At 73.4% G+C, this 51412-nt stretch carries 46 protein-coding genes and 1 riboswitch; of the genes, 31 read left to right on the forward strand and 15 right to left on the reverse strand.

The window, feature by feature from the left end; genetic code table 11:
• Positions 1–383: 383 nt before the first annotated feature.
• Positions 384–1130 (forward strand): endonuclease/exonuclease/phosphatase family protein, encoded by a 747-nt coding sequence (locus ACWCYO_RS19115; protein WP_449784847.1) that lies wholly within the window; start codon positions 384–386, stop codon positions 1128–1130.
• On the opposite strand, the gene ACWCYO_RS19120 is transcribed toward ACWCYO_RS19115, so the two are convergent.
• Both ACWCYO_RS19120 and ACWCYO_RS19125 read right to left on the reverse strand, forming a co-directional pair.
• On the reverse strand, positions 1131–1940 hold the full coding sequence (locus tag ACWCYO_RS19120) for a hypothetical protein (RefSeq protein WP_270147461.1): 810 nt from the start codon (positions 1938–1940) through the stop codon (positions 1131–1133).
• A 10-nt stretch (positions 1941–1950) separates the two neighbouring features.
• Complete coding sequence (locus tag ACWCYO_RS19125) at positions 1951–2745, reverse strand: alpha/beta hydrolase (RefSeq protein WP_270147462.1); 795 nt, start codon at positions 2743–2745, stop codon at positions 1951–1953.
• 191 nt (positions 2746–2936) lie between these two features.
• Here ACWCYO_RS19125 and ACWCYO_RS19130 point away from each other — a divergent pair, with 191 nt between their 5' ends.
• Genes ACWCYO_RS19130 through ACWCYO_RS19140 form a run of 3 tightly spaced genes read left to right on the forward strand, consistent with a single transcriptional unit; the run spans position 2937 to position 5747 of the window.
• Positions 2937–3773 carry a lysophospholipid acyltransferase family protein gene (locus tag ACWCYO_RS19130; protein WP_270151294.1) on the forward strand — a complete coding sequence of 279 codons (837 nt, stop codon included), beginning with the start codon at positions 2937–2939 and terminating at the stop codon, positions 3771–3773.
• A 34-nt stretch (positions 3774–3807) separates the two neighbouring features.
• Positions 3808–5040 (forward strand): MacS family sensor histidine kinase, encoded by a 1233-nt coding sequence (gene macS / locus ACWCYO_RS19135; RefSeq protein ID WP_449784848.1) that lies wholly within the window; start codon positions 3808–3810, stop codon positions 5038–5040.
• On the forward strand, positions 5037–5747 hold the full coding sequence (locus tag ACWCYO_RS19140; RefSeq protein WP_405000717.1) for a response regulator: 711 nt from the start codon (positions 5037–5039) through the stop codon (positions 5745–5747). Before macS ends, ACWCYO_RS19140 begins: the two co-directional genes overlap by 4 nt.
• Before the next feature lie 39 nt (positions 5748–5786).
• Here the strand turns inward: ACWCYO_RS19140 and ACWCYO_RS19145 are convergent, their stop codons facing one another.
• On the reverse strand, positions 5787–7721 hold the full coding sequence (locus ACWCYO_RS19145) for an anthranilate synthase family protein (RefSeq protein ID WP_270147467.1): 1935 nt from the start codon (positions 7719–7721) through the stop codon (positions 5787–5789).
• A gap of 302 nt (positions 7722–8023) precedes the next feature.
• Between ACWCYO_RS19145 and ACWCYO_RS19150 the strand changes: the two genes are divergently transcribed.
• Both ACWCYO_RS19150 and ACWCYO_RS19155 read left to right on the forward strand, forming a co-directional pair.
• A complete protein-coding gene (locus ACWCYO_RS19150; RefSeq protein WP_270147468.1) occupies positions 8024–9358 on the forward strand; it encodes a class II 3-deoxy-7-phosphoheptulonate synthase in 1335 nt (444 codons plus the stop codon).
• Positions 9359–9533: 175 nt separating this feature from the next.
• Complete coding sequence (locus ACWCYO_RS19155; protein WP_405000718.1) at positions 9534–9869, forward strand: (2Fe-2S)-binding protein; 336 nt, start codon at positions 9534–9536, stop codon at positions 9867–9869.
• A gap of 33 nt (positions 9870–9902) precedes the next feature.
• Here the strand turns inward: ACWCYO_RS19155 and bfr are convergent, their stop codons facing one another.
• Positions 9903–10382 carry a bacterioferritin gene (gene bfr / locus ACWCYO_RS19160; RefSeq protein ID WP_270147470.1) on the reverse strand — a complete coding sequence of 160 codons (480 nt, stop codon included), beginning with the start codon at positions 10380–10382 and terminating at the stop codon, positions 9903–9905.
• Between the two features lie 231 nt (positions 10383–10613).
• On the opposite strand from bfr, the gene ACWCYO_RS19165 reads away from it, so the two are divergent.
• Complete coding sequence (locus tag ACWCYO_RS19165) at positions 10614–11243, forward strand: molybdopterin-dependent oxidoreductase (RefSeq protein ID WP_270147471.1); 630 nt, start codon at positions 10614–10616, stop codon at positions 11241–11243.
• 13 nt (positions 11244–11256) lie between these two features.
• On the opposite strand, the gene pknB is transcribed toward ACWCYO_RS19165, so the two are convergent.
• From pknB to thiO, 4 genes are all read right to left on the reverse strand, one after another.
• Positions 11257–13032, reverse strand: coding sequence for a Stk1 family PASTA domain-containing Ser/Thr kinase (gene pknB, locus ACWCYO_RS19170; RefSeq protein ID WP_270147473.1), 1776 nt, complete (start codon positions 13030–13032; stop codon positions 11257–11259).
• Between the two features lie 73 nt (positions 13033–13105).
• Positions 13106–13912, reverse strand: coding sequence for a thiazole synthase (locus tag ACWCYO_RS19175; RefSeq protein WP_449784849.1), 807 nt, complete (start codon positions 13910–13912; stop codon positions 13106–13108).
• Positions 13913–13915: 3 nt separating this feature from the next.
• A complete protein-coding gene (gene thiS, locus ACWCYO_RS19180) occupies positions 13916–14155 on the reverse strand; it encodes a sulfur carrier protein ThiS (RefSeq protein WP_449784850.1) in 240 nt (79 codons plus the stop codon).
• Complete coding sequence (gene thiO / locus ACWCYO_RS19185) at positions 14152–15336, reverse strand: glycine oxidase ThiO (protein ID WP_449784851.1); 1185 nt, start codon at positions 15334–15336, stop codon at positions 14152–14154. Before thiO ends, thiS begins: the two co-directional genes overlap by 4 nt.
• A riboswitch (TPP riboswitch) is annotated at positions 15331–15443 on the reverse strand. It overlaps the preceding gene by 6 nt.
• 83 nt (positions 15444–15526) lie before the next feature.
• On the opposite strand from thiO, the gene ACWCYO_RS19190 reads away from it, so the two are divergent.
• From ACWCYO_RS19190 to thiE, 3 genes are read left to right on the forward strand one after another with little or no spacing between them, the layout of a single operon-like run.
• Positions 15527–16729 (forward strand): NAD(P)/FAD-dependent oxidoreductase, encoded by a 1203-nt coding sequence (locus ACWCYO_RS19190; RefSeq protein ID WP_449784852.1) that lies wholly within the window; start codon positions 15527–15529, stop codon positions 16727–16729.
• Positions 16730–16762: 33 nt separating this feature from the next.
• Positions 16763–17128, forward strand: a complete 366-nt coding sequence (locus tag ACWCYO_RS19195; RefSeq protein ID WP_270147482.1) for an Rv2175c family DNA-binding protein — start codon at positions 16763–16765, stop codon at positions 17126–17128.
• A complete protein-coding gene (thiE, locus tag ACWCYO_RS19200) occupies positions 17128–17772 on the forward strand; it encodes a thiamine phosphate synthase (RefSeq protein WP_270147483.1) in 645 nt (214 codons plus the stop codon). The genes ACWCYO_RS19195 and thiE overlap by 1 nt, the downstream gene beginning before the upstream one ends.
• 32 nt (positions 17773–17804) lie before the next feature.
• Here the strand turns inward: thiE and ACWCYO_RS19205 are convergent, their stop codons facing one another.
• The gene (locus tag ACWCYO_RS19205) at positions 17805–18911 is read right to left on the reverse strand and encodes a polyprenyl synthetase family protein (protein ID WP_270147484.1); all 1107 of its coding nucleotides are present in this window, start codon (positions 18909–18911) and stop codon (positions 17805–17807) included.
• Between the two features lie 174 nt (positions 18912–19085).
• Between ACWCYO_RS19205 and metF the strand changes: the two genes are divergently transcribed.
• Positions 19086–20003: a methylenetetrahydrofolate reductase [NAD(P)H] gene (metF, locus tag ACWCYO_RS19210; protein ID WP_449784853.1), complete on the forward strand. Its 918-nt coding sequence runs from the start codon at positions 19086–19088 to the stop codon at positions 20001–20003.
• A gap of 163 nt (positions 20004–20166) precedes the next feature.
• Positions 20167–21024 (forward strand): hypothetical protein, encoded by an 858-nt coding sequence (locus tag ACWCYO_RS19215; RefSeq protein WP_449784854.1) that lies wholly within the window; start codon positions 20167–20169, stop codon positions 21022–21024.
• Positions 21025–21043: 19 nt separating this feature from the next.
• Here the strand turns inward: ACWCYO_RS19215 and ACWCYO_RS19220 are convergent, their stop codons facing one another.
• Together ACWCYO_RS19220 and ACWCYO_RS19225 are read right to left on the reverse strand one after the other, a co-directional pair.
• Positions 21044–22537, reverse strand: coding sequence for a phytoene desaturase family protein (locus tag ACWCYO_RS19220; protein ID WP_449784855.1), 1494 nt, complete (start codon positions 22535–22537; stop codon positions 21044–21046).
• A gap of 66 nt (positions 22538–22603) precedes the next feature.
• Positions 22604–23224, reverse strand: a complete 621-nt coding sequence (locus ACWCYO_RS19225) for a DUF4126 domain-containing protein (protein ID WP_449784856.1) — start codon at positions 23222–23224, stop codon at positions 22604–22606.
• A 587-nt stretch (positions 23225–23811) separates the two neighbouring features.
• Between ACWCYO_RS19225 and ACWCYO_RS19230 the strand changes: the two genes are divergently transcribed.
• From ACWCYO_RS19230 to ACWCYO_RS19240, 3 genes are all read left to right on the forward strand, one after another.
• A complete protein-coding gene (locus ACWCYO_RS19230) occupies positions 23812–24366 on the forward strand; it encodes an SAV_6107 family HEPN domain-containing protein (protein WP_270147504.1) in 555 nt (184 codons plus the stop codon).
• 71 nt (positions 24367–24437) lie between these two features.
• The gene (locus ACWCYO_RS19235) at positions 24438–25190 is read left to right on the forward strand and encodes a methyltransferase domain-containing protein (RefSeq protein WP_270147505.1); all 753 of its coding nucleotides are present in this window, start codon (positions 24438–24440) and stop codon (positions 25188–25190) included.
• A 442-nt stretch (positions 25191–25632) separates the two neighbouring features.
• Positions 25633–26022 (forward strand): DUF3040 domain-containing protein, encoded by a 390-nt coding sequence (locus tag ACWCYO_RS19240; RefSeq protein ID WP_270147506.1) that lies wholly within the window; start codon positions 25633–25635, stop codon positions 26020–26022.
• 79 nt (positions 26023–26101) lie between these two features.
• Here the strand turns inward: ACWCYO_RS19240 and ACWCYO_RS19245 are convergent, their stop codons facing one another.
• The 4 genes from ACWCYO_RS19245 to ACWCYO_RS19260 form a co-directional block, all read right to left on the reverse strand.
• Positions 26102–28549, reverse strand: a complete 2448-nt coding sequence (locus ACWCYO_RS19245) for a transglutaminase TgpA family protein (RefSeq protein WP_449784857.1) — start codon at positions 28547–28549, stop codon at positions 26102–26104.
• On the reverse strand, positions 28546–29871 hold the full coding sequence (locus ACWCYO_RS19250) for a DUF58 domain-containing protein (RefSeq protein ID WP_270147508.1): 1326 nt from the start codon (positions 29869–29871) through the stop codon (positions 28546–28548). The genes ACWCYO_RS19245 and ACWCYO_RS19250 overlap by 4 nt, the downstream gene beginning before the upstream one ends.
• A gap of 1 nt (position 29872) precedes the next feature.
• Entirely contained in the window at positions 29873–30919 is a 1047-nt protein-coding gene (locus ACWCYO_RS19255; RefSeq protein ID WP_405000720.1) for an AAA family ATPase, read from the reverse strand.
• A gap of 411 nt (positions 30920–31330) precedes the next feature.
• On the reverse strand, positions 31331–31873 hold the full coding sequence (locus tag ACWCYO_RS19260; RefSeq protein WP_270147509.1) for a beta-class carbonic anhydrase: 543 nt from the start codon (positions 31871–31873) through the stop codon (positions 31331–31333).
• A 536-nt stretch (positions 31874–32409) separates the two neighbouring features.
• Between ACWCYO_RS19260 and rsmH the strand changes: the two genes are divergently transcribed.
• From rsmH to ACWCYO_RS19340, 16 genes are all read left to right on the forward strand, one after another.
• Positions 32410–33384 (forward strand): 16S rRNA (cytosine(1402)-N(4))-methyltransferase RsmH, encoded by a 975-nt coding sequence (gene rsmH, locus ACWCYO_RS19265; RefSeq protein ID WP_270147510.1) that lies wholly within the window; start codon positions 32410–32412, stop codon positions 33382–33384.
• Between the two features lie 132 nt (positions 33385–33516).
• The gene (locus tag ACWCYO_RS19270) at positions 33517–34068 is read left to right on the forward strand and encodes a cell division protein FtsL (RefSeq protein WP_449784858.1); all 552 of its coding nucleotides are present in this window, start codon (positions 33517–33519) and stop codon (positions 34066–34068) included.
• 73 nt (positions 34069–34141) lie between these two features.
• Positions 34142–36373 carry a peptidoglycan D,D-transpeptidase FtsI family protein gene (locus ACWCYO_RS19275; RefSeq protein WP_449784859.1) on the forward strand — a complete coding sequence of 744 codons (2232 nt, stop codon included), beginning with the start codon at positions 34142–34144 and terminating at the stop codon, positions 36371–36373.
• A gap of 6 nt (positions 36374–36379) precedes the next feature.
• Positions 36380–38032, forward strand: coding sequence for a UDP-N-acetylmuramoyl-L-alanyl-D-glutamate--2,6-diaminopimelate ligase (locus ACWCYO_RS19280; protein WP_449784860.1), 1653 nt, complete (start codon positions 36380–36382; stop codon positions 38030–38032).
• Positions 38029–39432, forward strand: coding sequence for a UDP-N-acetylmuramoyl-tripeptide--D-alanyl-D-alanine ligase (locus ACWCYO_RS19285; RefSeq protein WP_270147514.1), 1404 nt, complete (start codon positions 38029–38031; stop codon positions 39430–39432). The genes ACWCYO_RS19280 and ACWCYO_RS19285 overlap by 4 nt, the downstream gene beginning before the upstream one ends.
• Positions 39432–40493, forward strand: coding sequence for a phospho-N-acetylmuramoyl-pentapeptide-transferase (mraY, locus tag ACWCYO_RS19290; RefSeq protein ID WP_270151300.1), 1062 nt, complete (start codon positions 39432–39434; stop codon positions 40491–40493). Before ACWCYO_RS19285 ends, mraY begins: the two co-directional genes overlap by 1 nt.
• A complete protein-coding gene (gene murD / locus ACWCYO_RS19295) occupies positions 40490–41929 on the forward strand; it encodes a UDP-N-acetylmuramoyl-L-alanine--D-glutamate ligase (RefSeq protein WP_449784861.1) in 1440 nt (479 codons plus the stop codon). Before mraY ends, murD begins: the two co-directional genes overlap by 4 nt.
• A gap of 148 nt (positions 41930–42077) precedes the next feature.
• Entirely contained in the window at positions 42078–43418 is a 1341-nt protein-coding gene (gene ftsW / locus ACWCYO_RS19300) for a putative lipid II flippase FtsW (RefSeq protein ID WP_391489566.1), read from the forward strand.
• Positions 43419–43424: 6 nt separating this feature from the next.
• Positions 43425–44531 carry an undecaprenyldiphospho-muramoylpentapeptide beta-N-acetylglucosaminyltransferase gene (gene murG, locus ACWCYO_RS19305; protein ID WP_270147518.1) on the forward strand — a complete coding sequence of 369 codons (1107 nt, stop codon included), beginning with the start codon at positions 43425–43427 and terminating at the stop codon, positions 44529–44531.
• Complete coding sequence (locus ACWCYO_RS19310) at positions 44512–45330, forward strand: cell division protein FtsQ/DivIB (RefSeq protein WP_449784862.1); 819 nt, start codon at positions 44512–44514, stop codon at positions 45328–45330. The genes murG and ACWCYO_RS19310 overlap by 20 nt, the downstream gene beginning before the upstream one ends.
• A gap of 362 nt (positions 45331–45692) precedes the next feature.
• On the forward strand, positions 45693–46925 hold the full coding sequence (gene ftsZ / locus ACWCYO_RS19315; RefSeq protein ID WP_270147521.1) for a cell division protein FtsZ: 1233 nt from the start codon (positions 45693–45695) through the stop codon (positions 46923–46925).
• Positions 46922–47653 carry a peptidoglycan editing factor PgeF gene (gene pgeF / locus ACWCYO_RS19320; RefSeq protein ID WP_270147522.1) on the forward strand — a complete coding sequence of 244 codons (732 nt, stop codon included), beginning with the start codon at positions 46922–46924 and terminating at the stop codon, positions 47651–47653. Before ftsZ ends, pgeF begins: the two co-directional genes overlap by 4 nt.
• Positions 47653–48441 (forward strand): YggS family pyridoxal phosphate-dependent enzyme, encoded by a 789-nt coding sequence (locus ACWCYO_RS19325; protein WP_270147524.1) that lies wholly within the window; start codon positions 47653–47655, stop codon positions 48439–48441. The genes pgeF and ACWCYO_RS19325 overlap by 1 nt, the downstream gene beginning before the upstream one ends.
• A gap of 232 nt (positions 48442–48673) precedes the next feature.
• Positions 48674–49282 carry a cell division protein SepF gene (locus ACWCYO_RS19330; protein WP_270147526.1) on the forward strand — a complete coding sequence of 203 codons (609 nt, stop codon included), beginning with the start codon at positions 48674–48676 and terminating at the stop codon, positions 49280–49282.
• 98 nt (positions 49283–49380) lie between these two features.
• Entirely contained in the window at positions 49381–49662 is a 282-nt protein-coding gene (locus ACWCYO_RS19335) for a YggT family protein (protein ID WP_030282903.1), read from the forward strand.
• Between the two features lie 59 nt (positions 49663–49721).
• On the forward strand, positions 49722–51053 hold the full coding sequence (locus ACWCYO_RS19340; protein WP_449784863.1) for a DivIVA domain-containing protein: 1332 nt from the start codon (positions 49722–49724) through the stop codon (positions 51051–51053).
• The last annotated feature ends 359 nt before the right edge of the window (positions 51054–51412 follow it).

A 51412-nucleotide genomic window follows, 5' to 3' on the forward strand; every position in this document is an offset into this window, starting at 1 on the left:
CGGCCACTGCACTCCCTCCTTCGTCGGGAGCTTGGCCCTCCTTCCTTTCGGCACCGGCGCGCCCCTTTGGCTCAGGGGGGAGCCCCCTTCGCCGCCGGGGCGTTCGTGCCCGGTGCCGACGGTCGTCGGCCACTGCACTCCCTCCTTCGTCGGGAGCTTGGCCCTCCTTCCTTTCGGCACCGGCGCGCCCCTTTGGCTCAGGGGGGAGCCCCCTTCGCCGCTGAGATGCGGCTCAGGGGGGGACCCCTTCGCCGCCGAGATGCGGCTCAGGGGGAGCAGAGCCCGCCGGCGGCGGTGCGACCGGGCCCCGACCAATCCCGGACGCGCCGCCGCCGTCGCACTACCGTCCTCCCCAGGGACACCGCACAGGGGAGGACCGCCACTTGACCACCGCGCCCATCGCTCCGCCGCCGGGCGGCCCGCGCAGGTTGCGCCTGCTCAGCTACAACATCCGCTCGCTGCGCGACGACCGGCGGGCGCTGGTGCGGGTGATCCGGGCCTGCGCGCCCGACCTGGTGTGCGTCCAGGAGTCGCCGCGCTACTGGCGCCCCGAGGGGCAGGCCGCCTGGCTGGCCCGGAGCACCGGGACGGTCGTGCTGGCCGGGGGCGGTCGGACCGCCGCGGGGCCGCTGCTGCTCGGCCGGCCCGGCGCGGTGGAGGTGTTGGGCGTGTACGACCGGCTACTGCCCAAGACCCGCGGTCTGCACGCGCGCGGCTTCGCCACCGCGCTGCTGCGGGTGCCGGGCGCCGCGCCGTTCACCGTCACCAGCTGCCACCTCAGCCTGGACGCCGAGGAGCGGTACGGGCAGTTCGAGCTGTTGCTCGAGCAGCTCGCGATCGCCGAACAGGGCATCGTGGCAGGGGACTTCAACGAGCACCCGGACGGGCCGGGGTGGCAGCTGCTGGCCTCGCGGATGTGGGACGGCTACCCGACCGCGCCCTGGGGCGGCGAGTTCACGTCCGTACCCGAGAACCCCTATCAGCGGATCGACGCCGTCTTCGCCACGCCCGGGATCACCGTCATCGGCTGCGGGGTGCCGCACGGGCTGCCCGGTGTCACCGAGGCCGACCTGCGGGCCGCGGCCGACCACCTGCCGGTGCTCGCGGTGGTGGAGTTCCCGGCAGGCTAGCTAGACCACCGCGCCGTGGTCCGGGTCCTCCGGCTCGTCCTCGTCGCGGTCCTTCATCCGGGCGACCAGGGTGACGAAGCCGCCGAGGAAGGCGGTGACCCCCACCCAGGCGGGCCAGCCGGAGATCTCCCGCCACACCACCGCGTCGATCAGCAGCAGGGCCGGGCCGCCGAGCACCGCCAGCCAGGCGAACTTGGCGGTCACGTCGGCGGGCGGCAGCGGCGGGGGCTCCGGCGGGACGTAGTGGCCCTCGTCGGTCTCCTCGGCCAGCTCGAAGTCGCGCGGGCCGGAGCCGGCGGCCGGGAGCACGGGGCGGCCGGAGCGGGAGCGGGGCTGCGGGGCGAGGTCGGAGAGGTCGTCCGGATCACCCTGGCCGGCCGTGGGGCCGACGCCGTCCTTGAAGCCGCCCTTGAGCTCGTTCTGCGCCCGGAGGTTCTCGATCTCCGGCCAGTTGGGGTTGGTGAGGTCGACCGGGTCGTCGAACTGGGCGACCAGGGCGGCGAAGATCGCGTCCTGCTCGGCCTGGGTGCGCTCGGGGGCGCTGCGGCGCGGGCGGGAATCCACCGGCGCGGGGGCGTCCGCCTCGGGGGCGTCCCCGGTGGGTGCGGCGCCGTCGGCTCCCGGGCCGCTGGCCGCCGCACCGCCCTGGACGGTGCCGTCCCCGTGGACGGTGGCGTTCCCCGGAACGGTCGGGTTCCCCTCGACGGCGGCGTCCCCCTGGGCGGTGGCGTCCGTCGGCGCTCCGTCCGTCCGCGCGCCGTCCTCGCGGGGCTTCTCGTCCCCGCTGCCCGCCGTGCTGCTCTCGTGCACTTCCGGCCCTTCAGCCATGGTGATCGTCGGATTCGGCCCTGTCGGCACCCGCCGCGTGCGCGGGAGCCAGCCGTCGGATGAAGTCCTGGCTCGCCGCGAATATTTCCGCCGCGTCGTGGTCCAGCGTCGCGACGTGGAAGCTGCGCTGGCACAGCCGCTCCGTCACGTCGGTCGAGGATATCCGGGCCAGCACCAGTTCCGAGTTGGCCGACGAGACGACGTGGTCCTGCGGACTCCGGAACAGCAGCACGGGCTGGGTGACCTCGGGCAGTCGCCGCTGGACCTCCTGCCACAGCCGGCTCAGCGACCAGGCGGCGTGCAGCGGCGTCCGGTCGTAGCCGAGTTCCCGGGCGCCCGGCTTGTGGATGTCGTTCACGATCCCCGGAATGCTCGGGACGAGGTGCCGGAGCACCGGGAGCAGCACGCCCGCGGGGTTGTCCGAGCGCACCGACGGGTTGACCAGCACCAGCCCGGACACCTTCGGGCCGTGCAGTGCGGCCAGCCGCAGCGCCAGCGCGCCGCCCATCGACAGCGCGCAGACGAAGACCTGCTCGCACTCCTCGGCGAGCGTCAGCAGTTCGCGCTCGACCTCCGCGTACCAGTCCTCCCACCGGGTGACCTGCATGTCCTGCCAACGGGTGCCGTGCCCCGGCAGCAACGGCAGCGAGACGGTGAATCCGGCCGCCGCCAGCTCCTCGGCCCACGGCCGCAGCGACTGCGGTGACCCGGTGAAGCCGTGGCAGAGCAGGACCCCGACCGGTCCGCCGCGGTGGCGGTACGGTTCGGCACCGGGCAGCAGCGGCATGGCGGACTCCTTCGCGGGCGGGTGGCGCTGGGGGAGGGAACGCTGGGAGGGGAGCTGCGGGAATCCGCATCGTCCCACGCCCCGAGCGGGGACGTACACCCCCTACGGCGGGCCCGGGCACAGCGGACGTCCGCGGGGCATTAGGATCGACCGGTCCGCATAACAGGAGGCCCGGGTTGTTCTACCGACTGATGAAGATGATCGTCGCGCCACTGCTTCGGATCTTCTTCCGGCCGTGGATCGAGGGTGAGGAGAACATCCCCACCGAGGGTGCGGCGATCATCGCGAGCAACCACCTGTCCTTCTCGGACTCGTTCTTCTTCCCCGCGCTGATCAAACGCCGGGTGACCTTCATCGCGAAGGCCGAGTACTTCAACACCCCCGGCCTCAAGGGCCGGCTGACGGCGGCCTTCTTCAAGGGCGTCGGCCAGCTGCCGGTGGACCGCTCGGGCGTGCGCGGCGCCGGCGAGGCCGCGATCCGCAGCGCCATCGCGGTGTTGGACCGCGGCGAGCTGTTCGGCGTCTACCCCGAGGGCACCCGCTCGCCCGACGGCAAGCTCTACCGCGGCAAGGTCGGCGGCCTGGCCCGCGTCGCGCTGGCCACCGGCGCGCCGGTCATCCCGGTCGCCATGATCGACACCGAGAAGGTGCAGCCGCCCGGCCAGGTGATCCCGAACTTCGGGATCCGCCCGGGCATCCGGATCGGCCGCCCGCTGGACTTCTCCCGCTACCACGGCATGGAGAACGACCGCTTCATCCTCCGTTCGGTGACGGACGAGGTGATGTACGAGATCATGCGGCTCTCCGGCCAGGAGTACGTGGACATCTACGCGACCGCCGCCAAGCGGCAGATCGCCGACGAGAAGAAGAAGGCCGACGCCGAGCGCCGGGCCGCCGCCAAGGCGGAGAAGGCGGAAGCCGCCGAGGCCGAGAAGGCCGCCGAGGCCGCCAAGGCGGAGAAGGCGGAGAAGGCGGGCGACGCCGAGCAGCAGGGCCAGCAGGAACAGAAGGGGACCGGGTCGGCCTGACCGACCCGGGTGGGTCCAGGGGAGGGGCCGGGGCATGGCGGAGGGCGCGAGAACGGGCGGTGCGGTCGGCGGAACGCTGGCAGCCGGCGGCATGTCCGTCGAGCTCCCGCTGTGGAAGGCCATCTCCTACTTCCGGGTGCTGGCCCTCGGCTACGCGCTGCTGCGCTACTTCAACTCCTACCTGCACTTCCTGCACCCGGTCGCCGGCTGGATCTACTTCGGCGCGCTGATCCTCTGGACGCTCGCCAGCACCCGGGCCTTCGCCAACCCGCAGCGCTGCACCTGGTACGTCCTCGGCTTCGACCTCACCCTGGCGGTCACCGGCATCGTGCTGAGCGGGATGACCGACGCCCCGGGCCGGATCAGCCACGGCGCGCCCACCCTGCCCACCATCTGGGCCGCCGGTACGGTGCTCGGCTTCGCCGCCAAGGGCGGCTGGCGCCCGGCGGCGGCGTCCGGCGCGGTGATCGGGGTGGCCAACATCCTCGGCCACGGCGGGCCCACCGGCGACAACATCCACAACATCGTGCTGCTGCTGGTGGCCGGCTGCGCGATCGGCTACGTGATCGAGCTGGCCCGCGCCAGTGAGGCCACGCTGACCCGGGCGCTGCAGGTCGAAGCGGCCACCCGGGAGCGCGAACGGCTCTCCCGGGACATCCACGACGGCGTGCTCCAGGTGCTGGCCCTGGTCCAGCGCCGGGGCGCGGAGCTGGGCGACGGCACCGGCAGCGGCGGCGGTGCGGACTTCGCCGAACTGGGCCGCCTCGCCGGTGAACAGGAACGCGCGCTGCGGGCCCTGATGACCGGCGGCCCGCTCCCGGCGCAGCGGCTGCCGGAGGCCGGGCCCGCCGAAGCGCCCGACCCCGCCGCGCCGCGCGACCTCACCGCGCTGCTGCGCCCGTACGCCGACGAGCGGATCACGCTCTCCGCCCCGGGCACCCCGGTGCTGCTGCCGGGCCCGGCGGCGGGCGAGCTGGCCGCGGCGGTCGGCGCGGCCGTCGACAACGTCCGCCGGCACGCCGGGGAGGGGGCCCGGGCCTGGATCCTGGTGGAGGACGAGCCGGAGGCCGTCACGGTCAGCATCCGCGACGACGGCCCGGGCTTCGCGCCGGGGCGGCTCGGCGAGGCGGAGCGGGCCGGACGGCTGGGCGTCTCCCAGTCCATCCGCGGACGGGTGCTGGACCTCGGCGGCACGGCCGAGCTGTACTCGGCGCCCGGGGAGGGCGTCGAGGTCGAACTGCGCGTCCCGAGGAAGGCCTCCCGATGACTGACCAGCGAATGACCGATCAGCCGGCGACCGATCAGCCGGCCACCGACCGGCCGGTGCGGGTGATGGTGGTGGACGACCACCCGATGTGGCGGGACGCGGTCTCGCGCGACCTCGCCGAGGCCGGTCTGGACGTGGTGGCCACCGCGGGCGACGGCGAGGAGGCGGTGCGCCGCGCCCGGGCCTGCTCGCCGCAGGTCGTCGTGCTGGACCTCAACCTGCCCGGGCTGCCCGGCGCCGAGGTGTGCCGCCAGGTGGTCGCGCACGACCCGGCGGTGCGGGTGCTGGTGCTGTCGGCCAGCGGCGAGCACCAGGACGTGCTGGAGGCGGTGAAGTCCGGCGCGACCGGGTACCTGGTGAAGTCGGCCGGGCGGGAGGAACTGCTGGACGCGGTGCGCCGTACGGCCGTCGGCGACGCGGTGTTCACCCCGGGCCTGGCCGGACTGGTGCTCGGCGAGTTCCGCCGACTGGCCGCGGAGCCGGCCCAGGCCTCGGCGCCGGCCGTCCCGCAGCTGACCGCCCGGGAGACCGAGGTGCTGCGGCTGGTGGCCAAGGGCCTGTCGTACCGGCAGATCGCCGACCGGCTGGTGCTGTCGCACCGGACGGTGCAGAACCACGTGCAGAACACGCTGGGCAAGCTGCAGTTGCACAACCGGGTGGAGCTGGTCCGGTACGCGATCGAGCAGGGGCTGGACGAGGAACTGTGAGCGGGGCCCGGGCGGTTGCCGCCCGGGCCCGTCAACTCTTCAGCCCCGTACCGCTGTTGCCTCTCGCAGCAGCGCGGCGACGATGTCCACGCCGTCCCGGGTGAGCACCGACTCGGGGTGGAACTGCAGGCCCGCGAAGCCGGGGCCGCGCAGGGCGTGGACGTCGCCGGTGGCGGTGTCCCGGGCGACCTCGACGCCCGCGGTGGCGAGCCGGGCCGCGTCGGCGTCCGAGCAGCGCGCGGTGAAGGTGTTGTAGAAGCCGACCGTCCGCTTGGTGCCGAAGAGGTCGATGCGCTCCTGCGCGCCCTGGTACGGGACGGCCTTGCGGCCCAGCGCGAGCCCGAGTTCGGCGGAGAGCAGCTGGTGGCTGAGGCAGACCGCGAGCAGCGGGGCGGTCCGGGCGCCGGAGCGGACGGCGGCCAGGGCGTCCGCGACGACCGGTCGCAGCACCGCCATCTTGGGGTCGTCGGCGAGCGCCGGGTCGCCCGGGCCGGGGCCGAGCACCAGCGGGCCGTGGTGCGCCGCGACCAGCTCGCGCAGGCCCGGCCGGTCGAACCGGACCACGGTGACCCGGTGACCGAGCGAGGTCAGCAGGTGGCTGAGCATCGAGGTGAAGGTGTCCTCGCCGTCCACCACCAGGGTCGGCTCGGCCTGGGTGGCCCGGGAGGGCGTCTGCATCCGCAGCCAGAACGGGGCGAGGTCGGCCCGGCGGGCGTCCAGCGCGGTCTGCACCCGGTGGTCGTCGGCGAGCCGGGGCCCGCCGGGGTGGGGGAGCCGGGCGGGTGCGGGCCGGGCGCCGATCGCGGTGAGCACCCCGGCGGCCTTGGCGTGGGTCTCGGCGACCTCGGACTCCGGGACGGAGTGGCGCACCAGTGTGGCGCCGACCCGGACGACCAGCCGTCCGGTGGCCGGGTCGATGTCGGCGGTGCGGATGCAGATCGGCGAGTCCAGCAGCTGCCCGCCGCTCGCCGAGCGCCCGATCAGGGCGAGCGCGCCGGAGTAGTAGCCGCGCCCGCCGGGCTCGTAGCGCCGGATCACCCGGGTGGCGTTCTGCACCGGGCTGCCGGTGACGGTGGCGGCGAACATCGTCTCGCGCAGCACCTCGCGGACGTCCATCGAGGTGCGTCCGCGCAGCTCGTACTCGGTGTGGGCGAGGTGGGACATCTCCTTGAGCCGGGGGCCGAGCACCTGGCCGCCGAGGTCGCCGACGGTGCACATCATCTTCAGCTCCTCGTCGACCACCATGGTCAGCTCCTCCAGCTCCTTGGGGTCGTGGAGGAACCGGAGCAGCGAGTCGAGGTCGGAGCCGCCGGCCGGGTAGCGGTAGGTGCCGGAGATCGGGTTCATCACGACCGTGCCGCCGCTCTGCCGGACGTGCACCTCGGGCGAGGCGCCGACCAGGACCCTCTCGCCGGTGTGCACCAGGAAGGTCCAGTACGCGCCGCGTTCCTGGTCCAGCAGCCGGCGGAACAGGGTGAGCGCGAGTTCGGGGCCGAAGGCCTCCAAGGTGGCGTGGAAGTCGCGCCGGATCACGAAGTTGGCGCCCTCGCCGTTGCCGATCTCGTCCTCGATGACCCGGCGGACGATGGCCGCGTACGCCTCGTCGTCCACGTCGAACTCCCCGCCGGACAGGGTGACCGGCAGCTGCGGCAGCGCGGCGGTGAACTCGGCCAGCGGCAGGGCGTACTGCTCGGTCACCGCGAGGGCCTGCAGCGGGGTGCCGTCGTCGTGGGCCTCGAAGCCGCGCTCGCGGATCTGCCGGTAGGGAACCAGCGCGAGCAGGTCGTGGACCGGGCCGTCGGCCGGGACGCCGGCCCGGACCGGCAGGTCGGCGAGGTACTGGTAGCTGTCGACGGTGCCCAGCAGCACCTCGACGGTGTCCGGGGCGTGCCGGGGGGTGCGGCGGTGCAGCAGCGCGAAGGCGGGGGCGCCGGGGGCGCTGAGGCGGGCGAGCAGCTCGGCGGGGGTGGTCACGAGTACGGCTTCCTTCCGGGGTGGAGGGCGAGGCGGTGGTGGTTCCGCTCCCGGAGGGCCGTCCTGCTCGGACGCACGACGGCCGCCCCGAGGGGCGGCCGTCGTGTTCGTCTAGGAACGCGCGATCTGTGGGCCACCCGTGGGGGAGGCCCACCACCAGCAGTGGGTGTGGGGCGCGTGCATGGGTCGAGCGTAGCCGATGCGGCCGGGCGGGTGAGCCCCGACGCGGAATGTGTCCGGAAGGTGTCTCACCACTCGGGCAATGGTCACGGATCACCTGCGTCACCCCGTAGCCTTGCCGTGTGACCGTGACGAACCTCCACACCTGGCAGTCCCTGCCCGCGGCGCAGCAGCCTGAATGGCCGGACCAAGAGGCTCTGCGCAAGACCCTTGCCGAGCTCTCCTCCTATCCGCCCCTCGTCTTCGCCGGCGAGTGTGACCAGCTGCGCGCCCGGCTCGGTGCCGTGGCGCGTGGGGAGGCGTTCCTCCTGCAGGGCGGCGACTGCGCCGAGGCCTTCGACGGCGTGTCGGCGGAGCACATCCGCAACAAGCTGAAGACCCTGCTGCAGATGGCGGCCGTGCTGACGTACGCCGCCTCGGTGCCGGTCGTGAAGGTCGGCCGGATCGCCGGCCAGTACTCCAAGCCGCGCTCGAAGTCGACCGAGACCCGGGACGGCGTGACCCTGCCGGTCTACCGAGGCGACTCGGTGAACGGTTTCGAGTTCACCCCCGAGTCCCGGATCCCGGACCCGGAGCGCCTGAAGCGGATGTACAACGCCTCCGCCGCGACGCTGAACCTGGTGCGTGCCTTCACCACCGGTGGTTACGCCGACCTGCGCCAGGTGCACGCCTGGAACCAGGACTTCGTGCGCAACTCGCCGGCCGGCCAGCGCTACGAGCAGCTCGCCCGGGAGATCGACAACGCCCTGGCGTTCATGAACGCCTGTGGCGTGGCGCCGGAGGAGTTCAAGACCGTCGAGTTCTTCTCCTCGCACGAGGCGCTGATCCTCGACTACGAGACCGCGCTGACCCGCGTGGACTCGCGCACCGGCGACCTGTACGACGTCTCCGGCCACATGGTGTGGATCGGTGAGCGCACCCGGCAGCTGGACCACGCGCACATCGAGTTCGCCTCCAAGATCCGCAACCCGATCGGGGTCAAGCTGGGCCCGACCACCTCGGTGGACGAGGCGCTCACCCTGATCGAGAAGCTGGACCCGGAGCGCGAGCCCGGTCGTCTGACCTTCATCACCCGGATGGGCGCGGGCAAGATCCGCGACCACCTGCCCACCCTGGTGGAGAAGGTCACCGCCTCCGGCGCCCAGCCGGTGTGGATCTGCGACCCGATGCACGGCAACACCTTCGAGGCCTCCAGCGGTCACAAGACCCGCCGCTTCGACGACGTGCTGGACGAGGTCAAGGGCTTCTTCGAGGTCCACCGCGCGCTCGGCACCCACCCGGGCGGCATCCACGTGGAGCTGACCGGCGACGACGTCACCGAGTGCGTCGGCGGCGGCGACGAGGTGCTGGTCGACGACCTTCACCAGCGCTACGAGACGGCCTGCGACCCGCGGCTCAACCGCAGCCAGTCGCTGGACCTGGCGTTCCTGGTGGCGGAGATGTACCGGGGCCAGTGATCCACCGGCCTCCCGCCCCGACCCTTCGGCTCGGGGCGGGCGAGCGGGCGAGTGACTGTGACGAAGGTCCCTCCGGATTCGGGATTCCCGAGCCCGGAGGGGCTTTTTCGTGCCCGGATCGCCAGGTAAGGTGAGGCTTAGTGAACTAAGGCAAGCCTTAGTCAAGATCCACTCCGTGCGCTTCACCCCGGGAGAGACCGCGATGTACGTTTGCATGTGCCATGCGGTCACCGAGGACCAGGTGAAGAAGGCGATCGACGGGGGTGCCGGCACTCCGCGCCAGATAGCCAAGGGCTGCAAGGCCGGCACGGACTGCGGGTCCTGCGTCCGCCGGATCCAGGCGCTGCTCGGCGAGCACGGCGCCCGGCCCTGCCCGACCGCCCGGCTGGCCGCGAAGCTCGGCCTCGCCGACCCGGAGGTCCAGGACGTTCCCGCGCCGGCCGCCCCGAAGCCGGTCCCGACGGCACCGGCGGGCCCGATCGCGCCGGTGGTCCCGCTGCGGGTGGCCTGAGCGCTGCGGTGGCCTGAGCCGGGAGGCGTTCGGCTAGGACTCCGGCTGCTCGATCTGCTGGGCGAGGTAGAGCGCCTCGCCGAGCTTGTCCAGGAGTTCCAGCTGGGTGTCGAGGTAGTCGATGTGGTGCTCCTCGTCGGCCAGGATGTCCTCGAAGATGTTCGCCGAGGTGACGTCGTTCTTGGCCCGCATCACCACGATCCCGCGCTTGAGCCGGTCGATCGCCTCGACCTCGATCTGGCGGTCCGCCTCGAACATCTCCTTGACCGTCTGGCCGATCCGGACGTGGAACAGCCGCTGGTAGTTGGGCAGCCCCTCCAGGAACAGGATCCGGTCGGTGAGCGTCTCGGCGTGCTTCATCTCGTCGAAGGACTCGTGCCGGGTGTACTTGGCGAGCTTCGTCCAGCCGAAGTTCTCCTGCATCTTGGCGTGCAGGAAGTACTGGTTGATCGCGGTGAGCTCGGCCGTGAGCTGCTCGTTGAGGAACTCGATGACCTCCGGGTCGCCCTGCATGGTGCTGCCTCCCTGCGCTACGTCCTGCGGTGAGTCCTGCGCTGGGCATCCTGGCACCGTATCGGGAGGAAATTCCAGTAAGTTCACACTCACTAGGACATGTGGCGGAATATCCGATTTGGGCGGTGATCGCGGGGTGTGCGATCGACCTTTGGCCCGTACGGGCAGGGCGTGAAGCGTGGGCTAAGGGGCGCGCGCCGTGGCTCGTCCGCCGTCTGTCACCATGGAGCCATGGGTCAGTCCGAACAAGAACCGCTTCCGCCGTCTGACCCGAGGCTCCCCCCGGGTCAGCGCGCGCAGCGCGGCTGGCCCGCCCTGCACTACGGGCCGGTGCCCCGCTTCAAGCCGCTGAGCTGGGACCTCCAGGTGTTCGGCGCCACCGCCTCGGCGGAGAAGCACAGCTGGGACTTCGCGGCCTTCAACGCCCTGCCGCGCACCACCGTGGTCGCCGACCTGCACTGCGTCACCAAGTTCTCCCTGCTCGGCAACGAGTGGACGGGCGTGCCCGCGGCCCTCCTGCTCGACCTGGTGCCCCCGGCGCCCGGCGTCACCCACGTCATGGTCTGGGCCGAGTACGGCTACAGCGCCAACCTGCGGCTGGCCGACTTCGCCGACCGGCGCACCCTGCTGGCCACCCACCGCAACGGCGAGGCGCTGACCGCCGAGCACGGCTTCCCGGTCCGGCTGGTGGTCCCGGGGCTGTACGCCTGGAAGGGCCCCAAGTGGGTGCGCGCGGTGGAGTACATGCGGGCCGACCGGCGCGGCTTCTGGGAGGAGCGCGGCTACCACAACCTGGCCGACCCCTGGCGCGAACAGCGCTACTCCTACCAGGAGGAGCCGGGCGACGGGCCGCTCCGCTGAGCCCCGAAATCCCCTAGAACAGCGAGAAGTTGACCGTCACCACGGTCTTCTGCGGCCGCCGCTCGCCGGCCGCCGGGGACTGGCCGCTCACCTTACCCATGCCCAGCGTCCAGTCGGTGGCGGCCTTCATGGTGAAGCCCGCCGCCTGCAGCGCCCTCTGCGCGTCGTCCCGGCTCATCCCGCTGACGTCCGGGACCGGCACCATGCCCTTGCTGACCACCAGCGCGACCGCGGCGTTCTCCGGCAGCATCTGCCCGGCGGCCGGCGAGCTGCTGATCACCGAACCGTCCGGCACGGTGTCGTTGTAGGTCTGGGTCACGCCGCCCCTGGTCAGCTGGGCGCCGGCGAGCGCGGCGGCCGCGTCGTCCGCGCTCTTGCCGGTGACGTCCGGCACCGCGATCCGCTTGGGGCCCTTGGAGACGGTGATCGTCACCGAGTCGCTCTTGCGGGTGCGCGCGCCCACCCCGGGGTCGGTGGAGATCACCTGCCCGGCCGGGACGGACTCGCTGAACGCCTCGACGAACCGGCCGTGCATGCCCTCCTGGTCCAGCATCCGCTGCGCCTCGCCGCGGTCCTTGCCGAGCACCCCCGGCACCGAGCCGTAGAGCCCCGCGGAGATGCCGTAGGTCGCGCCGCCGACCGCCAGCACCAGGGCGGTCAGCGCGGCCGCCCAGATCAGCGGCTTGCGCGGGACGCGGCGCGGCCGGCGCACCCGGACCGGGGTGGGCTCGTCGTACGGGCGGGGCTCGGCGAGCAGCTGGTCCATCAGCTCCGCCGGCAGGTCCAGCACGCTGGTGCGCTCCGCCGGCGGGGCGTCGGCGGGCCGGGGCAGCGGCTGGATCACCGAGGTCGGCTCGCTGGTCGGGTAGCGCGGGCTTGGCCGGGTGGAGGCCGGCGGCTCGGCGTCCAGCTCGGCGGGGGTGAGCGTGCGGCGGACCCGCTGGAGGGCGGCGAGCAGCTCCACCGCGTCGTACGGGCGGGCGTCGACGGCCCGGGCGCAGGCGCCGGCCACTATGGCGTCCAGTGCCGGGGCGACGGTGGGGGCGGTCAGCGAGGGGGCGGGGACGTCCTCGTGCAGGTGCTTGTACATCACCTGGACGGGGTTGTCGCCGGTGTGCGGGCGGCGGCCGGTGAGCATCTCGTACAGCAGGATGCCGGCCGCGTAGACGTCGACCCGCTGGTCGGTGGGGGCGTCCGGGAGGATCTGCTCGGGGGCCAGGTAGGAGACCGTGCCCATGACGGTGCCGCCGGTGGCGGTGGTGGTCGAGGTGGGCGCGCCGTCGGCGCTGCCGAGCACCCGGACCAGGCCGAAGTCGGCGACCTTGACCAGGCCGCTCTCGGTGATCAGCACGTTCTCCGGCTTGACGTCCCGGTGGACCAGCCCGGCCCGGTGGGCGGCGCCGAGGGCGGCGAGCACCGGCTCCAGCACGTCCAGCGCGGCCCGGACGGACAGCGCGCCGCGGTCGCGCAGCAGGTCGCGCAGGGTGCGGCCGGGCACGTACTCCATGGCGAGGAAAACGTTTCCGCCGTCCGCACCCTGGTCGAAGACGTTGACCACGTTGGGGTGGGTGAGCTTGGCGACCGCCTTGGCCTCGCGGATGAAGCGGGCGGTGAAGCCCTCGTCCCCGGCCAGCTGGGGATGCATCACCTTGAGGGCGACCACCCGGTCCAGCCGGGTGTCGGTGCCCTTGTAGACGGTGGACATCCCGCCGGTCGCGATGCGCTGCTCGACCCGGTACCGGTTGTCGAGCAGGGTCCCGATCAGCGGGTCGTGCAATGCCTTGTCCACCCGCAGGAGTCTAGTGGGGCGGGCGGACGCCGGTCCCGGCGGACACCGCTCCGGGACCGGCTTGTGACACGGCCTACACGGACTGGAAGGCGGGCCGCTCCCGGGTGTCCAGGTCGGCCCGGCCGGCCATCGCGGAGGAGGCCTCGGCGTGGAAGCGGCGCGGGATGCGCCCGGCCCGGTGGGCGAGCCGGCCCGCCTCGGTGGCGTGCCGCATCGCCTCGGCCATCAGCACCGGGTCCTGAGCCCGGGTCACCGCGGAGGCGAGCATCACCGCCGAGCAGCCCAGCTCCATCGCCAGCGCGACGTCGGAGGCGGTGCCGGCGCCCGCGTCCAGGATCACCGGGACACCGGCACCCTCCACGATCAGCTGGAAGTTGTGCGGGTTGCGGATGCCCAGGCCGGAGCCGATCGGCGAGCCCAGCGGCATGATGGCCGCGCAGCCGACGTCCTCCAGCTTGCGGGCCAGCACCGGGTCGTCGTTGGTGTACGGGAGCACCGTGAAGCCGTCGTCGACCAAGGTCTCGGCGGCGTCCAGCAGTTCGATCGGGTCCGGCAGCAGGGTGCGCTCGTCGGCGATCACCTCGAGCTTCACCCAGTCGGTGCCGAGCGCCTCGCGGGCCAGTCGGGCGGTCAGCACGGCCTCGCCGGCGGTGAAGCAGCCGGCCGTGTTGGGCAGGACGCGGATGCCGTTGCGGGTCAGCACGTCCAGGACGGAGCCCTGGGTGGTGGCGTCGACCCGGCGCATGGCCACGGTGGTCAACTCGGTGCCGGAGGCGAGCAGGGCGCGCTCCAGCACCTCCAGGCTCGGCGCACCGCCGGTGCCCATGATCAGCCGGGAGGAGAAGGTCGTCCCGGCGATGCTCAGAAGGTCGTCGGCCATGGTTCAGCCTCCCTGGACGGCGGTGAGGATCTCGACCCGGTCGCCGCCGTTCAGCGCCGTCGCGGGCCACGAACTGCGCGGCACCACGGCCTCGTTGAGGGCGGCGGCGACGCCGGTGTTGGCGGCGCTGACGGTGGCCACCAGCTCGGCGAGGGTGGTGGCGGCGGGCACCCGGCGGGGCTCGCCGTTGACGCTCAGGGCGATCTCGGCCGGGGCGGTGTCGGTCGGGCTGGTCTCGGTCATGCGGAGGCCTTCGTGGTGGGGGCGTCGGGGAGGAATCGGGTGGGCGTGAACGGCTTTGCCAGCTCGGGGACTTCGCCGTTCGCCAGGTAGTCGGCGAGCAGGTCGGCGGTCACCGGCGTGAGCAGCACGCCGTTGCGGTAGTGGCCGGTGGCGGCGACCAGCCCGGGCAGCGAGGTCGGGCCCAGCAGCGGGGCGTTGTCCGGCGAGCCCGGGCGCAGTCCGGCCGCCGTCTCGGCGAGCGGGAGTTCGGTGATGCCCGGGACCAACTCATGGGCGTCGCGCAGGAGTTCGTACACCCCGCCGGCGGTGACGGTGGTGTCGTAGCCCTGCTCCTCGGTGGTCGCGCCGACCACCAGCTCACCGTTCTCCCGGGGCACCAGGTACAGGTGCTGGCCGCGCACCACCGCGCGGACGTTGCGGGACAGGAACGGCCGGTAGGCGTCCGGGATTTGGAGGCGCAGCACCTGCCCCTTCACCGGGCGGATGGCGGGCAGCGCGCCCTCGGGCAGGCCGGGCAGCCGGTGGCTGTGCGGGCCGGCGGCGAGCACGATCCGGTCGGCGGTCACGGTCTCGTGGGTGCTCAGCCGGGCGCCGGTCGCGCGGTCGCCGTCGACCAGCAGCTCGACGGCCTCGGCCCGGTGCAGCAGGACGCCGGCCCGCTCGCAGGCGGCGACCAGGGCGGTGAGCAGCCGGCGCGGATCCACCTGGTGGTCGTCCGCGACGTGCAGGCCGCCGCGCACGCCGGGGGCGAGCATCGGCTCCAGCTTGCGGGCCTCCCGGCCGGTCAGCCAGCTGGAGTCCAGGCCCAGCCGCTGGTGGAAGGCGTGCAGTTCGCGCAGTTCCTCGCGGTCGTCGGAGTCCAGCGCGACGGCGATGGTGCCGCAGCGGCGGTAGCCGGTGTCGAGGCCACCGCTGGCCTCGGTGAGCTCGGCGGCGAAGCTCTCGTACCGCTGGTTGGAGGCCATCCCGAGGTGCAGCAGCGGCTCCTCGCCGTACTGCAGCTCGGTGACCGGGGCGAGCATCCCGGCCGCGACCCCGGCCGCGCCCCCGCCGTGGCAGGGGTCGACCACGATCACGTTCCGCAGCCCGCGCTGTGCGGCGCGCCAGGCGACGGCGAGGCCGATGACGCCCCCGCCGATCACCAGCACGTCGGCGCGGTTGCCCGATGGCAAGCGTGACAAAGCTGCTCTTCTCCCTTCGCCGGTATGACCCGGATCAGGTTCGGACGGTCGCGGGCCGTGCCAGCCCGCCTCTCAGCCCGGTTCGCCGGGCTCCCGTGTGGTGCCCCCACCTTAACGCCGGGGGTCGGCCCGGCCGAAGGGCCCGACGAGGAGTGGACGGCCGCCGGGGCCCGTGGCACCGCTGAGTACAGTGACGGGCGTGGCAGAGCTGAACGGAACGGACCAGGTGGTCGTCGTCGGAGCCGGGCTGGGCGGGGCGCAGTGCGCCCTGAAGCTGCGGCAGGGCGGCTGGCGGGGGCGGATCGTGCTGGTCGGGGAGGAACGGCACGCGCCGTACGACCGGCCGCCGCTCTCCAAGGACGTGCTGCTCGGCAAGACCGACGCCACCACCCTGGACATCGACTACGCGGGGCTCGGCATCGAGCTGCTCACCGGTCGCCGGGCCACCGGCCTGACCCCGGGCGTGCTGCACACCGACGGCGGCGACCTCCCGTACGACTCGCTGGTGATCGCCACCGGCGCCACCCCGCGCGCCCTGCCCGGAGCCGAGCGCGCCCACCTGCTGCACACCCTGGACGACGCCCTGGCGCTGCGCGCGCTGCTGCGCCCCGGCCTGCGGCTGGTGCTGGTCGGCGCGGGCTGGATCGGTGCCGAGGTGTCCACCGCCGCGCGCCAGGCCGGCTGCGAGGTCACCGTGGTCGAGGCCGGTCCGGCGCCGCTGCCGGGCGCGCTGCCGACCGAGGTCGGCTCGGCGATGGCCGCCTGGTACGCCGAGGCCGGGGTCGAGCTGCGCTGCGGGGTCGGCGTGGCCGCCGTCGAGGCCGGGGCGGTGCTGCTGGCGGACGGCTCCCACCTGCCCGCCGACGAGGTGGTGGTCGGCGTCGGCGCCCGCCCCGCGACCGGCTGGCTGGCCGGTTCGGGCGTCGAGCTGGACGCCTCCGGCGCGGTCGTGGTGGACGGGCGGCTGCGCACCGGGCTGCCCGGGGTGTTCGCGGCCGGGGACTGCGTCAGCTACCCCTCGGCCCGTTCCGGCGCCCGGCTGGCCGTCCAGCACTGGGACCACGCTCTGCAGTCGGGCGAGGCGGCGGCCGCCGCAGTGCTCGGGGCGGACGCGCCGTACGACCCGGTGCCGTACTTCTGGTCCGAGCAGTTCGGGCGGATGGTCCAGTACGCCGGCCGGCACGCCGAGGGCGACGAACTGCTGTGGCGCGGCAGCCCGCGGGACGCCGCCTGGTCGGTGCTCTGGCTGCGCGACGGGGTGCCGAGCGCGCTGCTCGCGGTGGACCGGCCGCGCGACCTCACCCAGGGGCGGAAGCTGATCGAGCGCGGGACGCCGCTGGACCGGACCCTCGCGGCGGACCCGTCGGTCGCGCTCAAGGGGGCCACCGCTTAGCGCCGGGAGGTGCCGAGGTGGCAGTCTGGTGCCGTGAGTGAGATCGATGCCAAGACTGACGCCCTGGTCCCCGAGTGGCTGTACCTGCCCGACATCTCCGAGCGGTGGGGTGTGCTGGTCACCGAGGTCCGCAACATGGTCAAGAAGGGTGACCTGATCGCGGTCCGCCGCGGACCGAACAAGTCGCTGCAGGTCCCGGCGGCGTTCATCGACGAGACCGGCCCGGTCAAGCACCTGGTCGGCCTGCTGACCGTGCTGCGGGACAGCGGGTTCACCGACCAGGAGATCGTCGAGTGGATGTTCACCGAGGACCCGACGCTGCCCGGCACCCCGGTGCAGGCGCTGTGGGAGAACCGCGCGACCGAGGTCAAGCGCCGCGCCCAGGCCATGGCGCTGTGATGACCGACCTGCGGTCCCGCCTGGCCGACGCCCGGCTCTACCTGTGCACCGACGCCCGCCGCGAGCAGGGCGACCTGGCCGAGTTCCTGGACGCGGCGCTGGCCGGCGGGGTGGACATCGTCCAGCTCCGCGACAAGGGCCTGGAGGCCAAGCAGGAGCTGGCGGCCCTGGAGGTCTTCGCCGACGCCTGCCGCCGGCACGGCAAGCTGCTGTCCGTCAACGACCGCGCCGACGTCGCCCACGCGGCCCGGCCGGACGTGCTGCACCTCGGCCAGGACGACCTCCCGGTGCCGGCCGCCCGGGCGATCCTCGGCGAGGACGTGCTGATCGGGCGCTCCTGCCACGCCGAGTCCGAGGTGGACGCGGCGATCGCCGAGCCGGGCGTGGACTACTTCTGCACCGGCCCGGTCTGGCCGACCCCGACCAAGCCGGGCCGCCCGGCGCCGGGCCTCGGGCTGGTCTCGTACACGGCGGAGCAGGCCACCGACCGGCCGTGGTTCGCGATCGGCGGGATCGACCTCGGCAACGTGGACGAGGTGCTGGCCGCCGGGGCCCGCCGGATCGTCGTGGTCCGGGCCATCACCGCGGCGGAGGACCCGCGGGCGGCCGCCGCCGAGCTCGCCCGCCGGGTGCGCGCGGTTTAGGGCCTGCCCGGGCCCTCCCGGGGCCGTCGCCGTCAGTACTTGCGGACGGTGGCGGCCTCGGCCAGCGCCAGCAGCACCGTACGGGCCTGCTCGTCGGCGAGCGGCGCCGCGGCCAGCGCGGCCAGCGACTGGCCCATCAGCTCGTCGATCCGGCGTTCCACCAGCTCGGGCGCGCCGCTGCGGGCGACCAGCTCGCGCAGCCCGGCGACCTCCTCGACGGCCAGGTCCGGTGCGCCGAGCCGGGCGTCCAGGTGCCGGGCGTCGGCCTGCGGCAGGGCGCGCATCGCGTGGGCGACCAGCAGGGTGCGCTTGCCCTCGCGCAGGTCGTCCCCGGCGGGCTTGCCGGTGACGGCAGGGTCCCCGAAGACGCCGAGCAGGTCGTCCCGCAGCTGGAAGGCCTCGCCCAGCGGCAGCCCGAACGCCCCGAGGGCCTCGACCAGCTCCGGCCCGGCTCCGGCGAGCAGGGCGCCGACCTGCAGCGGTCGCTCGATCGTGTACTTCGCCGACTTGTAGTGCAGGACGGTCCGCGCCCGCTCCAGCGCGCCCTCGTCGGCCGAGTCGCCGGCCACCGGCTCCAGCACGTCCAGGTACTGGCCGAGCATGACCTCGGTGCGCATCAGGTCGAACACCGGCTTGGCGCCCAGCACGGCGGCCGGGTCCAGGCCCGAGCGCAGGAACAGCTCGTCGCACCAGATCAGCAGCAGGTCGCCGAGCAGCACCGCGGCCGAGGCGCCGTACTGCTCGCGGTCGCCGCGCCAGCCGCTGTCCCGGTGCAGCGCCTCGAAGCGGCGGTGGATCGAGGGCAGGCCGCGGCGGGTGTCGCTGCGGTCCATCAGGTCGTCGTGCACCAGCGCGCTGGCCTGCAGGAGCTCCAGCGCGGCCGCCGCGTTGGCGATCCCCTCGCCCCCGGCCGCGCCGCCGGCGGCCCGCCAGCCCCAGTAGCAGAAGGCCGGGCGCAGCCGCTTGCCGCCGTCCAGCAGGAAGTCGCGCAGGGCGTCGGCGGCGGGCACCAGCTGCGGCGAGATCTTGCCGAGCAGCGCGGACTGGTCGTCCATGAACGCGGCGAGGGCGGCGTTGACGCGCGTGCGGACGTCCTCCACGTCAATGGGGTTGGCCGGCCGGTTGCTGGACGAGGTCACGATGAGGCTCCGCTGGTTCGCTGGGGGTGCAGCAAGCGTAGCGGGGCCGCTGGGAACGGGCGTGCGAGCGGGGCCGGGGGGCGTGCGGGGCGCAAGCGGAGGCGGGTCCACTACTTGTCCCGAATCGTGGAATCGAGTTGTCCGGCCCCTTCGGGGGGCGGATAACCTGCCAGCATGGCACTCGGCATCGCTTCCACGAGATCGGACCGCGCACTGACGGTCCGCGAGCTCCTGGCGGCCGGAAAGCGCTCCTTCTCCTTCGAGTTCATGCCGCCCCGCACCGAGGTCGGCGAGCAGAAGCTCTGGGACGCCATCCGTCGACTCGAACCGCTGGACCCGAACTTCGTCTGCATGACGTACGGCGCCGGCGGCTCCTCGCGCGAGCGCACCGTCAACATGGTCGGCCGGATCGCCACCGAGACCACGCTCACCCCGGTCGCCCACCTGACCGCCGTGGACCACTCTGTCGCCGAACTGCGCAACATCATCGGCCAGTACGCCGACCAGGGAGTGCGGAACGTCCTCGCGGTCCGCGGCGACCCGCCCGGCGACCCGATGGGCGAATGGGTCCGTCACCCGGACGGCGTCACCTACGCCTACGAGCTGGTGGAGCTGATCAAGGGCATCGGCGACTTCTGCGTCGGCGTCGCGGCCTCCCCGAACATGCACCCGCGCTCGGCCGACTGGGACGAGGACATCCGGCACTTCATCGCGAAGGTGCGCTCCGGCGCGGACTACGCGATCACCCAGATGTTCTTCGAGGTGGACGACTACCTGCGGTTCCGCGACCGGGTCACCGCCGCGGGCTGCGAGACGCCGATCATCCCGGAGATCATGCCGGTGACCAACGCCAAGCAGCTGGAGCGCTTCCCCCAGCTCAGCGGCTCGGCCTTCCCGGCCGACCTGGAGGCCCGGCTGCGGGCCGCCGTCGACGACCCGGCGGCGCTGCGGGCCGTCGGCATGGAGCACGCCACCGCGATGGCCGAACGACTGCTCGCCGAGGGCGCGCCCGGCCTGCACTTCATCACGCTCAACCACTCGACGGCGACGCTGGAGATCTACCAGAACCTGGGCCTGCATCAGCGCTCCTAGCCCTCTGTTCACGGGCCCGTCACCGTTCCGCGGTGGTGGGCCCGGTCGTGTGCGGCCGGTGCCGACGGCGGCGGGAACGCGATGCGGTACCCCGGCCGTTGAACCGGTACAGTCGCCGCACACGCGCGGCGCGCGCGGGCACGCGACTGGAGGTAGCGCGCGGATGGGCATCGGATACCTGCTGCTGTACGTCGCGTTGGCGGTGGTGGCGCTCTGGCTGATCGCCGAGGTGCTGGTGCAGAACCGGGCGCCGCTGCACTGGCGGGTGCTCGCCTTGGCCGGCTTCCTCGGCGTGGTCGTCGGGATGGGCCTGGGCTCGGTCGTGGTGATCGGCGCCGGAGCGGGCCTGTTCGCGGTCGGCCAGGCCTTCGTCACCCTCTCGGTCAAGAAGGGCTACCAGGCCGGCTGGTCCCTGCGGAAGGCCGACGGCGGCCTGCCCGGCCCGCTCGCCAAGGTGCCCCTGCTCGGCGCCCTGACCAGCGGCGCGGCGGTCGCGGCCGCCGGGACGGCGGAGGAGAAGCGGGTCGGCGAGGTCAGCGCGGTCGAGGAGACCCCGGTCGCGTCGGCGGCGCCGGTGCCGGCCGCCGAGGAGGAGCCGGAGGTCGAGCGGACCGCGCCCTTCGAGATGCAGGAACTGGCCCAGGACGGCGTCTACGCCCCCGCGTACTACGAGCAGCAGCAGGCCCCGCCGCAGCAGGACCCGTACGCCCCCGCCTACCAGTCCGGCTACGACCAGCAGCAGTGGCAGACCCAGCAGCAGCCCGCCTACGCCTACGACCAGCAGCAGTCCTACGGCGGCTACCCCCAGCAGCAGGACCCGTACGGCGGCTACCAGCAGCAGGACCCGTACGCGGGCTACCCGCAGCAGGCCTGGGACCCGAACGCCCAGCAGCAGCACCAGCAACACCAGCAGCAGTGGCAGCCCCAGCCCGAGCAGCACGGCCAGGGCATCCCGCAGCAGCCGGCGTACGACCAGAGCGGCTACGGCCACCAGCAGCAGAACACCTGGCAGCAGGGCTGAGCAGGGCGGCCGACGGCGCTCATGCCGGGCCGATGAGGTTCGCCGCGATGCAGGCGGACATGCCGACGCGGGACAGGCCGCCGCCGGGGTGGGCGTTGGCGCCGATGAGGTGGAGCCCGGGGACGGGGGCTTCGTTGGCGGCCTTGAGCCACCGGCCGGAGGTGCCGGCCAGGACGGGGCGGGCGACGGCGCCGGCGAGGGCGCCGGTCTCGCGGCGGGTGTCCTCCGGGGTGCGGACGACCCGCCACAGCAGCCGGTCGCGCAGGCCCAGGCCGGCCGCGTCGACGTGGGCGAGCAGCCGGTCCGCGTAGTGGTCGGCGACGCCCGGGGCGGTCCAGTCGACGTCGCCCTGGGCCGGGACGGTCGCGGTCAGCACCACGCTCTCGTGGGCGTCGTCGGGGCGCAGCGCCGGGTCGTCCGGGCGGAGCACCTGCACGGTGGGGCGTTCGCAGAGCGGGGCGGAGCCGGTCAGCGCCGCCTCCTCCGCCGCCGGGTCGGCCGCGTGCACCACCGTCCGGTGCGCGGTGCCCTCCGGGCGGGGCCCGCGCAGGGCCAGCAGCACGCTGAACCGGCCGGGCACCTGCTGTGGCTCCCACGCCTCGGGCGGCATCCCCGGCCACTCGGCGAGGCCGTGGCGGTGCAGGGCGCCCGCGTCCATCGCCGAGACGACCAGGTCGGCCTCGATCCGGCCGTCCGCCGTCTCCACCCCGCGCGCCCGGCCGTCCTCGACGACCACCCGGGTGACCGGGGTGTCGAAGCGGAACTCGACCTTGCGCAGCTCGCAGCGCCGGTGCACGGCCTGCGCCAGGGCCCGCAGGCCGCCCCGGACGTACCAGACGCCGAAGGACTGCTCCATGTACGGCAGCACCGTGGCCCCGGCCGGGGCCTGACCGGGGGCGAAGCCGTACCGGATCGCGGCCTCGGACAGCAGGGCGGTGAGGCCGGGATGGCCGCCGAGCTCGCGTGCGGCGACGTCCCGGAGGGTCCACGGCCGGGGGCGGCGCAGCCGGGCCAGGCCGGTGGCCGGCGGGACGGGGTACGGGTCGGTGCCCAGGAAGGCCCGGTCAGCCGGGAGCGGTTCCTCCAGCAGGGGGCGGCGGGTGGCCTCCCAGACCATCCGGCCGTGGTTCATCACCTCGCTCCAGCGGGCGCCGGAGCCCGCGCCGAAGGCGGCGTCCAGGGCCTGGCTGACGCCGCCGCGCGAGGCGTTGGGCAGGGTGACGGCGGTGCCGTCGGGGAACAGGTGCCGGCTCTCCGGGTCCACCGGCGCCAGCTCGACCAGCTCTTCCAGCGGCTCCTTGCCGGTCTTCAGCGCGAGGTCGCGGTAGACGGCGGGCAGCGGGAGCAGCCCGGGACCGGTGTCGAAGGCGAAGCCGTCGCGCTCGTACCGGCCGACCATGCCGCCGTACGTGCCGCTCGCCTCGCAGACCGTCACCCGGTGACCGAGGGTCGCCAGCCGGGAGGCCGCCGCGAGCCCGCTCATTCCTGCGCCGATGATGACGATCCGTGCCATGGCACCCGATCCTAGGGCGTGTCTCGTGGGTCCTTGCCGGGGCCGACGAAACCCACGAGACACGCCCTAGGTGTTCTGACCTGCGTAAGCCCCGTCAGCGGCCGCCCGGGCGGCCCTGCGCTCGTGGCGGCGGGCCCGGAACGCCCGGATCCTGCCGATCACCAGCCGGACCAGCAGCAGGCCGATCAGCAGCAGTACCGCGGCGACCGAGGCGGCCAGCCAGGGGTGGAAGATCGCCAGGGTGACCAGGCCGGCCACCGAGAGGTCCTCCAGCAGGCTGACCACGATGTTGCTGGCCGGCTCGGGCGAGGTGTTGACGGCCATCCGCAGCGAGGCCTTCACCAGGTGGGTGACCAGTGCCGTGGTGCCGCCCATCGCCCCGGCCACGACCGTGCTGAGCGAGCCCGGGTCGTTGCTCGCGATCAGCACGCCGACGACGGCGCCGGCGATCGGCCGGATCACGGTGTGCACGGCGTCCCAGACGGTGTCGACGTACGGGATCTTGTCGGCCACCGCCTCCAGCAGGAACAGCACGGCCGCCGCGATCAGCACGTCGGTGCGCTCCAGCGGGTGCGGCACCGACTCCGCCCCGGCGAACCGGCCCAGCAGGCCGAGCAGCAGCACCACCGCGTACGCGTTGATGCCGCTGGCCAGACCGCTGGTGAAGATCAGCGGCAGGACCGTCATCGCGTCCCCCTCCTCGCTCTCCCGGGTCCTGCGACCCCGGTCGGGACCGCAACGGCCCCGCCGTACCGTACCGGGACCCGGGACCCGGGACGCCACGGGCCACCGCCGCGGTTCCGCGCCCGGCGGGCCCGAGGGCGACTGAGTACGGGTACTCAGATCCGCGGTTGAGTACGTCAGCGGATGGCCTCCGACCTGCCGGGACGGGAGAGTGGTGGCACCCGGGAGGACGGCGCGTCGGGCGCCGGCCGCCCGGGTGGCGGATCCGTCCGTTCCCCCGGCCGGGAGGGCCCGGGGGACGGCGGCTCGGATCCGCGGTCGGGCGCCGGTCTCGGGCCCCGCACCGCCGGCACGGGGCGGCGGAGCGGGCCGGGGGGAGGCCGGTCACCGGACGGGGGAGAACGGGGGGAGTTCGCCACCGCCACCCGGTGGGGGGTGGGCGGGGCGACGGCAGACGGCGGCGGCGCGGACCGGGGGGACCGCGACCGCCGCCGGTACGCCCTTCCCGGGGCCCGGTTGTCAGTGGTGCGGTCCACGATGGGGGAGCACGGACCGCCCGGTCCGCGCGCTGCCTCGGAACGGGGGAGACCATGACCATCAGCCACCCTGAGCCCGTCACCGCCCGCCTCCACTCCGCCGCCCTTCCGCACGTCCCCGGCCCTGCCGGTGGCCGGCCCGCCGGGCGGGACGTCCATCCCGTGCTGCGCCGGACGGCCGCGCCGCCCGCCGCCCTCGACCTGCTCGCCGACGCCCACCGCACGCTGGCCCGTGCCCGCGCGCTGGAGGATCCGCTGGAGCGCTACGCCACCGCCCACCTGGCCGCGCTGCGCACGGTGGCCGCCGTGCTGGCCGTCCGCGGGCGGCCGGAGAAGAACCCGCGACGCCGCAAGGCCATCCGCAGCGCCTGGGAGGTGCTGCCCGAGGTGGCCCCCGAGCTGGCCGAATGGGCGCTCTACTACGGCGCCGGCGCCCGCCGCCGGGCCGCCGCCGAGGCCGGGATCCGGGGCGCCGCCTCGGCCCGCGACGCCGACGACCTGATCCGCAACTCGGCCCTGTTCCTGCGCCTGGTCGAGCGCCTGCTCGGCCTGCGCCCGGCCCCGCCCGCGCCCCGGCTGCCGCTCGACGGCGACAGCCACCGGGCGTGAGCGGCGCGGGGGCCCGCCCGGTCTAAGGTGGAGGCATCCCGATCGACCTGCACGTGCCAAGGAGCCCCACCTTGTACCCGACGCGTCCCCGCAGTGCCCTGCGTACCGCCGTGGTGTGGGAGGTGGTGCGGGCAGCCCTCGAGAAGCGGGTGGCCGAGCTGGACCAGCCGGTGCTCGACGTGGTCGACACCGGCGGCGGCACCGGCAACTTCGCCGTGCCGGTGGCCAAGCTCGGCCACCGGGTCACCGTGGTGGACCCGAGCCCGGACGCGCTGTTCGCGCTGGAGCGCCGGGCCGCCGAGGCGGGGGTGACGGACCTGATCCGGGCCGTCCAGGGCGACACCCAGACGCTGCCCGAGCTGGTCGCGCCCGGCACCGTGGACGCGGTGCTCTGCCACGGCGTGCTGGAGGTGGTGGACGACCCGGCCGAGTCGCTCGGCAGCCTGGCCGCCACCCTGCGCGAGGGCGGCCTGGTCAGCCTGCTGGCCGCCAACCGCAACGGCGCCGTGCTGGCCCGCGCGCTGGCCGGCCACTTCAACGAGGCCCGTACGGTGCTCTCCGCCGTCGACGGCCGCTGGGGCGAGCAGGACCCGATGCCGCGCCGCTTCACCGGCGAGGAGCTGAGCCGGCTGGCCGAGGGCGCGGGCCTGCGGGTGGAGTCGGTGCACGGCGTCCGGGTCTTCGCCGACCTGGTGCCCGGCGTGCTGGTGGACACCGAGCCGGGCGCCATGGAGGCGCTGCTGAAGCTGGAGGAGGCCGCCGCCGCGCAGCCCGCCTTCCACGCCGTGGCCACCCAGCTGCACGTGCTGGCCACCCTGGCCTGAGGACTCCTCCGGAGCGTCCCGGAAGACCCGGCAGTACCGCCCGCCGCCGTACGGTCCCTCACCCACCGTGCGGTGGCGGTTCGGTTCCCGGACGGCCGCCGGATGACCGCCCTCGCCCCGGTGCGCTCGCGGAGCTCCCCGGGTCCGGACCGATTCCATCGCATCGGGCACTTGTCCGAGCCGTCCCGCGTTGACCCGGTACGGCCCTGCCCGGGCGAAGTGGCCCGGCCCACGCGGCGCAGACCACCCCGCAACGGGCCCACGGACCGTATGATCTGGGTAAAGCCGGAAAGCATGACAGCCGGATGCGTGGGGCATATGGACGACACGGGCCGGGTCCCCCGCACGGGCGTCCGACCGTGTGCCCAAGGCTGATTGGACTGGCCTCCCCGACCGGGGTGGCGGACCGGTCGCACCCGCGACCGACGAGTAGGAGGACTCCGTGCCGCTCTCGGAGCACGAGCAGCGACTGCTCGACCAGATGGAGCGAGCGCTGTATGCCGAAGATCCCAAATTCGCGTCAGCGCTTGAGGGAACCGGGCTGCGCACCTACACCCGTCGGCGGGTCTACCTGGCCGTCGCCGGTTTCGTGCTGGGGGTCGGCCTGCTGATGGGCGGCATGGTCGTTCCGGACCAGATCTGGGTCAGCGTCGTGGGGTTCCTGGTGATGCTCGGGTGCGCGGTGTTCGCCGTGACCGGCTGGCGCCGCGGGCCCGCGAGCCAGGGCTCCGGTCCCCGCCAGGCCGCCGCCCCGCGCCGCAAGGCCGGGATGATGGACCGGGTGGAGCAGCGCTGGCAGCGCCGCCGGGACGAGCAGACCGGCGGTTTCTGAACCGTACGTCAGGGGTTGACACACGAGAGAGCCGGGGCGGGCAGTCGATCGACTGCCCGCCCCGGCTCTCTCGTCCCGGTCAGGACCCGGGGGTGGACCGCCCGCGCCGGGTGAACACCCGCCGCACCGGGCCGGTGACCGCCTCGACGGCCCGGCCGGTCCCGGTGGCGACGGCAGCCCGGGCCGTCTGCACCGCGTCGGAGATCCGCCACCACAGCTGCGCCGAGGACGGCGGCAGCAACAGCGCCCGGATCCGCCCGCGCCGACCGGCGCCGGCCTGCAGGGCGCGTCGGGCGGTGCGGACGTCGGCGGCCAGCGGAGCCGTGGTGACCGGCCCGGACGGGGCGTAGAGCACCCGCTCGGTGGCCAGCGCCAGCCGCCCGGTGGCGGCCGCCGCCTCCGCGTCCAGGTCCGCCTTCTCGGTGATCCGCCGGGCGGCCGAGCGCGGAGTGCGTGACTCGTCCGGGGGAATTCCGAGGTCCCAGGCGGAGTCGACCAGCTCGTCCCAGGCGGCCAGCACCTGGGCGTCGGTGAGCTCGGTCGGGCCGTCCCCGCCGGGCCGGCGCCGCCCGCCACCGCCGAGCCGGCGACGGCGCACGGCGGTGCGCCAGAACATCGGTACGAGCAGCAGGGCGATCAGCACCACCACCACGGCCAGGGTGCCGAGCACCTGCCCGGACAGCAGCCAGGACTCCTCGGCGGCCTGGCTGACGACCTTGCCCTTGGGCCCGCACTCGTCCAGCTGACGCTGCTTGGCGGTGCAGTCCGAGCTGCTGGTCGGCGCCGGGACGGCGGCCGCGCTGGTCGTCGCGGCGGTCGGCTGGTGGGTGGGCGCCGTGGTCGGGGCGCTGGAGGCCTCGGTGTAGTGGGTCGGGACGCCCCGGCTCGGGGTCGGCTCGAAGCGCGTCCAGCCGTAGCCGGAGAAGTACAGCTCGGGCCAGGCGTGGTACATCCGGCCGGTGACCGAGTAGGTGTTGCCGTCCTTGCTGTCGCCGGGGGTGAAGCCGACCGCGACCCGGGCCGGGATCTTCAGCACCCGGGCCATCGCCGCCATGGTGGAGGCGAAGTGCACGCAGAAGCCCCGGCGGTCGCGCAGGAAGACCGCGATCGCGTTGCTGCCGGTGCCGCCCTCGACCGAGGTGTCGTACTTGAACTGCGGGCCGGTGAAGTAGTTCACCAGCGCCGTCGCCCGGTCGTAGTCCGTGTGCGCGTCGGCGGTGATCGCCCTGGCCTGCTGCGCGACCACCGTCGGCAGGTCGGAGGGGACGGCGGTGTAGCGGTCCCGGATGTCCTGCGGGGCGGTCGGCGCGGTGCGCAGCTCGTCCGCGGTCGGCCGCAGGTCCAGCGAGGTGACGTGGTAGCGCAGCCCGCGGATCGCCCGCTCGGTGACCGGCACGACGGTGCGGGTCACCGGGTCGAGCTTCCAGTCGCCGCGGTTGGGGACCTGGACGGACGCGGCCGGGTACGGCATCGGCAGCCAGCTCTTCTCCAGCTTCTCGCTGACCTGGAAGTCGCCCTCGACCCGGGGGACGTTGGGGTCCCGCAGTCCCTCGGGGGTGGGCAGGGTGCTGGGGAGGTCGCTGACCACGGTGCTGCCGAGCTTCCAGCTGGCGCCGTCGAACTGGTCCAGCGAGCCGGTGCGCAGGTAGGTCTGGTCGGCCAGGTCGCTGTCCAGGGTGTAGGTGAGCAGCACGTCGTCGCTCGGCTTGGTGAGCGCGGACTCCAGGCTGATCATCGGGTCGAGGCTGCTCGTCACGCTCCGGCCGAGGCCGGTGCCGCTGCCGGACGACCCGCCGGAGCCGGAGTCCAGCAGCCCGAAGTCCCAGCGCGGCAGGAACACCGGCAGCAGCATCGCCAAAGCCAGCGCCAGCACGCCGACCTGCTGGCCGCCCAGGCTGACCTGGTTGGAGGTCACCGTGCCGCGCGCGCCGCCGCGGAAGACCCGGCCCCAGCGGGAGACCCGGTCCTGGCCCTCCGCGAACAGCAGCACCAGGTAGCCGGCGGCGGCGAAGCAGAACCAGATCCAGCTGCCGCCCTGCTTCCCGGCGAAGCCGTTGCCGATCGAGTACATCGCCAGCAGCGGCAGCCCGGCCAGCGCCGCGCGCCGGTAGGTCACCGCGATGGTGTCCACCAGCACGGCGATCAGGCCGACCGCGGAGACCAGGATCAGCCGCAGACCGGGGGTCGGTGGCGCCGGGAGGGCGTACTGCACGATGTCGTCGAGGCCGGAGGAGAAGACCCGGCTGAGCACGCGCAGCGCGGACGGTCCGGGCAGCACGCCGCCGGTCATCCCGGAGCCGGCGAAGCCGATCAGCATCAGCAGGAGCAGCACCAGCACCTGGGCCGTCGGCACCGACCAGCGGTACAGCGGGGAGCGGCGCAGGCCCGCGCCGACCGCCGAGATCACCCCGACCACCAGGAGGGCGTGGGTGAACCAGCCGCGGGTGGTCAGCAGCGGGAGCATGCACAGCGAGGCGAGGGCGGTGGCCAGCGCCGAGTAAACGGTCAGTTTGGCCCGGGTGGTCACGCGCCGGCCTCTTCTCGGTAGGGGGCGGTGGTCTTCGCGCCGTCGGCGGCCCGCCACAGGTCCGGCACGGAGTCGCCGGCCCGGACCGGCAGGACCGTCCAGCCGGCCCGGCGCAGCTCCCGGACCCGCTCGCGGAACGCGTCGCCGCCGGTGTCCGGGGCGAGCATCCGCAGCCCGGCCCAGGTCTCGGTGTCGAGCAGGAAGGCGATCGCCCCGCCGGTGCGGTCGCGCAGCCGGGCCAGCCTGGCCGTCTGCGCCGCGTCCAGGTCGCCGAGCACGGCGACCAGCAGGCCCTCGCCGCCGGCCCGCAGCGGCTCCTCGGCGCGGGAGATCCCGGCGCCGTCGGACAGGTCGGCGACCGCGAGGGCGTCCAGGATCAGCCCGGAGGTGTCGGCGGCGAGGTTGTGGCCGCCGGTGCCGGGCCCGGGCACCCACTGACCGGTGTCGGTGAGCAGCTGGGTCTGGTAGCCGCGCTCCAGCAGGTGCACGGCGACGGAGGCGGCGCAGCTGACCGCCCACTCGAAGGAGGAGGCGGGGCCGGTGCCCCGGTGCCCCACCTCGCGGGTGTCCAGCAGGACGGTGGCGCGGGCCTTCTGCGGCTGCTCCTCGCGGCGCACCATCAGCTCGCCGTACTTGGCGGTGGAGCGCCAGTGCACCCGGCGCAGGTCGTCGCCGGGACGGTACTCGCGCAGGATCACGTCGTCGTCCCCGGCCAGCGCCAGGGTGCGGGTGTGGCTCTCGCCCTGGCCGATCCACTCGCCGGTGAGCCGCACCTGCGGCAGCGTCTGGACCTGCGGGACGACGGTGAGCACGTCGGAGGCGGTGAAGGCGCGGTTGACCTCGCACATTCCGAACGGGTCGGACAGCCGCAGCTGCAGTGGCCCGAGCGGGTAGCGGCCACGCAGGTCGGATCGGACTCGGTAGGAGACCTCACGGAAGCCGCGCGGCTCGACCCGGTCCAGCACGAAGCGCGGGCGCGGCCCGAGCACGTACGGGACCTTGTCCTCCAGCAGCAGCAGACCGGTGGGCACCCGGGAGACGTTGTCCACCCGCAGGTGGACCCGGGCCTCCTGGCCGGCGATCGCCCGGTGCGGGCTGAGCCGGCGGCCGCTGGCCACCCGGTAGCGGGTGTTGGCGACCACCAGGGCGGCGGCCAACGGCAGCGCGGCGAGCAGCACGCCGACCCGCAGCAGCGCGTCCTGGTCGAGCACGTAGGCGCAGACCACCGCGGTCAGGCCGGCCGCGAGGAAGGAACGGCCCCGGGTGGTGAGGCCGCGCAGTCCGGCCCGCAGTCCGCCGGTCTGATCGGCTGATGAGGCCACCTCAGCCCCTCCGGACGACCGGGCTGCCCTGCGGACGCGGCAGCGGCAGCCGGGCCACCAGGTCGGTCACGATCTGCTCGGAGGTGCGGCGGCCGAGCTGGGTCTCCGCGGTCGGCATCAGGCGGTGGGCGAGGACCGGGACGGCCAGGCGCTGGATGTCGTCCGGGGTGACGTAGTCGCGCCCGTCCAGCGCGGCGGCGGCGCGGGCGGCCCGGACCAGGTGCAGGGTGGCGCGCGGCGAGGCGCCCAGCCGCAGCTCGGGGCTGGTGCGGGTGGCGGCGACCAGGTCGACGGCGTAGCGGCGGACCGGGTCGGCGATGTGCACGGTGCGGACCAGGTCGACCAGCTTGAGGATGTCGGCGGCGTGCGCGACCGGCTGGAGGTCGGCCAGCGGGTTGGCGCCGGCGTGCACGTCGAGCATCGCGAACTCCGCCTCGGGGCTGGGGTAGCCGATCGAGATCCGGGCCATGAAGCGGTCCCGCTGGGCCTCCGGGAGGGGGTAGGTGCCCTCCATCTCGACCGGGTTCTGGGTGGCCACCACCATGAACGGCGAGGGCAGCTCGTAGGTGGTGCCGTCGATGGTGACCTGGCGCTCCTCCATGGACTCCAGCAGCGCGGACTGGGTCTTGGGCGAGGCGCGGTTGATCTCGTCGCCGACCACGATCTGGGCGAAGATCGCGCCCGGGCGGAACTCGAAGTCGTGCTGCTGCTGGTCGTAGATGTTGGTGCCGGTGACGTCCGAGGGCAGCAGGTCAGGGGTGAACTGGATGCGGCGCACGGTGCAGTCGACGGACCGGGCGAGCGCCTTGGCAAGCATGGTCTTGCCGACGCCGGGCACGTCCTCCAGCAGCAGGTGGCCCTCGGCGAGCAGCACGGTCAGGGCGATCCGGACCGCCTCCGGCTTGCCCTCGATCACGCTCTCGATGTTGGCGCGGACCCGGTCCACGACCGCGGCGAGCTCGGGGAGCCCGACCTGGTGGTACCCGTTCGCCCTCTGTCCGCCCCCCGCAGGACTGCCGAGACCGGCCTGATCGTCGTAGCTCGTCACCCGTTTACGCTCCCTGGCACGCTGCGCCCGCCTCACCCGAGGCCGGACCCCACCCCATGCTTGACGCGGCCGCTCCGGGGGCGGTTCCGAAGGAGGATCCGGCGCCGGTTCGGCGGCCTGCGGCCCGGCCGCCCCAGGTGGTTCGGGGCCTGACCGGCAGGCGCATTCTCCCCCGTACGGCGGCCAGAAGTCACCATTCGGCGGTTACTCGCCCGCTCGCCTCCGGGGCGCTCCTGGTCCGACGCCGACGGTCGGCGCTCCGTCGCTCCTGCGTCGCTCCCGCGCTTCTCCCTTTCGGCGTCGGCGCGCCCCTTCGGCTCGGGGCGGTCCTGGGCTACTCGCCCGCTCGCCTCCGGGGCGGGGCGGGTGCCCGCCCGGACGCCGTTGGCCGGGCGGGGAGGGCGTCGAGGGCTACCGGATCTCGCGCAGCAGGCCGGTGTGGACGTCGAAGACGAAGCCGCGGACGTCGTCGGTGTGCAGCAGGAAGGGGGAGGTGCGGACCCGCTGCATGGACTGGCGGACGTCGCCGTCGAGGTCGACGAAGGCCTCCACCGCCCACTGCGGGCGCTGGCCGACCTCCAGCTCCAGTTCGCGGCGGAAGTCCTCGGTGAGTCCGAGCAGGCCGCAGCCGGTGTGGTGGATCAGCGCGATCGAGCGGGTGCCCAGGGCGCGCTGGCTGATCGTCAGCGACCGGATGGTGTCGTCGGTGACGACGCCGCCGGCGTTGCGGATGACGTGGGCGTCGCCCAGTTCGAGGCCGAGTGCCGCGAACAGGTCGAGGCGGGCGTCCATGCAGGCCACCACGGCGATCTGCTGGACGGGCCGGGCGTCCATGCCGCCGTCCCGGAAGGTCACCGCGTACTCGCGGTTGGCCGTGACGAAGCGGTCGATGACGGTGGAGCTGGGAGAGTCGGCAGCGGCGTTCGGCGTGGGCCGGTCGGGGGTCACTGTCATGAGGGCGACGTTAGTGCGATCCGGGGCCGCGCGGTGGGGCGAAGTGCTACAGAACGCACCGCTGTGATCGAGCGCATAGCGACAACGGGACGGTTTGTCCCGGGCTGCGGCTTGTGGGTTCGCGCCCGGTCGCTCGACGGGGCGCGCGGCACTCGCCGGAGGCCCCCATCGGTGTCCCCGCCGGACCGCCCCGAGGGCCGCGACCTGCGGTGATCCGTACCGCCGCCCGGGTGGTGCGCCGGAGCGGACCATTGACTGGAGGGGCCCGCGCGATAGAGTTGCGGCGCGTTGGAGCACACCCGCCGGAGCCCGTCAACCGGGCGTCCTCGGCCGGTGTGGCCCGGCCGATGCGGCCTGTGGCCTCCACCCGCTCCGTGTTCACCTGGCGCACCTTCCCCGGCGCCCGGCGGCCACGACCTTCCTCTCGAGCGGGCGGGGACCACGGGCCGCGTCGTCGTGCCGGCAGGCGGTGGGCGAGAATGGTCGGAGCTCCCGGACGACGGGCTGCTCCGCACCGAGGAAGGGCGCCACCGCGCATGACCACCAACGAACCGGGTCCCAAGCACGTTCCGGTGATGCTGCAGCGGTGCATGGACGCATTGGCCCCGGCGATCTCGCGCCCCGGCGCCGTGGTGGTGGACGCCACCCTCGGCCTCGGCGGGCACAGCGAGGCGCTGCTGACCCAGTTCCCGGAGGTCCGGCTGATCGCGGTGGACCGCGACCCGCAGGCACTGAAGCTGTCCGCCGAGCGGCTGGCCCCGTTCGGCGACCGGGCCACCCTGGTGCACGCGGTGTACGACGAGATCCCCGAGGTGCTGGAGCGGCTGGGCATCGACCGGGTGGACGGCGTGCTGTTCGACCTCGGCGTCTCCTCGATGCAGCTGGACGAGGCCGACCGCGGCTTCGCCTACGCCCAGGACGCGCCGCTGGACATGCGGATGGACCAGACCCGGGGGATCAGCGCGGCGGAGGTCCTCAACACCTACAGCCACGGCGACCTGGCCCGGATCCTCAAGGTGTACGGCGAGGAGCGGTTCGCCGGGAAGATCGCCTCGGTCATCGTGCGGGAGCGGGCGAAGGAACCGTTCACCAACAGCGCGCGTCTGGTGGAGTTGGTGCGCAACGCCATTCCGGCGGCGACCCGCCGGACCGGCGGGAACCCGGCCAAGCGGACCTTCCAGGCGCTGCGGATCGAGGTCAACGGCGAGCTGGAGGTCCTGGACCGGGCGATCCCGGGCGCGCTGGACGTCCTCGCGGTAGGCGGCCGGATGGTGGTGATGTCGTACCAGTCGCTGGAGGACCGACTGGTGAAGCAGTACTTCGCCGCCGGGGCGACCAGCACCGCCCCGCCGGGGCTCCCGTTCATCCCGGAGGAGCACCAGCCCTGGCTCAAACTGATCACCCGCGGTGCCGAGCTGGCCACCGAGGAGGAGATCGAGGAGAACCGGCGCGCCGCGCCCGTGCGGCTGCGGGTGGCGGAGAGGATCAGGGACCGAAGCAAGCGGGGCTGAGGATCGGCTCCGGCGGGGTCCGAAGGGCGGAGGAGAGCGGTGGGGCCGGTGGCCGGTGAGGTCCGGGCGGGGCGGGGAGGACTCCCCGGACAGGGCAGGGTGCGGATCACGGTCCGGCCGGGGCGGCGCCCCGTGCGGGGGCGCACGCCGTTCGCGGTGCTCGTGGTGGTGCTGCTGGCGGCGGGGCTGCTCGGCCTGCTGGCGCTGAACACGGCGCTCAACGAGGGCTCCTTCGAACTGTCCCGGCTGCAGAAGCAGACCACCAAGGCGACCGACGAGCAGCAGAGCCTCCAGCACGAGATCGACCAGAGCTCGGCCCCGGACGCGCTGGCCAGGCGGGCCGGTGAGCTGGGCATGGTTCCGGCCGGCGGGATGGCCTTCCTGGACGTGCCGAACGGGGGCAAGGTGCTCGGCACTCCCGGCTCGGCGAAGGACAGCCCGCCGGTGAAGAAGTCGACGGTCGAACCGTGGCCGATGAAGCAGCCCTCGCCGGGGGCCCAGAGCGCGGCCCCGGCCCAGCCGAGCGCCGCACCGAGTGCCTCGCCCAGTGCCCAGCCTTCGGCGCAGCCGACGAGTCAGGCGCCCGCGCCGCCGCCGACCCCGGCGGCCTCGGCCGGTGACTCGGTGATCCAGCTCAACCCGGTGTCGTCCGCGCCGGCGCAGCACGGGGGCGGTACCCGATGAGCGAGTGGAACGAGCGAATCATCGAGAGGTGCGAATTGTGCGAAGCGCCCGCCGAGCGTAGCGAGGCGGTCGCATGAGCACGCCTCGTCAGCCGTCCGGCTCCGGCTCCGGTTCCGGGTCCGGCCGTCGGCAGCCGCCGCGCGCCGGTGCGGCCCGACCCGCCGCCGGGCGCGGCCAGCCCGCTGACGCGAAGGGGCGGCCGGCCAAGGGCCAGCCCGTCCGGGGCCAGTCCGGCAAGGCCCAGCCCGCGAAGGGCCAGCCCGCGCGCAGCCAGTCGGCCAAGGCGCAGCCCGCCAAGGCCGCCGCCGACCGCACCCCGCGCGCGCCGCAGCAGCGCCGCCCGGAGGGCCGTCCGCCGGCCCGCAGCCAGTCGGCGGTGCGGCCGCGTCCGAAGTCCCGGGTGCCGCAGCGCCCCAAGGCGCTGAAGCTGGCCGAGCCGAAGCGTCGGCTGCGGGTGATCACCGTGGCGCTGTCGCTGGTGTTCTCGGTCTTCGCCGGGCGCCTGGTGCAGCTCCAGCTGGTGGACGCCGACGCGCTGGCCGCCGACGCCAACACCAACCGCTACCAGAACATCCCGATCACCGCCGAGCGCGGCTCGATAACGTCCTCCGACGGGGTCGCGCTGGCCGCGACCGTGGACGCGTACGACATCACCGCCGACCCGGCGATGTTCACCCCCGAGGCGACCGGCATCCCGGACGCGCCGGAGCAGGCGGCCGCCCTGCTGTCGCCGATCCTCGGCGTCGCCCGGGACAAGATCGCCGCCGACCTGCACACCCCCAAGACCCGCTACAAGCGGCTCGCCGCCCAGCAGACCCCGGCCGCCAAGAACCAGATCAGCGACCTCAAGGCGGGCCTGGAGAAGAAGGCCGGCTCGCGCACCTGCCAGGCCCAGAGGAAGCTGCTCGGCAGGCCCGCCGACCAGGGCGGGCGGACCCGGGTGGACAACGAGTGCGCCAACCCGCTGGCCGGGGTGTTCAACCGGGAGACCCAGAAGCGGATCTACCCGGCCGAGGGGCTGGCCGCCAACCTGGTCGGCTTCGTCAACGGCGAGGGCGAGGGCGCCGGCGGGCTGGAGCTGCAGTACCAGAAGCAGCTGGCCGGCAAGGACGGCCACAGCAGCTACGCCCAGGCCGGCGGCCGGCTGGTGCCCACCGCCGGCGGCTCGATGGATCCGGCCGTGCCCGGCAGCGACATCAAGCTGACCATCAACCGGGACATCCAGTGGGCCGCCCAGCGGGCGATCACCGACCAGGTGGCCAACTCCGGCGCGGAGAAGGGCTACGTCATCGTCCAGGACGTGAAGACCGGCCAGGTCATCGCGATGGCCAGCGCGCCCGGCTTCAACCCGAACGACCTGAGCCTGGCCAAGCAGTCCCAGATGGGCAACCCGGCCCTGGTCGACGCCTACGAGCCGGGCAGCACCGCCAAGCTGATGAGCCTGGCCGCCGTGCTGGACTCCGGCAAGGCCAACTGGGACACCAGGGTCACCGTGCCGAACCGGCTGGTCCGGGCCGGGCAGCAGTTCAAGGACGACGTCGAACACGGCGACTGGTACCTGACCCTGGCCGGGGTGCTGGCCAAGTCCTCCAACATCGGCACCATCGAGGCGGTCGAGACCCTCGGCGACGGCGACCAGCTGAAGGCCAACCAGGTGCTGGACGGCTACCTGCGCAAGTTCGGCGTGGCCCAGCCGACCGGCCTGAACTTCCCCGGCGAGACGCCCGGGATGCTCAAGAAGCCGGAGGACCTGGTCGCCTCGGAGAAGTACAACATCTCCTTCGGCCAGGGCCCACTGCAGCTGAACGCGATGCAGGCCACCTCGGTGTACTCGACCATCGCCAACGGCGGGGTGCGGGTCGCGCCCAGCATCGTCCAGGGCGTCACCGGGCCGGACGGCAAGTACACTCCGACCGCGCCGGGCGAGCAGACCCGGGTGGTCAGCGAGCAGACCGCCAAGACCCTCACCTCGATGCTGGAGTCGGTCGTCGACGACGAGCAGGGCACCGGCGGCAACGCCGCCATCCCCGGCTACCGGGTCGCCGGCAAGACCGGCACCGCCAACCGGGGGGCCGCCGACGGCAAGGGCTACGACGGCTACACCGCCTCCTTCATCGGCTTCGCCCCGGCCGACGCCCCCCGGTACACCGTCTCCTGCACCCTCCAGGGCCCGGTCAACGGCCACTTCGGCGGCCAGCTGTGCGGGCCGGTGTTCAAGCAGGTGATGGAGTTCACCCTGAAGACCATGCAGGTCCCGCCGAGCGGCAGCCAGGCGCCGAACCTGCCCGTCGAGTGGAAGCCGTGAGCGAGGATGAGCAACCAGCGGGCCGGTGCGGCCGGCGACCCCGAGAAGGCCCGGTTTGGCCCTGGGCACCCTTCGGCGGATAGCCTTCCCGCCGTGCCGAAACCCAGCCAAACCACCGTGAGCCCGCCCCGCCCGACCGGGACCGCCGCCCTGCCGCTCGCCGAGCTGGCCGCCCGGCTGGGCCTGCCGCCCGTCGAGGGCGCCGACGTCACCGGCGTCACCCACGACTCCCGTGCGGTGCGTCCGGGCGACGTGTACGTGGCCTTCCCGGGCGCCAACCACCACGGCGCGGCCTTCGCCGGCAAGGCCGCGGAGGCCGGCGCGGTGGCCGTGCTGACCGACCCGGCGGGCGCCGAGCTGGCCGCCCCCACCGGCCTGCCGCTGCTGGTGGTGGACCGGCCGCGGGCCCGGATGGGCGAGCTGGCGGCGATCGTCTACGGCCACCCGTCCGAGCGGCTGCTGATGATCGGGCTGACCGGCACCAACGGCAAGACCACCACCTCGTACCTGGTCGAGGGCGGTCTGCGCGGCGCCGGGCGCAGCCCGGGCGTGATCGGCACCGTCGAGATGCGGGTCGGCCAGGAGCGGATCAAGAGCGAGCGCACCACCCCCGAGGCCACCGACCTGCACGCGATCCTCGGCGTGATGGCCGAGCGCGGCGCGGACGCGGTGACCATGGAGGTCTCCAGCCACGCCCTGGTCTTCGGCCGCACCGACGGGGTGACGTACGACGTCGCGCTGTTCAACAACCTCACCCCCGAGCACCTCGACTTCCACCCGGACATGGAGGACTACTTCCAGGCGAAGGCGCGGCTCTTCCAGCCCGGCAAGTCCCGCCACGGCGTGGTCAACCTGGACGACGAGTACGGCCGCCGGCTCGCCGCCGAGGCGAAGATCCCGGTGACCACCTTCTCGGCCGCCGGCGCCGCCCAGGCCGACTGGCGGGCCGTGGACGTGCAGCTCGGCCCGACCGGCTCCACCTTCCGGGTGGTCGGCCCGGACGGCGCCGAGGCGGACGCCGCCGTCCCGCTGCCCGGCCCGTTCAACGTCTCCAACGCGCTGGCCGCGATCACCGCGCTGGTCGCCGCCGGGCTGCCGCTGGAGCAGGCGGTGGCGGGCGTCGCCGCCGTCCCCGGCGTTCCGGGCCGGCTGGAGCGGGTGGACGCCGGACAGCCGTTCGTCGCCGTGGTGGACTACGCGCACAAGCCGGACGCCCTGCAGGCCGTCCTCGCCTCGCTGCGCGAGGTCACCAAGGGCCGGCTGCACGTCGTGGTCGGCTGCGGCGGCGACCGCGACCCCCACAAGCGCGGCCCGATGGGCGCCATCGCCGCCCGGCTCGCCGACACGGCGCTGCTGACCAGCGACAACCCGCGCAGCGAGGACCCGCTGGCGATCCTCGCCAGCATGCTGACCGGCGCCGCCGCGGTGCCCGAGGCCGAGCGCGGGGCCGTCCTGGTCGTCCCCGACCGGGCCGAGGCGATCGAGCTCGCGGTAGCCCGCGCCCGGGCGGGGGACACCGTGTTGGTGGCCGGCAAGGGCCATGAGCTCGGCCAGTACGTACGAAACGAGATCCGCCCCTTCGACGACCGGGAGGTGCTGCGCGAATCGATCGTGCGGACCTCGGTCGCCCGGGGCGACCGAGGAGTAGAGCAGCAGTGATCGCACTGACCCTCGCCGAGGTGGCCGCCGCCGTCGGAGGCACCCTGGACGGCGCCGCCCCGGACACCCTGGTCACCGGCCCGGTCGAGGTCGACTCGCGGAAGGTGAGCCCCGGCGGCCTGTTCGCGGCCTTCGTCGGCGAGCACGTGGACGGCCACGACTACGCCGCCACGGCGGTCGAGGCCGGCGCCGTCGCGGTGCTGGCCTCCCGCCCGGTCGGCGTGCCCGCCGTCCTGGTCGACAGTGTGGTGGAGGCGCTCGGCAGGCTGGCCCGGGCCGTGGTCGCCCGCGCCGAGGGCACCGCCGTGGTCGCGCTGACCGGCTCGGCCGGCAAGACCAGCACCAAGGACCTGATCGCCCAGCTGCTCCAGCACCGCGGCGCGACCGTCTTCCCGCCCGGCTCGCTCAACAACGAGATCGGGCACCCGATGACGGCGCTGCGGGTCGAGGAGGGCACCCGGCACCTGGTCATGGAGATGGGCGCCCGGCACAAGGGCGACATCGAGTACCTCACCTCGATCACCCCGCCGCGGATCGGCCTGGTGCTCAACGTCGGCACCGCCCACGTCGGCGAGTTCGGCTCCCAGGAGGCGATCGCCGAGGCCAAGGGCGAGCTGGTCGAGGCGCTGCCCGCCGACGGCGCCGCGATCCTCAACGCGGACGACCGGCTGGTGCGCGCGATGGCCTCCCGCACCAAGGCGAAGGTGGTCCTGTTCGGGGAGTCCCCGGACGCCGACGTCCGGGCGACCGACGTTCGCCTGGACGCCACCGGACGGCCGTCGTTCACGCTCACCACCCCGGCCGGTTCCGCGCCCGTGCAGCTGCGCCTGTACGGTGAGCACCACGTCTCGAACGCCCTCGCCGCCGCCGCGGTGGCGACGGAGCTCGGGATGACCGTCGACGACACCGCGGCAGCCCTGGGCGAGGCGGGTGCGCTGTCCCGCTGGCGCATGGAGGTCGTCGACCGGGCCGATGGTGTCACCGTCGTCAACGACGCCTACAACGCGAACCCCGACTCGATGCGGGCCGCGCTGCGGGCGCTGGTCTCGATGGGCGGCCGCGGTCCGGAGCGCCGCCGCACCTGGGCGGTGCTCGGCGAGATGCGGGAGCTCGGCGAGGAGAGCCTGGCCGAGCACGACGCCATCGGGCGGCTCGCCGTCCGGCTGGACGTCACCAAGCTGGTGGCGGTCGGCGGACGCGAGGCGGCCTGCATGGAACTCGGCGCGAGGAACGAAGGTTCGTGGGGTGAGGAGTCGGTGCTGGTGTCCGACGCGGACGCGGCGGTCGAGCTGCTGCGCAGTCAGCTGCGGCCGGGGGATGTGGTCCTGGTGAAGGCCTCCCGTTCGGTGGGGCTGGAGAAGGTGGCCGAGGCCCTCCTGGCGGACGGTGCTGTCCGATGATGAAGCAGATCCTCTTCTCCGGGATGATCGGCCTGATCCTCTCGCTGGTCGGCACGCCCGCCCTGATCAAGCTGCTCGCCCGGCAGGGCTACGGCCAGTACATCCGTGACGACGGCCCCAAGGCGCACCACAGCAAGAAGGGCACGCCCACCATGGGCGGCATCGCCTTCATCCTGGCGACCCTGATCGCGTACTTCGCGACGAAGGGGATAACGGGCGACACCCCGACCGCCTCCGGGCTGCTGGTGCTCTTCCTGACCGCGGGCCTCGGCCTGGTGGGCTTCCTGGACGACTACATCAAGGTCGTCAAGCGCCGCTCGCTCGGTCTGCGGGCCAAGGCGAAGCTGGCCGGCCAGTCCATCGTCGGTCTGGTGTTCGCGATCCTGGCGCTGCAGTTCCACGACGACCGCGGGCTCAGCCCGGCCTCCGAGAAGCTGTCCTTCGTCCGCGACTTCAGCTGGTCGATCGGCCCGGTGCTGTTCGTCATCTTCGCGTACTTCATGATCGCGGCGACCTCCAACGGCGTGAACCTGACGGACGGCCTGGACGGCCTCGCCACCGGCGCCTCGGTGATGGCCTTCGGCGCCTACACCTTCATCGGCGTCTGGGAGTACACCCAGAGCTGCGCCTACTTCATCTCCGCCACCGGCGCCTGCTACGACGTCCGCGACCCGCTGGACCTCGCGGTGGTCGCCTCCGCCCTGATGGGCTCCTGCTTCGGCTTCCTGTGGTGGAACACCTCGCCCGCCAAGATCTTCATGGGTGACACCGGCTCGCTCGCCCTCGGCGGCGCCCTGGCCGGCCTGGCGATCTGCTCGCGCACCGAGCTGCTGCTGATCATGCTCGGCGGCCTCTTCATGATCATCACCCTGTCGGTGATCATCCAGGTCGGCTCCTTCCGGATGACCGGCAAGCGCGTCTTCAAGATGGCACCACTGCAGCACCACTTCGAACTCAAGGGCTGGAGCGAGGTCCTGGTCGTGGTCCGCTTCTGGATCATCCAGGGCCTGTGCGTGGCCGTCGGCCTCGGCCTCTTCTACGCGGGATACCGGACCGGATGACGAACACCGACTTCATGAACCTGCCCGTGGTGGTCGCCGGCCTCGGCGTCTCGGGCATCAGCGCCGCGCGCGTCCTGAACGGCCTCGGCGCCCGCGTCACCGTGGTGGACGGCGGCAGTGGCGAGGGCCTCAGGGCCCGCGCCGCCGAGCTGGAGGCGCTCGGCATCGCGGTGCGCCTGGGCGACGGCGCCAGCCTGCCCGAGGGCACCGCGCTGATCGTCACCTCGCCCGGCTGGGCCCCCGACAGCCCGCTGTTCGCCGCCGCCGAGGCGGCCGGGGTGCCGGTCTGGGGCGACGTCGAGCTGGCCTGGCGGCTGCGCAAGCCGCTGCCGGGCACGGGCGAGCCCGCCCCCTGGCTGGCCGTCACCGGCACCAACGGCAAGACCACCACCGTCCAGATGCTCGCCTCGATCCTCACCGCGGCCGGCAAGCGCACCGCCGCCGTCGGCAACGTCGGGGTCTCGGTGCTGGACGCGGTGCTCGCCGAGGAGCCGTACGACGTGCTCGCCGTCGAGCTCTCCAGCTACCAGCTGCACTGGGCGCCCTCGCTGCGCCCGTACTCGGCGGCCGTGCTCAACCTGGCCCCGGACCACCTCGACTGGCACGGCTCGATGGAGGCGTACGCCGCCGACAAGGGCCGGATCTACGAGGGCAACGTGGTGGCCTGCGTGTACAACCTGGCCGACCCGGCCACCGAGGCGCTGGTCATGGAGGCCGACGTCGAGGAGGGCTGCCGGGCGATCGGTTTCGGCCTCGGCGCGCCCAGCCCGTCGAACTTCGGCGTGGTGGACGGCCTGCTGGTGGACCGGGCCTTCGTCGAGGACCGGGCCAAGAACGCGGCCGAGCTGGGCTCCGTCGAGGACGTCAACCCGCCGGCCCCGCACAACATCGCCAACGCGCTCGCCGCGGCGGCGCTGGCCCGGGCCTACGGGGTCGAGCCGAAGGCCGTCCGGGAGGGCCTTCGGGCCTTCCGCCCGGACGCCCACCGGATCGCCGAGGTCGGCACCGTCCGCGAGGTCACGTACATCGACGACTCCAAGGCCACCAACACCCACGCCGCCGCGGCCTCGCTGGCCGCCTACCGGCCGATCGTCTGGATCGCCGGGGGGCTGGCCAAGGGCGCGACCTTCGACGACCTGGTCCAGGGCGCGGCCGAGCGGCTGCGCGCGGTCGTGCTGATCGGGCAGGACCGGGCGCTGATCCGGGAGGCGCTGGAGCGACACGCTCCGGATGTACCGGTGATCGAGGCGGCCGAGGGCCAGACTGGCGCGGTGGCGATGGCCGAGATCGTTCGAACGGCCGCATCGTTCGCCCGATCGGGTGACACGGTGCTGCTGGCCCCGGCCTGCGCGTCGATGGACATGTTCACCAACTACGGCGAGCGCGGCGACCTGTTCGCGGCGGCCGTCCGAGAGCTGGCGGACCCCGGGGAGTGAGCCGAAGGGCCTCGGCGAGTGAGCCGAAGGGCCGCGCCGACGCCGAAAGGGACGACCGTCGGCGTCGGATCGGAGCGGCCCGGAGGCGAACGAGCCGCATGAAGAGGAGCGGGGAGCGGTGGCGGGGCAGGGCAGGGCGGATTCCGGCGTGACGAAGCAGGACGCCGCCGAGCCGTGGCGAGTGATCTCCGCCACCACGACCAAGTACAAGTCGGCCGGTCCGCTTGGACGGCTGCGGGCCTTCCGGGCCCGCGTCCGGTACTGGTTGGACCGGCCGCTCACGCCGTACCTGCTGGTGGTCGGAACCACCCTGCTGCTGGTCGTGCTCGGCCTGATGATGGTCTTCTCGGCCTCGCAGATCCTGGCGCTGAACCAGCACCACACCGCGCAGTACTACTTCCTCAAGCAGCTGATCGCGGCCATCCTCGGCCTGGTCCTGCTGGTCGGCTTCGCCTCCGTCCCGGTGGCCGTGCTGCGGGTGATCGTCTACCCGGTGATGTTCGGCGTGATCGGCGCGCTCGCGCTGGTCGCCGTGCCCGGCATCGGGGTGCGGATCAACGGCAACCAGAACTGGCTGGACTTCGGGTTCTTCCAGTTCCAGCCCTCCGAGTTCGCCAAGCTCGCGCTGGTGCTCTGGGGCGCCGACCTGCTCGCCCGCAAGCAGAAGGCCGGCACCCTCACCTCCTGGAAGCACCTGCTGGTGCCGCTGGTGCCGGGCGCCCTGCTGCTGCTCGCGCTGATCATGATCGGCGGCGACATGGGCACCTCGATGATCCTGGTGGCCATGGTGTTCGCGCTGCTGTGGATGGTCGGCGCGCCGCTGCGGCTGTTCGTGGCCACCCTCGGGGTGGCGGTCGTGGTCTGCACCGCCCTGGTGATCACCGTCCCGCACCGGGCCGAGCGCCTGGGCTGCATCGGCGTCACCAAGCTCGACCCGGAGGGCGCCTGCTTCCAGGCCCTGCACGGCGTCTACTCGTTCGCGCTGGGCGGCGGCTTCGGCACCGGCCTGGGCGCCGGCGTGGAGAAGTGGGGCCAGCTGCCCGAGGCGCACACCGACTTCATCTTCGCCGCGACCGGCGAGGAACTGGGGCTGGTGGGGACGCTGTCGGTGATCGGTCTCTTCGCGGCACTAGGCTACGCGGGTATCCGTGTGGCCATCGGTACGAAGGATCCCTTCGTCAGGTACGCCGCGGGAGCCGCCACCACCTGGATCATGGCGCAGGCCATGATCAACCTGGGGTCGGCGCTGGGACTGCTGCCCATCGCGGGCGTCCCGCTCCCGCTGTTCTCCTACGGCGGGTCCGCCATGCTGTCGGCCATGTCCGCGATCGGAGTGCTGCTGTGCCTGGCACGCAGCTCCTCGGGCGCGAAGGCGGCCCTGGCCGCCCGGAGCAAGAACTCCCGGATCAGGAAGCGACTGGCCCGGGTGCTGCCACGACGACGAACCACAGCGCGCCCGGCCCCCGGGCCGGCACGCAGGGAGCGGTGAATTTCGGTGCATGTCGTACTCGCCGGCGGGGGGACCGCCGGTCACATCGAGCCGGCCATGGCCCTCGCGGACGCCCTCCGCAGGCACGACCCGTCCATCGGGATCACCGCCCTGGGCACCGAGAAGGGGCTGGAGACCCGGCTGGTGCCCGAGCGCGGCTACCAGCTGGAGCTCATCCCGGCGGTGCCGCTGCCCCGCAAGCCCACCCCCGAGCTGATCACCGTCCCCGGGCGGCTGCGCGGGACGGTGCGGGCCGCCCAGGAGATCATCGAGCGGGTCAACGCCGACGCCGTGGTCGGCTTCGGCGGCTACGTCGCGATGCCCGCCTACCTGGCCGCCAAGCGGGCCGGGGTGCCGATCGTCGTGCACGAGGCCAACGCCCGCCCGGGCCTGGCCAACAAGATCGGCGCCCGCTACACCGACTTCGTCGCGGTCTCCACCCCCGACAGCAAGCTGCGCGACTCCCGGTACATCGGCATCCCGCTGCGCCGGACCATCGCCACCCTGGACCGCAACGCCACCCGGCCGGAGGCCCGCCAGTACTTCGGCCTCGACCAGCGGCTGCCCACCCTGCTGGTCTCCGGCGGCTCCCAGGGCGCGCGCCGGCTCAACGAGACGGTCACCGCGATCGCCCCGCGGCTGCAGCAGTACGGCGTGCAGATCCTGCACGCGGTCGGCCCGAAGAACGAGCTGCCGCAGGTCGCGGACGTCCCCGGGATGCCGCCGTACCGCCCGGTGCCGTACATCGACCGGATGGACCTCGCCTACGCGGCCGCCGACCTGATGCTCTGCCGGGCCGGCGCCATGACGGTGGCCGAGCTGGCCGCCGTCGGGCTGCCCGCCGCCTTCGTGCCGCTGCCGATCGGCAACGGCGAGCAGCGGCTGAACGCCCAGCCGATGGTCAAGGCCGGCGGCGGCCTGCTGGTCGACGACGCCGAGCTGAACCCGGACTGGGTGCTGCAGAACGTGCTGCCGGTGCTCACCGACCCGCAGCGGCTGTGGGACATGAGCCGCGCCGCCGCCGAGTTCGGCCGCCGGGACGCCGACGACCTGCTGGTCGCCATGGTGTACGAGGCGATCCAGGCCCACCGGGATGGTCGCCGCCGTGGGTGACGGCCGGCTCGCCGACCCTCCCCCAGCCTCCGGCCGGGGGTACCCCCATGAGGAGGAGGACTTCGAAGACGAGGAGTCCGCTCCCCGTCTCCGGCTCTCCCGGCGGGGCATCGTGGTGCTGAGCGTGCTCGGGGCCGCGGTGCTGGGCGTGCTGGCCTGGGTGGTGTTCTTCTCCTCGGTGCTGGACGTGCGCGATGTCGCCGTCCAGGGCACGGCGGACGAGAAGCTGACGTCGGACCAGGTCCGCGCGGCGGTCGGCGGGCTTTCCGACGGCCCGCTGGCCCGGGTCGACCTGGACGGCGTCCGGCACCGGGTGGAGACGATCCCCCGGGTGGCGAAGGCCGAGGTGTGGCGGGGCTGGCCGCACACCCTGCAGGTCAAGGTGGTGCAGCGGACCGCGGTGGCCGCCGTCAAGGGGGACGACGGCCAGTTCACCCAGGTGGATGCCACCGGCGTGAGCTTCGCCACCGAGGCGGCTCCGCCGCAGGGCGTGCCGGTGGTGGAGCTGCGGCTCAGTCAGCCCGCGAAGGACGCGGACGGGGTGATCTCCCGGGCGCAGCTGGTGCAGGGCGCGGTGGCGGTGGCCGCCGGACTCCCGCCGGAGATCGCCAAGCGGGCCGGATCGGTCCTCGTGCACTCCTACGACGACATCGAACTGCAGCTCAGCGGGGGTGCGACGGTGCGTTGGGGGAGTCCCGAACAGACCGACCGGAAGGCCCGGGTGCTGGTGGCGCTGCTGAAGCAGAAGGGCACCCTGTTCGACGTGACGGCGCCGGAGGCGCCGGCGGTGTCGGGCTGATCCGCTAGATTCTTGCCCGAGGGAGGGGTTGACGCCTCGAAGTGTCGGCCCGACCCTTGGTGGTCACCCCGGTTTCCATTGCCGGCCGATGATCACATAGGCTCAAAAGAAAAAGGGAAGCTCGGCGTGTTCGTTGAAACACGTGCCCGGAGCCACCTAGTGTCCTGTGTCACCAGACTGTGTCCGTTGGTGATGTGACGGAGGCACAGGACTAACCCTAAAGGTCAAGTTTAGGGTTGGGGTCGGCGGTCGGCATTTCGGACATTCAGTCAGAAACCAGGCTCCCTACCCATCGACATCCGTCGGTACGGCCCACCGTCGGGCCGGGCCGACCCGGAAATTCGAGGCGAGAGGCCTTCGACGTGGCAGCACCGCAGAACTACCTCGCAGTCATCAAGGTCGTCGGAATCGGCGGCGGTGGTGTCAACGCCATCAACCGGATGATCGAGGTCGGTCTCAAGGGCGTCGAGTTCATCGCGATCAACACCGATGCGCAGGCCCTCCTCATGAGCGACGCCGACGTCAAGCTCGATGTGGGCCGTGAACTCACCCGGGGCCTCGGCGCCGGCGCCAATCCCGAGGTCGGCCGCAAGGCCGCCGAGGACCACCGCGAGGAGATCGAGGAGGTCCTCAAGGGGGCCGACATGGTCTTCGTGACCGCCGGCGAGGGCGGTGGCACGGGCACGGGCGGCGCGCCCGTCGTCGCCAACATCGCCCGCTCGCTGGGCGCCCTGACCATCGGCGTGGTCACCCGCCCCTTCACCTTCGAGGGCCGTCGCCGGGCCAACCAGGCCGAGGACGGCATCGCCGCCCTGCGCGAAGAGGTCGACACCCTCATCGTGATCCCCAACGACCGACTGCTGTCCATCTCGGACCGCCAGGTCAGCGTGCTCGACGCGTTCCGCTCGGCGGACCAGGTCCTGCTCTCCGGTGTCCAGGGCATCACCGACCTGATCACCACCCCGGGTCTGATCAACCTCGACTTCGCCGACGTCAAGTCCGTCATGTCGGACGCCGGTTCGGCGCTCATGGGCATCGGCTCGGCCCGCGGCGAGGACCGCGCCAAGGCGGCCGCCGTGATGGCGATCTCCTCGCCGCTGCTGGAGGCCTCGATCGACGGCGCCCGCGGCGTGCTGCTGTCCATCTCGGGCGGCTCCGACCTCGGCCTGTTCGAGATCAACGAGTCGGCCCAGCTGGTCAGCGAGGCCGCCCACCCCGAGGCCAACATCATCTTCGGTGCGGTCATCGACGACGCGCTCGGCGACGAGGTGCGGGTCACCGTCATCGCGGCCGGCTTCGACGGCGGCCAGCCGCCGGCGATCGTCCGCGACCCGGTGGTCAAGTCCACCACCCCAGCCGCCCCGGCCACTCCGCCGGCCGCCCCGGAGCGTCCGGCCGGCCGTCCGTCGTACGGGAGCATCGGCTCGGTGACGTCCCGCTCGGAGGGGGAGGCCCCGGCCGCCCCGTCGCGTCCCGCCGAGACCCCGGCCACCACGACCGCCTCCGCTCCGGTGCCGCCGCAGGTGCAGCCGGCCCGGCAGCCGTTCGTGGAGAGCCCGGCAGAGGAGCTCGACGTCCCGGACTTCCTTAAGTGATCGATCACGCGGTCCGCGCGGGTGCTCACTTCGCCTTCACCGATCGGTGGGGCGGGGTGAGCACTTCGCCGTACGGGGAGCTCAACCTCGGTGGCGCGGTCGGGGACGACCCGGAGGCGGTCCGGGAGAACCGGGCGATCGCGGCCCGGGAGCTGGGGCTGAACCCGGCCGACGTGGTCTGGATGAACCAGGTGCACGGCGCCGAGGTGGCCGTGGTGACGGAGCGCCAGCCGCTGGGGGAGGCCCCGACGGTGGACGCGGTGGTCACCGACCGGCCGCTCGCGCTCGCGGTGCTGACCGCGGACTGCACCCCGGTGCTGCTGGCCGACCCGGTGGCGGGCGTGGTGGGCGCGGCCCACGCGGGCCGACCCGGACTGGCGGCCGGAGTGGTGACCGCGGCCGTCGAGGCGATGGTCGGACTGGGGGCCGAGCCGGCGCGGATCACCGCCGCCACCGGCCCCGCGGTCTGCGGCCGCTGCTACGAGGTGCCGGCCGGGCTGCGCGCCGAGGTCGCCGAGGTCGTCCCGGCGGCCTTCGCCGAGACCTCCTGGGGGACCCCGGCGCTGGACGTGCCGGAGGGAGTCGCGGCCCAGCTGGCCGCGGCGGGGGTCACCGAGCTGGTGCGGTCACCGGTCTGCACCCTCGAATCCGCCGATCACTTCTCCTATCGTCGCGAGCAGCGCACGGGCCGGCTCGCGAGCTACGTCTGGTTGGGCTCTGATCACTGATGACGAACGACATCTACGGACCGTTCCCGGGGAGCAGCGAGTTCGCGGCGGCGCTGACGGAGGGCCAGCGCGCCCGGTACGAGGAGCTCGGGACCAATCTCGAGGTGGTCGAGCGCCGGATCGCGGACGCCTGTGCGGCCGTCGGACGTCCGCGCGAGGACGTCACCCTGATCGTCGTCACCAAGACCTACCCGGCCGAGGACACCGCGCTGCTGGCCGGACTGGGGGTGACGGACGTCGCGGAGAACCGCGACCAGGACGCCGCGCCCAAGGCGGAGCAGTGCAGAAACCTTCCTCTTGACTGGCACTTCGTCGGGCAGCTGCAGACCAACAAGGTCCGCTCGGTCGTCCGGTACGCGAACCACGTGCACTCGGTGGACCGGCTGCGGCTGGTCGAGTCGCTCTCGGCGGCCGTGCTCAAGTCCGGCCGCCCCGAGCTGGGTTGCCTGGTGCAGGTGGCGCTGGACAAGGAGCACGGTGAAGGCGAGCACCGGGCCGGGGTCGCCCCGGAGGACGTCGCGGAACTCGCCGACGCGATCGCCGACACGCCCGGGCTCCGCCTGGACGGTGTGATGACCGTCGCTCCGCTGGCCGGTCCGCTGGCCGGAGACCCGGCTCGCGCCTTCGATCGGCTGGCGGAAATCGCAACCGCCGTACGGGCGGCCCATCCGGCTGCCACCATGGTCTCCGCAGGGATGAGCGGTGACCTTGAGCAGGCGATTGCCGCCGGGGCGACACACGTGCGCGTCGGAACGGCGGTACTCGGAGTGAGGTCACCCCTCAGGTAACGTCACCGAGTAAGTAGATCAGACTGCAGGACAAAATAGGACAGAAACTAGCAGCTTTCAGAAGCGCTAGCCAACCGTGGATCGCAGCTCCGCGGCCCCCAACCCAGAACTCTGACGGCGCGTCGCCTTGACGAGCCGTCGTGGGCGGACCGCGGAATCCGCAGGCAGGGCGGGTGGCCCAAAGCCGTTGAGTCGGAGCCGGTGGTCCACCACAAGCGGAGGAGACAGGAGCATGGCCGGCGCGATGCGCAAGATGGCGGTCTACCTCGGCCTCGTGGAGGACGAGACGTACGACGGCCAGGGGTACGACCCCGACGACGACTACGACGCGGACCCCGAGCCGATCCGTACCGGGCAGCGGACCGAGGACATCCCCCGGCCGGCAGCGCCTCCCGCACCCGCCCCGGTCTCCTCGATCACTCCCCAGCCGGTCCCGGCGGCGGTGCCGATCCGGCAGGAGACCCCGAGGATGGCCCCAGTGTCGTCCATCACACCCGAACGCCGCCACAACCTGGAGAAGAGCGCACCGGTGATCATGCCCAAGGTAGTGAACGAACGAGAGCCCTACCGCATCACCACGCTGCACCCCCGAACCTACAACGAGGCCCGTACCATCGGGGAACAGTTCCGCGGCGGCACCCCCGTGATCATGAATCTGACCGAGATGGACGACACGGACGCGAAGCGGCTCGTAGACTTCGCCGCTGGACTCGTCTTCGGTCTGCACGGCAGTATCGAGCGCGTGACACAGAAGGTGTTCCTGCTGTCGCCTGCTAACGTCGATGTCACGGCGGAGGACAAGGCTCGGATCGCCGAGGGTGGGTTCTTCAACCAGAGCTGACCCGGCCACGACTTTACGTGTGGATCTGATCAACAGTGGTTGGCGACAGGTGACGAGCGGCAGGCCCTAGGGCCCGGGACCGGGGAGAGGGAAACGCGATGGACATCGTGTGGGCGGTGCTCTACTACGCCCTGACCGTCTTCCTGGTGTTCCTGCTCGTTCGGCTGGTCATGGACTGGGTCTTCCAGTTCGCGCGTTCGTGGCGGCCCGGCAAGGCCATGGTCCTGGTCCTGGAGGCCACGTACACTGTCACGGATCCGCCGCTCAAGCTTCTTCGGCGGTTCATCCCGCCGTTGCGTTTCGGGGGCGTGGCGCTCGACCTGTCCTTCTTCGTACTGATGATCATTGTGTATGTCCTGATCTCGCTTGTGCACCCCTAGTCGTAGGTGAGCGATGCGACAGGATGCCGGTGTGCCGACGATCACGTTGAGGTGAAGAGATGCCATTGACCCCCGAGGACGTTCGGAACAAGCAGTTCACGACCGTCCGCCTGCGTGAAGGCTATGACGAGGACGAGGTCGATGCCTTCCTCGACGAGGTCGAGGCGGAGCTGACCCGCCTCCTCCGGGAGAACGAGGACCTGCGCGCCAAGCTGGCCGCCGCGACTCGCGCCGCCGCGCAGAACCAGGCCAACATGCGGAAGGAGCCGCCGCAGGACGCCCAGCGTCCGGCCGCTCCCGTCCCGGCCGCCATATCCGGTCCGCCGGTCCCCGGCCAGCAGGGTCCGGGTGGTCCGCAGCAGATGGGCCCCGGCGGTCCGCAGCAGATGGGCCCCGGTATTCCCCAGCAGCAGATGGGCAACCAGCCGCTCGGTCTGCCGTCCGGCGCGCCGCAGCTGCCCGCCGGCCAGGGCGGTCCGATGGGCCCCGGCGGCCCGCAGCAGATGAACCAGACCATGGGCGGTCAGCAGCAGCTGGTCCAGCCGATGGGTGGTCAGATGCTCCAGCCCATGGGCGGTCCCGGTGGCCCGCAGCAGATGGGCAACCCGATGGGCCAGGGCATGGGCCAGCAGCAGATGCAGCCGATGGGCGGCCCCATGGGCGGTCCGCCGCAGCAGATGGGCGGCCCGCTCGGCGGCCCGATGCAGCAGCAGGGCCCTGGTGGCGACAGCGCCGCCCGCGTGCTGGCACTCGCCCAGCAGACCGCCGACCAGGCGATCTCCGAGGCCCGCTCCGAGGCCAACAAGATCGTCGGCGAGGCGCGCAGCCGGGCCGAGGGTCTCGAGCGCGACGCCCGGGCCAAGGCCGACGCCCTGGAGCGGGACGCGCAGGAGAAGCACCGCGTCGCGATGGGGTCGCTGGAGTCCGCGCGGGCCACGCTGGAGCGCAAGGTCGAGGACCTGCGGGCGTTCGAGCGTGAGTACCGCACGCGCCTGAAGTCGTACCTGGAGACCCAGCTGCGTCAGCTGGAGTCGCAGGCCGACGACTCGCTCGCGCCGCCGCGGATCCCCGCCACCGCGTCGCTGCCGCCGGCGGCCTCGTCGATGGCACCGGCCGGGGGCGGGTCGATGGGCTCGGCACCGTCCTTCGGCGGGAACCAGCCGTCGTTCGGCGGCAGCTCGCCGTCCTTCGGCGGGCAGAGCTCCTTCGGCGGGAACGCCCCGGCGCCGAGCTTCGGCGGGCAGGGCGGTGGCAACACCGGTGCGCCGCAGATGCAGCCGGCCGGGATGACCCAGCCGATGGCGGCCGTCCGGCCGCAGCCGCCGCAGCCGATGCAGCAGGCTCCGGCGCCGATGCGGGGCTTCCTGATCGACGAGGACGGCGACAACTGAGGTTGTAGCAGGGCCTTTGAGGGCGTCCCCTTTCTGACCTTCGGGTTGGGGAGGGGGCGCTCTCTTTTGTGTTCGGGGGGTGTGGGGGTGTGGGTTCTGTGGGGGGTGGGGGCTCTCGGGAGGGTGGGTGCGGGGCGGTTCCGGGGGTGGCCGCTCCGGGGGCTGGATGATTTTCCGACCGCCGACTCTGTGGGCTCATGGCCGGGCGCCGTTGGCAGTCTGAAAATCACCCGCAACGCCCCCTTCCGCAGCCACCCCCTCCACCGCCCCTCCCGCAGCGCGTCCCTCTCGCCCGGTCGGGTGGTCGCGGATCGCGACCCCCGAGGACAGCCGCAGCGCCTCCACGCAGGCCCCACCCT

Source organism: Kitasatospora sp. NPDC001683 (assembly GCF_053596495.1).

Bases quoted from the DNA above. Each gene is read 5' to 3' on its own strand.
- ACWCYO_RS19330 (WP_270147526.1), top strand. From the start codon at position 48,674: ATGGCCGGCGCGATGCGCAAGATGGCGGTCTACCTCGGCCTCGTGGAG.
- ACWCYO_RS19335 (WP_030282903.1), top strand. From the start codon at position 49,381: ATGGACATCGTGTGGGCGGTGCTCTACTACGCCCTGACCGTCTTCCTG.
- ACWCYO_RS19310 (WP_449784862.1), top strand. From the start codon at position 44,512: ATGGTCGCCGCCGTGGGTGACGGCCGGCTCGCCGACCCTCCCCCAGCC.
- ACWCYO_RS19175 (WP_449784849.1), bottom strand. From the start codon at position 13,912: ATGGCCGACGACCTTCTGAGCATCGCCGGGACGACCTTCTCCTCCCGG.
- macS (WP_449784848.1), top strand. From the start codon at position 3,808: ATGGCGGAGGGCGCGAGAACGGGCGGTGCGGTCGGCGGAACGCTGGCA.
- ACWCYO_RS19165 (WP_270147471.1), top strand. From the start codon at position 10,614: ATGGGTCAGTCCGAACAAGAACCGCTTCCGCCGTCTGACCCGAGGCTC.
- metF (WP_449784853.1), top strand. From the start codon at position 19,086: ATGGCACTCGGCATCGCTTCCACGAGATCGGACCGCGCACTGACGGTC.
- ACWCYO_RS19225 (WP_449784856.1), bottom strand. From the start codon at position 23,224: ATGACGGTCCTGCCGCTGATCTTCACCAGCGGTCTGGCCAGCGGCATC.
- ACWCYO_RS19130 (WP_270151294.1), top strand. From the start codon at position 2,937: ATGAAGATGATCGTCGCGCCACTGCTTCGGATCTTCTTCCGGCCGTGG.
- thiE (WP_270147483.1), top strand. From the start codon at position 17,128: ATGACCGACCTGCGGTCCCGCCTGGCCGACGCCCGGCTCTACCTGTGC.
- ACWCYO_RS19140 (WP_405000717.1), top strand. From the start codon at position 5,037: ATGACTGACCAGCGAATGACCGATCAGCCGGCGACCGATCAGCCGGCC.
- ACWCYO_RS19125 (WP_270147462.1), bottom strand. From the start codon at position 2,745: ATGCCGCTGCTGCCCGGTGCCGAACCGTACCGCCACCGCGGCGGACCG.
- ACWCYO_RS19275 (WP_449784859.1), top strand. From the start codon at position 34,142: ATGAGCACGCCTCGTCAGCCGTCCGGCTCCGGCTCCGGTTCCGGGTCC.
- thiS (WP_449784850.1), bottom strand. From the start codon at position 14,155: ATGACCGAGACCAGCCCGACCGACACCGCCCCGGCCGAGATCGCCCTG.
- ACWCYO_RS19220 (WP_449784855.1), bottom strand. From the start codon at position 22,537: ATGGCACGGATCGTCATCATCGGCGCAGGAATGAGCGGGCTCGCGGCG.
- ACWCYO_RS19280 (WP_449784860.1), top strand. From the start codon at position 36,380: ATGAGCAACCAGCGGGCCGGTGCGGCCGGCGACCCCGAGAAGGCCCGG.
- mraY (WP_270151300.1), top strand. From the start codon at position 39,432: ATGAAGCAGATCCTCTTCTCCGGGATGATCGGCCTGATCCTCTCGCTG.
- ACWCYO_RS19215 (WP_449784854.1), top strand. From the start codon at position 20,167: ATGGGCATCGGATACCTGCTGCTGTACGTCGCGTTGGCGGTGGTGGCG.
- ACWCYO_RS19230 (WP_270147504.1), top strand. From the start codon at position 23,812: ATGACCATCAGCCACCCTGAGCCCGTCACCGCCCGCCTCCACTCCGCC.
- ACWCYO_RS19325 (WP_270147524.1), top strand. From the start codon at position 47,653: ATGACGAACGACATCTACGGACCGTTCCCGGGGAGCAGCGAGTTCGCG.
- rsmH (WP_270147510.1), top strand. From the start codon at position 32,410: ATGACCACCAACGAACCGGGTCCCAAGCACGTTCCGGTGATGCTGCAG.
- ACWCYO_RS19340 (WP_449784863.1), top strand. From the start codon at position 49,722: ATGCCATTGACCCCCGAGGACGTTCGGAACAAGCAGTTCACGACCGTC.
- ACWCYO_RS19260 (WP_270147509.1), bottom strand. From the start codon at position 31,873: ATGACAGTGACCCCCGACCGGCCCACGCCGAACGCCGCTGCCGACTCT.
- murD (WP_449784861.1), top strand. From the start codon at position 40,490: ATGACGAACACCGACTTCATGAACCTGCCCGTGGTGGTCGCCGGCCTC.
- bfr (WP_270147470.1), bottom strand. From the start codon at position 10,382: ATGCAGGGCGACCCGGAGGTCATCGAGTTCCTCAACGAGCAGCTCACG.